Origin of the sequence: Paenibacillus sp. YIM B09110 (assembly GCF_037167145.1) — a bacterium.
Taxonomy (GTDB): Bacteria; Bacillota; Bacilli; order Paenibacillales; family Paenibacillaceae; genus Pristimantibacillus.
Map to the genome: position 1 here is coordinate 57672 of NZ_JBANSP010000006.1, position 57671 is coordinate 115342.

Below are 57671 nucleotides of genomic sequence, written 5' to 3' on the forward strand. Positions count from 1 at the left end.
GACTTGCCTCAGTAGGCAAGAACAGAGTCTTCCAGCGAGACTCTCGCGCTAATAGCCCGACTATACTTTTACTTGCGAGATTGCCTCTCTCATGCGCGATGTATTGCTTTTCAGCTCGATGGAATCGTCATATACCTTCTTAATCATTTCCAGCTGCAGCTCCGTCAGCTCTTGAATTTGCTTGGTCTGCTCCGATACGCCACCGGCCACGCCGGCCATAGTGCTTACGGTAGCCGCCACCTCTTCCGAGCCTGCGGACATCTGCTCTACCGTCGAAGATACTTCCATAATTTGATCGGTCACGAGATGGAACGCCGAGACGGCATGAATGAAGGCCTGCTCCGCCTCCTGCGACAAGCGCGCCCCCGCCCCAATCTCCGAGGCAGCTCTATCCATCTGTTCACTGATTCGGCCCGTCTCTTTGCTAATATTCCCGAGCAGCGCTGTCACTTGCCGTACCGTTACATCTGATGCCTCGGCAAGCTTCCTGACTTCCGCCGCAACAACGGTAAAACCGCGCCCATGCTCGCCTGCTCTCGCTGCCTCGATCGATGCGTTAAGCGCGAGCAGCTTCGTCTGATTGGCAAATTCGCTAATTGCGCCTAACGAGCCCTCGATCTCGCTCGTGTAATGCTGTAGAGATTTCGCAATACTCAACGTCTCTTGCGCCGTCTCGGATATGCTAAGCATTTGCCTGTTCATTTCATTAATGGTCGTCTGACCGGATTGCGCCGTATGCAGCGCCTGTACCGCGGCATCCGATACGGTTGCCGACGACTCCGATATTCGAATTATACCTTGTGTCATTTCCTCCATGGCAACGGCATTGTCCTGAGCGCTCTGCGTTTGGGCATAAGCGCCTTCATGAATATGACGAATGGATCCGCTCACACTCTCGCCCATCGTTAAGATTTGGTCCGCATGGCTGGAGAAGGTCTCGGAAGAATAGGCGACAACATCCGATGTGTGTGCGATTTTGGAGACGATGTCGCCGATCTTATCATTCAGATGACCCGACATGAGCAGCATCGCCTCGTACGCGCTGCCAATCTCATCGATTGACTTCACGGGATGCGCCAGCAGCATTCGATTCGCTTCCGCAAGATCGCCCGTCGCCATCTTGTTCGCGCTCGCCGTAATCGTCTGAAGCGGCCGAAGCGTTCTCGCGATGAACCACATAATAACGCCAAGCGCAGCTAGAGCAAGGAGCAGCATGGCCGCATATAACGGTATGCTATCCTTCGTTACTTCGTTCGTAAGCTGATGCAGAACGGAAGCATCGGTATCAATGCCAAGCGCTCCGATGAACGTACCGTCTGCAGCCATCATGGGTACGAATGCAGATATGTATGTCCCGTATTCCGGATTATCAATAAGATCAGAGCTGGCAGCTTGTCCATCCAGCACAAGCTTGATAGCCGATGCCGGCATATCGGTAACTTCATTAATTGGCGATGCAAGCGGATCGCCCTTCGGTCTTCCGTCTATAAGCAGCAGCGGATCCTTATCCGCCTCCACCTTCACGAAATAGACGTAACGCGCGCCAATGGACAGCCGGAATCGATCAAGCTCCTCGCGGAGCTTCCAATACCGTTCATTTTCCTGTGGATCCTGGATAAAATCGGCGTAGCTGTCGACATCAACCTGCGTCACGTAATTTTGTGCGATATTCATGTTGTAGGTACTAATCGCACCTTCTACCGCCGTGCCTGTGTTGTGCAGTTGAATGGCGCTATTGCCTGCAACGATGAGTACAATAACTGCCGCCATTACGACCAAAATCCGGCCAATCAGCTTTCTGCGAAACCAGTTAATCATGCTGTTTTCCCTCTCCTGCTCTGAAGTACGATAGTGGGTTTGCTTTCTCCAAATAGAAATTCATTCGATGAATTTCGACAAATGGCATAAAAACCCTCTTTTTAGCGAGCAGATTATTCCATAGCAACTGTAGCAGCCTTAGCCGGCTTTATCCGATTCGCAAGCGCCCAGCGGACTTTATGCTCATCAAGCAGCGGATAGTCGTACAAAAGACCTTCGTAAACAGCTTCCATTTCGATGTGCTGACGGAAATCATCAGGCGTCACTGTTCGGGATGGACGCTCCCATAGCTCTCGACCGCCTCCGTTCAGCGCCTCAGCCACGAATTGCGAGCAGAAATACGCATACCGGGGATTATAATCAACCTTTAGCAAAATACTAATAACACCGAGCAGATTATAACGGTAATCGTCCTTATTCTGAGCTAGGTTAGACACAAATTGCTTTATCTGTGAATACTGCTTATCAGTCACGCTCAAGCGGAGCAGCGTGCAGCTAGTCCCTGGATGACTGCGATATACGCCATCGTACACGTTCTCTCTGACGAAACCCGCCAGCAGCGGACTGTTCGGATTCTTGCGTCCGAAGCTGTATACTTCGTTAAGCTCCGCGTCAAACGCTAGCGATGCATGATTATAGGGAGCGCCGGTAAACGCCTTAATGAGTCTCGTGAACAGCGTACCCGTATTCGTCAACAGCACATAAATATTTTTATTTGGACCCTGGCATTGTTCCACCGCGCTCGCCTCTTCTCATTCATAGGATGAAGTGCGCCGGTTCTTGCCTCCTGCGCTCTATTTGCTATGAATATACCAGTGCCCTCCCCGCGCGAATAGTACCAACTATGTGTAGTACCTGATGCTAAAAATTAAAAAGAACAGGACTGCCGCAGCTCTCATGATCTGCCTCGTCCTGTTCTCTTATGCCGCTTTGTTGTTTATAGTCTAAGCTGTCTCGCCAGCTTGCTTCAGTTCCAGCCTGTAGCTGATCGCCGTTAAGGCAAGTCCGCCTATCGTCACAATCGCCGCGATCCACGGCACATGATGTAGGCCAATTCCGTTCACGGCAAGACCGCCTATAATGGCTCCTCCCGCATTGCCAAGGTTGAAGGCCGATTGATTAGCCGTAGAAGCCATCGTCGGTGCGTCCTTCGCCATATCCATTATGCGCATTTGCAAGCCGGGCACGATCAGAAACGAAGCTATGCCCCATATAAATATCGTAATGACCGACATCACTTTGTTGTCCACCGCGAAGAAGAAGATGAACAGCATGACGGCTAGAAACCCGAGACAGGCTATCAAAGCCGGCATTAACCGCCAATCGGCCAGCTTGCCGCCAACCAAATTACCGACCGTCATCCCGATCCCGAATAAAATAAGGATCCCCGTGACATATTGTTCGCTAAAGCCGGTAATTTCCTGCAGCAGCGGATCGATATAAGTGAATGCCGTGAATACGCCGCCGAACCCGAATACCGTTACGAAGAAAGCAAGCAGCACCTGCTTATTGCCGAATATCCTCAATTCCTTGCCAATGCTTACTTTGCGGTTATGCGGCACTTTCGGCACGAACAACAGAATTCCCGCCACAACTAGAAATCCAAGAACGGAGACGATGCCGAAGGTCGAATGCCAGCCGTATTGCTGACCGATATAAGTGCCAAGCGGAACGCCAATAATATTGGCAACCGTAAGCCCCATGTACATCAATGCGATAGCGCTAGCCCGTTTCTCCGGGCTTACGAGTCCAGCTGCGATTACCGAGCTGACGCCGAAGAACGTGCCGTGCGCAAGCGACGTAAGCACTCTCGCCACCATAAGCACCGAGTAGCTAGGCGCGAGAGCCGCAAGCGCGTTGCCTGCTATGAAAATGACGAGCAAGGCGCAGAGCAGCTGCTTGCGCGGCATGCGAAGTGTAAACACGGTCATAATCGGACCGCCGATTGCTACGCCCAGCGCATAACCGGTAATCAGCTGACCGGCGCTGGCGATCGAAATATTCAAGTCCTGCGCAACATTGGTCAACAAGCCCATAATGACAAATTCGGTCATTCCGAACGCGAAGGTGCCGAGGGTTAGCGATAACACTGCGGCCATGATTGATCCCGCAGGTTTTGTCCCCTGCTGGACAGTATGATTCATCTGCATATCCATATCCGTTTGCTTCTCTCTCTCTTTTCTATTTTCTAATATAAGTAGTCGTTATTGCACCTCTGTCTTTTTAAGCACAACTTAAGTATGATAGCTTACAACTTGCTACTTTGGCAACTGAACATAGGACTGTAATAATATAAAAAAAGATAGCCCGGTATCCCGGACTATCCCCCAACTTATCCTTATTGCTTGCGATTTCTTCTCACCCACATAATCATTACCGCGGCAATGAGCAGCACCGAAGCAGCTATTAACGCATAGTTGATTGAACCTGTACGAACAGAAGCTGTTTCGTCATCTGCCGCCGTATCTGGCGGTGCTGCGCCATCTGCGCTTAACGGCAACTCGGTTTGCTCGTTCTTTTCCTTCTTAACGATCAGCGCAATCGGCTTCGGCTGTTTTCCTTCTCCAAGCGCCTTCAGCTCCTCGCCTGCCGCGGATATCGGTTTCGTCATATTGCATAGGGTCGTATGAAGCGCACCCTTGTTGTCATACGCCGATACGATGTATTCAGTACCTTCTACGAAATTCTCAATGCCGCAGCTTGCCGAGCTAAGCGCCGTATACACTGCCGTACGCTCCTGCACGTCGCCTTTCCACACCTCGGATACCTCGAACTGCACCTCAACCGGATCGGCGGACGACATGATTTCCTTCTCTGGAGGCGGCTTCACCGTAAGCACTTTACCCGCGAAGATCGCGGTGCTCCGCTCCATTTCTTCCTTCACTTGCGACTCTCCGGATTGCGCCATAGCGCACGAGCATGCGAATACTTTGGCTGGCTTCACGACCCCTATGCAAAATAATACGGCTACAGCAACAATAACCGCCGCTAGCTTCTTGTTCAATCCAATCACCTCAAACTATCAGACGGCGCTTTTCCGTTATATGTTTCACGCTAATCTCTGCGATACCCTGATGATTATGTTAAAATAATAAAACATGAAAAGTGACTGACCTTTATAGCCGAGAGGAGATCAACGATGAAATACAACATAACGATTCGCCTGCATCAAGACTGGCTGGACACGGTAAGGGAAATCTTCCGCGGATCGGGACATCCGCTGCCTGAGGAACTCAGCGACCATGAAGTCACGGTTGCTTACTATAGCCAAACTGCTTCATCCGATGAAGAAGCGGAGCAGCAAAGCATCGCCAACACGGAACGGCTGAAGGAAATCGAACAAACGATTGTCGCTAACTTCGAGAGCATCATCCTTCCGGATATTAGAAGCCGTACTGGCTATGCAGGCGACGAATTCACCTTCCGCTGGATCTACCAACAGGGCGAGCATATCATCGAGGAGTATTCTGAATATCGGATTCCTCTATAACCGATTGCCGAGTTGTTCTAAAATAGAGGAAATTCCTCCTGCTAATTACGCCGGATATCACCTGTTCCAGGGATAAGCAGCGATAATAACGGGAGAATATCCGTCTATATCTTGAATACTACCGAGAAGAGCCATATTAACGGTATATATTCCTGTTATTTCGTTCAAGAGAATAAAACGCCGGCCTCTCCACGAATGGAGCAGGCCGGCGTTCTTCATAACGGCTTATTACTCGGCAACAAACGGCTTATCCTGCGACACTGCAACCTGGTACAAATAAAGATCCGTTCCGTCGCCGATCGCATAGTTGAGTACGCGTTTGTTGACAGGCACGAGCACCGAGCGGTACAGCGTCGGGAATACCGGAATTTCTTCTACCATTAATTGCTGCCATTCTTTATAAATGTCTTGGCGCACTTTGACGTCGAACGCTTCCTTCGACAAGCCCTTCTTAAGCAGTTCGTCCTGCTTGTCGCTCGCGTAACGCGGGAAGTTGTAGATCGCTTCGCGTCCGTACAAGCCTGATGGATCGACGTCGATGCCAACCGCCCATGCGCCTTGGTACACGTCTACCTTCGGATCGTCCTCGCCGTTAGCGCCGACACGGTCATAGAACGTATTGAACTCGACCATCTCCAGGTTCACATTAAGCCCGATTGCCTTCCACGATTGCACATAATATTGCGCAAGCGGCTCAGCAATGTCGCCCCCAGTCATGGAGATGAAGTTAATGACCAGCTCGCTTCCATCCGGATTCGTGCGGAAATCGCCGTTTTTCTTATAACCGGCATCGTCCAATATTTTGTTAGCCAAATCCACATCGTACGCTAAGCCCGCATTCGACGAATCGTGATATTCCGGATGGGACGGCGGAATAAGCGTTGTTGCGTTCCAGCGCAAGCCGTGGTAGAACTGCTTGCCGACCTGATCGTTGTCGACCGCATGCCACATCGCCTTGCGGAGATTAATATCGGCCATCTTCGCTTTTGGGTTAGGCACAACCTTGCCGCCCTCCGCGTCCCATGTGCCAAGCTTAAAGCCGATGTACGTATAGGCGCGGTCAACATTGCCGAGGAACTCGACGTTCGACATGCCCGCATTGTCCGGGTATTGATCAACAGGGAACGAGTCGACGAGATCTACGCCGCCGCTCTCGAGCTGCTGTACGATTGTCGTTGGATTAATGACTTTCAGCGTAACCTTCTCGAGTCCAGGCTCGCCGCGCCAGTAGTCCGCGTTTTTCGTATACACGACCGATTCGCCTGGAACGATGCTCTCCACCTTGTACGGACCGAAGCCGATCGGCTTCTCGCGCACCTCAGGCGATGCGGACATCTTATCGACAGGAATGCTTTGGAAAATATGCTTAGGCAGCGGAGACGTCCATATCCCGCCCGTCAGCAAGGACGGTGTTGATTCGATATACGTAATCTTGAGCTGCTTGTCGTTAATGACTTCGATGCCGGAAATCTTATCAGCCTTGCCTTCGTGATACTCGTTCATGCCGACAATATTCGTAAACGTGGAATCGTAGCGGGGTCCGTCGTACTTCGGATCGCCGATGACGAGATGCGCGAACTCCCAATCCGCGGCCGTTACCGGCTTGCCGTCATGCCAATTCACGTTGTCGCGGATCGTGAACGTGAATGTGCGGCCATCCTCCGACACCTCGTACGTGGCTGCGCCGTTATTCGTGAAGACGTAGCTTTCGTCCCAAGTCAGCATCGACTCATCGAACCAAGCAAGCACTTGCGAATCGGGATCGCCCGAGTAAAAGACCGGATTAAGAGTGCCTTCGAACGGCGTATCGGATACAAGGCCGAACGTCAGCGAGCCGTTCTCGATCGCCGTGCCTTCGTTTTTCTTCACGTTGCTGAAATCCTCTATGGAGTATAGTCCGTCATCGGGCTCCGGCGTTGCTTCCTTCACTTCCTCCGTAGGGGACGGCTTGTTGCTGCTATCCGCCGGGGTCGGCTCGTTCTTCTCGTTCCCGTTGCCGGATGAACAGGCTGCAACAAATACCAACAGCGCGAGCAGCATCGGAAGCAATGCCAACCTTGTAGATCGTAACCTCTTCTTCATAACAACTTCTCCTCCTCGTCATCCTTTTCTTTGTCTTGCGTCCGTCGCCCGCTTAAGCGCTTGACCGACGTTATTTATACACAACATCAGAACCAATATAAGGAACGATGCGGGTAACCATATCCACCATCTCGACTCCAGCGTCTGCGGATCTCGCGCATAGCTGACGAGCGTTCCGAGACTCGGCGTACTCTCGGGAAATCCGAAACCGAGGAAAGACAAGCCGGATTCGAGTCCGATATTGGCCGCCAAGTTAAGAGTCATCGTCACGATGATGATCGAGCTTAAGTTGGGCAGCACTTGCGTCATCATAATTTTCATAGGAGAGGAGCCAAGCGTCTTGGACGCCTGCACGTAATCCAGCTCTCTCTCCTGCAGCGCCTTGGAGCGTATGAGCCTTGCAATGCCCATCCATAGAAAAGCCGTCATAATAAGCGAGAAGGAAATAATGCTGTACTTGGGCACTGCCGTTACGAAAGCAATAACGATCATAAGCGTAGGCAGGATCATGAAAAAATCGACGAAACGCATGAAAATGTTATCGACAGTGCCGCCGAAGTAACCGGATACGAGACCGATCAGTACCCCGATTAACCCCGTGAGCAACGTGACAATAATGCCGATCGACAAGGAATTGCGAGTGCCGATAATGAGCTGGCCGAATACATCGCGTCCGCCGTAATCGGTACCTAGCCAATGCTCGGCCGAGGGCGGCTTCTTAAGCGCGAATAGATCGATCGATACGATCTGCTCTTGATCCAGCACGAAAGAGACCCCATAGACAAGCGCGATCACCAGCACCAGGAAGAGCAGCGATACGAACGCCATTCGGTCCCGAATGAGCTCGCGCCACACAATATTCCAGCTCGAGGGGCTTCTGTTCTCCAAGCTTGCATGCGATATATTGGCGTATGTCTTCCTCAATAGGCCCACCCCTATGCACGTTGGCTGTTATTTGATCCGAATGCGCGGATCAACGACACTTAATGTGATGTCAGACAGTAATGCACCGATGATCGACGCAGCCCCGTACAGCAGCACAAGCGCGGTAACGACGCTGAAGTCGCGCAGCGAGATCGAGCTGAGGAACAACTCCCCCATGCCCGGATAGCTGTAGATGCTCTCTATGAATACGGTGCCGCCGATCAGGCCCGTAATCTCGTATCCGAAGAATGCGGCGATAGGCAATAATGAATTTCGCAAAATATGCCGGTTATACACGCGCGACTCCGACGCGCCCTTCGCTCTTGCCGTTACGATGAAGTCCTTCTGCTTCGTGTCGATAATCTCGCTCCGCAGCAGCTGTACCGTCGTGACCGTCGTAATAAGCGCCATAGACAAGGCCGGCAGCAGCAAATGATAGAACTTGCTCAGCACGTATTCCAGCGTCCCCGGCTTCATGCCTGGCTCGACGCTCCCGCCGGTCGGGAACCATCCGAAATGAAAACCGAATACCCATAGCATTAACAAGGCGAATATGAATAGCGGCGCTGCGAAACCCAAGTACGTATAACCCGTTATGAAGCGATCCGCCCATGTATCGTTGTAGCGGCCGCTCGTAATGCCAAGCGGAATGGCGATCAAATAAGTCAGAATCAGCGTAACAATCGACAGCCAAATCGTATTCATCATCCGCTGCCCAATTAGATCGGAGACCGGCATCTTGAAGCGGAACGATTGGCCAAAGTCGCCTTGGAACGCTTTCGTAATCCAATCCCAGTATTGAACCTGCCACGGATTATTAAGCCCGAGCCTCTCTCTCTGCGCCTCCATCGCCGCCGGATCAATGCTCGGGTCGATCAAACCCGTCAAAGCGTCTCCCGGCATCGCCTTGGCCATTAGAAATACGAGAATGCTCAGCAAGATGATTTGGGGAACCATAATAATCATTCTTCGCGCAACTGTCCTCCACATCGCTCTCAACCTCTCTCAGGCAACGCCGCTAGATGTGTTTGCGTAATCGGCTGCAAGGGCAAGGCAAGTCCCTCATGGTCAAAATAGGTGTCGTACGCTTTCTCGTATTCCTCCCTAACCGCCTCGCGATAAATATGCTGCTTGTCTCGCTGCGTAGGATCGATGTTCGGAATAGCCGTAATAAGACGTTTCGTATAAATATGCTGCGGGTTGTCGAAAATATCGGCCGTTGTTCCCTGCTCGACGTAACGGCCCTTGTACATAATGCCGATATGATTGCACATATGACGAATAATGCCGAGATCATGGCTGATGAGCAAATAGGTAAGCTTCATCTCCTGCTGAATATCCTTCATGAAGTTCAGCACTTGAGCTTGCACCGATACATCCAGCGCCGACACCGGCTCGTCGGCAATAACAAGCTTTGGTTTCAGAGCAACCGCTCTCGCAATCCCGATCCGCTGCCGCTGTCCGCCCGAGAACTCATGCGGATATTTGTAGATCATTTCCGGACTCATGCCGACCTGCTCCAGCAATTGCTGGACGCGAAGCTTCTCTTCCTTCGGCGACAGCCTCTCGAAGTTTCGCAATGGCTCCGCAACAATATCAAGCACGCGTTTCTTCGGATTCAACGACGAGTACGGATCTTGGAAAATCATTTGAATATCTCGGCGAACGTCGATATGGCTTCTCCGGCCGCCTTTCGCCAGATCATAACCCTCGAATAACACGTTGCCCGACGTGATCGGATTAAGCCCGATAATTGCCCTGCCGGTCGTCGTCTTACCGGAGCCGGATTCACCGACGAGTCCGTAGGTTTGACCTTGCTCGATCGTTAGACTTATCCCATCGACGGCCCGCACTAGCGGAATCCGCTTGTTAAGAATGCCGCCGCGGCTCGGAAAATGTACTTTAAGATCTTTTACTTCAAGAAAGGACATGTGTATCGTTCGCCTCCTTCTGATTAGGGAAGTGAAACGACTTATAGCAGGTGCATCTGACGTAATGCCCGGGAGCAATTTCGTGCATGGTTGGATCGTCTTCATGCGCGGATGCATCGATCCACGGAATGCGTGAGCGGAAGCGGCAGCCTTGCCGCGGAAGATTTTGCAGGGAAGGCACGATCCCTTGAATGACATGCAGTCTGGATTGCGCTTCTTTGGAAGTAGGAATCGATTGGAGTAAAGACCTGGTGTAGGGGTGCTTGGCCCCGGATAGGAGCGTGTAGATATCTGCGATTTCGACGATTTGGCCTGCATACATAACGGCCACGCGATCGGCCATCTCAGCGACGACGCCAAGATCATGCGTAATTAATAAAATGCCGGCTTCGCTTTCATTCTTCAGCTTCTTGATTAACTCGAGGATTTGCAATTGAATCGTAACGTCAAGCGCAGTCGTGGGCTCGTCGGCGATGAGCAACTGGGGTTCATTGGCGACCGCTATGGCAATAACCACCCTCTGCCTCATCCCGCCCGACAGCTCATGAGGAAACTGTCCGTAGGTATGCTCGGGGCTAGGTATCCCGACTCTCCTTAACAGCTCCATTACCTTTATTCGCCGTTCGTTCCGGGAGAGCTTCGGTTGATGGAGCAACAGCGCTTCTTCGATCTGAGCGCCTATGATCATAAGCGGATTGAGCGCGGACAGCGGATCCTGGAAGATCATCCCGAACGCCTTGCCGCGAAGCCGATTCAGCTTGGCCGGAGGCAATTGGGCGATATCTTGTCCCTTATACTTAATGCTGCCGTCAATCCTCGCTCTCGTATGAAGTCCCATAATAGAGAAAGCAAGAGCGCTCTTGCCTGAGCCGGATTCACCAACAATAGCAACGATCTCGTTCTTGCCGATCGTAAGCGATACGTCGTCAACGGCTGCATAATAATCGTCGGCGATGCGGAATGAGGTAGTGAGATTTTCAATGGCTAGCAGCGTATCACTCAACAGAATCCCCCTATCGACGAGTTTCTTTGTTCTAAATATTCTGATTATTCAGATAATAATTAATAACATTAAATATCGTTATTCCGTCAGCATGATGTCCCTCTTATTTGCACCATATGTTAATACTTGGTTAATAAGTTGTCAAGACTTTATTAAGCCAGTTAATGATAGTAGATTATACCGCTTAGCCCTATGATTATTTATTAAACCTTAATTAATATAAACCCAATTAATGATTACTCTATCATTCCGCTGCCGATTATGGCAGATGGCTTTTTACCTAAATGAGCAATAGGGATGCAGACCCTTGATCAAGGTTCCATCCCTATCCTTGCGCTTGCTATTCGCCGCGCTTCGAAGGCGCGTATGCCAATACTTCCATCTCTATTAAATAGGGTCCAAGACCGCTGAATACCGTAATTCGGGCGGGATGCGGCGCCGCTATCATATCCTCGTATACAGCATTATAAGCATCTTGGTCTTCGGTGCTTGCCAAATGCGTCGTCACCTTGACGATATGATCCAGCGTTAACCCCGCCTCCTGCAATATCGCTTCAATGTTCCGTATGCATTGCGCTGTCTGCTCCCGTATGTCACCGAGCGGCTCTAGCGTCTGCGGATTAACACCGACTTGTCCAGCCACGTAGACAAGGTCGCCTGCGCGCACCGCATGCGAGAATGGCAGCGGGAATTTTGGCGCCTTGTCCGATGTAATGATCGTCGTCATATTTTATTTCCTCCTTGTTATGAACCCCGTCTACAGTCCTATCGGGGCGCTCTGAAGATGCCATGAAGTTGCTTGTTGGTATTGATGCCCGATCGCAAGCAGCGTCTCTTCACCCATTAGCGGCCCGGCCAGCTGCATGCCGATTGGCAGCTGCCTAGAAGAGTCGATGCCGATCGGCACCGTCATCGCAGGCAGCCCCGAATTCGTGAACGGTCCGTTGAACATCGGACTGCCCGTCTTATAGCCTGGCAGCGCCAGCGTTGGCGTCGATGGCGTAAGCAAAGCGTCGATCTCGCCGAAGAGACTCATCATTTCATTGCGGAACACGCTTCGGACACGCTGAGCATGCAAGTAATCGACTGCGCTTAGCTCGAAACCAAGCTCCAACTGCTCTCGCATCGACGGCCCGTAATAATCGGCTCTAGTTTTGTACGTTTCCATATGGTACGCCGCCCCTTCGGCGCGCATCGTCATTCGGTGCGCGGCGACAGCCTCCTTCATGCATGCCGGCAGCTTAACCTGCTTGAACCGGATGCCCATCCCCTTCAGTACCTCGACAGCTTGTGCGACCGCTTCGCCGATAACCGGCTCCTCTGCCTCGAAGAACGTATCCGGCAAGCCTACCACCAGCCCTCTTACATCTCGCCCAATCGCTCTAGTGAAGCGCGGCGGCTCTCCCTGCAACGTGGAAGAATCGCGTCCATCGCCACCCGCCAGCGCTTCAAGCGTAATTGCCGTATCCTCGACCGTTCTTGTAAAGGCCCCGAGATGATCGAGGCTCCAGCTTGCCGTGAACACGCCGTACCTGCTGATGCGGCCGAAAGTCGGCTTCATGCACGTTAGTCCGTTGTACGCAGCAGGCCGGATTAATGATCCGAACGTCTGAGTGCCGAGCGTGAAGGCGGCCATGCCGGCCGAAACGGCAGCCGCCGATCCCGAGCTGGAGCCTCCAGGCGTATGCTTCAAGTTCCACGGGTTCCGCGTAGGCGGCTCCCCTCCTTGATATGCATATTCGGTTGTCGTCGTCTTACCGAGCAGGATGGCGCCTGCGTTGCCGAGCCGATCGATAACGGCTGCATTCGTACCCGGCACGTAATCGCCGTCCACCTGCGAGCCGCCGGACGTTCTTATGTGCGCCGTGCGAATAATATCCTTCGCGCCGTAAGGAACGCCATGCAGCGGACCTAGATAGCGACCCGACATGAGCTGGCGCTCAGCCTCCTTCGCCGCTTGCATCGCATGGTCGGCCGCTACCGTAACCCAAGCTTGCACCTTCCCGTCTACCGCTTCAATGCGGGACAAATACGCTTCGGTTAACTCAACGGGCGACACCTTCTTAGCTCTAATGGAGGCTGCGGCTTCCGATATTGTAAGTTCATGCAGTTGTGTCGATATCATCGGCCCGCGCCTCCCCTATAGGTCGTATAAGGCGCAACCTGGTCGTCCATCCGGAAGGAGCGGAGAAGCTTAAGCTCTTCTAGAAAGCTTTCCTTCTCCTCGCCCGTTACGAGACCGCTTCTGTACCTGCTCCTTTCCGACTCTAGAAAGGCTTTATATTCCGCTTCCTGCTGTACACCCATGACGATCAGGGCTCCTTTCTATGCTTATGCGGTTATGGCATAAAGCTCGTATCCACCATGTCGCCGTAGGCGATATCGACCTTCAGATTGCCGATAAACTTCTGCATATCAACAGCGTTCTGGAACGCCGCTTCCGTAAGCAATCCATCCTGCGGATATACCTTGCTTTCGATCATGCGTTGTACAGCCTGCTCCACGACTGCGCCGTCCAGGTTCGGAAATTCCTTCTTGGCGATTTCCTTCGTTCCCGTTGCATCTGCATGAATGAAATCCAATGCCGTTTCAATCGATTTGACCATCCGTTTAACCAAATCCGGATTTTCCTCAATGACCTTCTTGGACGTATTAATCGTAGCGAACGCAAAGTCCGGATAATCCTTCGTAAAGTCGTAGACGATCTCCAATCCTTGGGTAAGCCCTTGATCAAGCTGCGGTTCGTAGACGACCGCTATATCCGCTTTGCCCGCAAGCAGCGTGCCAAGCTCAGAGCCGTTCTGCACCTCCGTAATCGTGACATCGCTCTTCAAGTCGATCCCATTGTCGGCGAACAGCTTGCGCAGCAGACTGTTCGAGCTCGTCGGCGCAATGCCCGTGACGATCGTTTTGCCAATAAAGTCCTTCGGCTCCTTAATGCTTGAACCCGTCTTGGCAACCGCCCATACTGGAGCGCTTCCTGACACAATGCTTAGCGACTGGGCATCTCCGCCCTTCGCTCTTGCGAAGGCAACATGCTCCGGGCCGTGGAACGAGAATGCGGATTCTCCGGACAGCACCGAAGCCAATGCAGCGGGACCGCTTCCTGCTGCCGTAATGGAGGACAGCTCGATGCCGTTGTCAGCTAAGAAACCTTTTTCCTTCGCTACGTAGAGCGGCAGGTACAGCAAGTTATGATACACCTCGGACACCATAATCACGTCTTTGGCCGTTTCGGTCGGCGGTGTCGTCGACTCGTTGCCAGCGTTAACGTTATCTGCTTTTCCGCCTCCGCAAGCTGACAGGAATAATGCGCTTATTAATGTAATGCCCATAAGTTTGAGTGCCGTTTTTTTCATCGTTGATCGTCTCCTTTTGTGATTAGGCTAATGTGAGCATAGAAGGGATGATGGATTCAGCAGTTAGACCGATGCTGATTTCCGAGTCTGCTGCTTATTATCGTTCCAAGGCAACAGCCGCTTCTCGAGAATGCTTACGCAGGTGTAGAGGAATGTCGCGACAAGCATCAGCGTGAACACGCCAACCCATACGGCCGGCAGATTGAACAGGTTGCCCTCGACGAAGATCATATGGCCAAGCCCTTTGTCCGAGGATATGAACTCGCCGCCAACGACGGATACGAGAGCCAGTCCGATATTGATGCGAAATGCCGATATGATCCAAGGCAGCGAGGAAGGCATAATAATTTTGCGGAATATTTGCAGCTTGCTCGCTCCGAACGACTTCATCAGATTAACTTGCGAGTCATCGATCTGATGTGTAGCTTGATAAGCCGACAACAGCGCTACGATGAAGGTCGCTACCGAAGCAAGCACGATTTTCGAAAATATACCCGAACCGAACCAAATAATAATCATCGGCGCCAACGCAATCTTCGGAACGCCGTTCAAGGCAACGACGAATGGATCGATGACCCGCGATACCGTCTGAGAGAACCATAGCAGCAAGCCCGCGAGAGAGCCGGCGATGCTCCCGATGACGAAGCCAAGTACCGTCGCCTTCACCGTAGCGTAGGCATCTGTCAGCAACTGACCGGACTGCAGCATCGCGCCTGCCGATTTGGCGATTGCGCTTGGCGAGCCCAGCAGAAACGCGTTAACCGCCTCGAGCCTTACGAGTGTCTCCCATCCTGCCAATATGGCGCCTATAATGGCGAAGCGCCACAGCATCGTCGTGATCCACTGCTTCAAGGAAGCGACCTTATGGGGCTTTAATCGGCGGCGCTTGACCGCTGGCAGAGCCCCCGCCGCATTCAGATTTACTCTCTGGGATGCATTAGACATTAGCTTATCCTCCCCATCTGTATATCAAGCTCTGACCATATTTCCTCAAAGTATTGCTTGAAAGCCGCGTCCGTCCGCGCTTTCATGGCCGATCCATGGCTTGCCGCGAGCCCGACCTCGTACGTTTTCTTCACATAAGTCGGCCGCTTGCTCATAACGAAGACCCGGTCTGATACCGATATCGCTTCTTCAATGTCATGCGTGATGAGTACGCCCGTCTTGCCTTCATTCTTCAATATCGATAGAATCTCGTCTTCGAGCACAAGCCGAGTCTGATAGTCAAGCGCTGAGAACGGCTCGTCGAGCAAAATAATGTCAGGCTGCGTAACAAGCGTACGAATCAGCGCCACCCGCTGCCTCATACCGCCGGACAAGGTTGACGGATAAGCTTTGGCAAACGATTCAAGACCATAACGTTCAAGATACGCCATTGCCATGTCGTAACGTTCCTTCTTCGATAACCCTTTAACTTCCAATCCAAGCGTCACGTTGTCCAGTATCGTCCGCCAAGGAAGAAGCAGGTCGCGCTGCATCATATAGCCGACATGACCCGTCGAGCGCCCGATCTCCTCGCCGCCGACTACGATCTTGCCTGAGGTAGGCTCGATCAAACCCGCGATAATATTGAATATCGTGCTTTTCCCGCAACCGCTCGGTCCTACTATACTGACGAATTCTTGTTTTCTTATATCCATCGTAATGCCGCTAAGCACAGGAATTGCTTCTCCCTCCGCGTTCATGAACGACTTGGTTACCTGCTGCACGCTAATTGCCGACTGCCCCGCATCGCCCCTGCCATATGCCCTTAACGCTTCACTTCGATCAATCGTTTCCGTTACTCCCATCATCTCAGCCCCTCTCCAATGCTGCATTCGCGTTTATATCATGTTAGGTTATCTGACATATTGAATATAAACCTATCTTATCGATTCGACTCTCGAATGTCATTAGTTATAACAAACAGAAATCAAATATGAATTTAGTTGTTTTAACTAGATTTTTCGTTCTTTAATAACGGCTCGATCGCAAAAGCAACCTGAAACCGGAAGCTCACCTGCCAATCCTTAAGCGATCGGCCGATCAATCTTTCCGCCTTCTCAATCCGATAGATGACCGTGTTGCGATGAACGAACAAAGCCTTAGCCGTATCGTTGATTTGGCACTGATTCTCGTAAAATATTTTCAGCGTGCGCAGCATTTCGTTCTTCTCTTTGTCATCCTTGCGGATCAGGTCCTTAAACGCCTCCTCGTAAAACCGCTCCAGCTCGTCGTACGGCAGCAGCCGCAGCAGCCGCCCGATATCCATTGCATGATACGACTGCGCGAATCTTTTCCGGTTCATTTGCCTGCCTGAGCTAAGAGCTTTAATTGCCTCCTTGTAGGACAAGCCCAAATCGAGTACGTTCGTGAACGGATTGCCAATTCCAAACGAGAAGCTAAGCTGATCCGCATCCCATATACGCTCCGCGGCCGCCTCCAGCCCTCTGGCAAACGCCGTCTCGTTCCAGTCAGGCACGGAATGCTGGACAACGATACCGAACAGGTCGTTTTTCGTGAACATAACGAATGGCATGCCAAGCTTGGCCAACTCCCGCTTGATAGCCTCATACTGGGCATCGCGTTCCACGCTGAGTCTCTCCTCCGAGGACCTGCTTGCGCTTGTTATCGACCACTCGGGCTGCTCGTCCAGCTTAGCTACAATCAGAAATGCCTTGCCGTCGGCCGTCAACCCGTATTTGCCGCCGCGATGCAGCACCTCTTGCTCCGTGCCAAGATGGCCTTCGATCAAATCCGAGAAAAATTCATTTTTGTAGCGGCGAGAGCGCTCCTTAACCGCGTGCTTCTTCGTCAGCTCCAGCCCGATGACATGAGCCGCTTGCTCGAACGCAAGCGCGGAAAGGCCGGATATCGTATGGTCGTTATGGAAGGAGAGCAGATAGCCCTCATGCCGGTAGGTGTGAATGGGGAATAGCTCGGCGTGCCGGAAGCCGTCAGCCCGAATATGCGGAAAGCATACGGACACCGCCGACTGCGGAGCCGGAAAGCTGGAAATCGCCGCTGCTGCAAGCTCAGGAAGCTCCTGAAGCGCCGGTTCATAAAGCCCGGACGATCTCGCGAGCGGCTGAAGCTTGACGTTCAGCAGCAGCACCGGTGAGGCCAATATACCGGCGAGCGCATCGACAATGCGCCCCAGTCCATCGCCCTGCATGATCATGTCAGCGAACTGCTTATGGATGGTCAGAGCATAATGCAGCTCCTCGTTTTTGTTTTCAAGAATGATGCTGATGGATTGCTGAAATATTTCGCCGAGCGTCGATTCGATCAACGAAAGCTCAATAATCGGAAAGTGAAGCCGATTCGCCTCGTCCAGCACCTCCTGCGGAATGCTCATGGAGAACCGTTTCGTCTTGATCGCAAGACCGGCGCAGCCCTTGCGGTGCATGCTTGTAATGAAATCGATGAGAGCGTCGGGTCTGTCCTTGAGCAGGTAACCGTTCGTTAAGAGCAAATCGCCTTTTTTCAAAAAGGTGACAATGTCCGGCGCGTCCATAATATTAATGGACTGCACGTCGTGAATCGTAAGCCCTTCATGCCCGGCAATGACCTCCGCGGCAATTAAAACGGGCGTTTTGAGCAGATCGGATAGCAACATCAGGATCAACACCTTTCACGTTATGTTATAAAAACTAACATAAATATCCCAGTGTTGTAAAGCGTCGTTTGTGTGAATGAACTAAAAAGCCCCAGCTCTTTTGATTAAAATAACCAAAAGAACAGGGGCAGCTGGCAGTATGCTGCAACGGCACGAACAGCACCTACAAGGTAGTCGTCGGCCGCTCGACGAACGTGCTTGGACCTTATTACGATAAGAACGGCGTCGATATGAAAAACGGCGGAGCAAGCGTCATCGACATCGACAGCGGCAACAGCGCTTGGGTCGGACCAGGCGGCCAAGACGTCCACGGCTCGAACAACATCGCCCGTGTACAGCGTAGCGGAGAATGGCGCTCCTAAGCTGCTCATCAGCGCAGCGATCTGTACTGGGATTCCAGCGGCTGGCCTTATTACTAGCACAGTGCAGCATTGGTACACTTATCGCTAGCGGACTCAGATGACCTTAATTGGATACAAGTTGCCTGTATACGTGTTTAACGGACAGCAGTGACGCTTATGTCACCAATGACGGCCGTTAGAGCTCCTCATGCTAGAGATAAGACCTTCTCAGTCCGTAAGTGTTTGGATTCTCTTATATTCGGCTTATAAAGGTTCCCCATGTCCGTTACAAAGAACAACTAAACATATGGCAAGACTTCAAAGCCGTAGAAAACAAACAAAGACTTTTCCGAAGCCTTCAGCCTCGAAAAAGTCTTTGTTATATCGTTCCGCGCGACCGCCCCGCACAGCCTCCGCCCGACAGCAGATGCTTGACTTGAATATCAAGCTGGCTGCTTAAAGAGATTGGGTCGCCTGCCCCGAACCGTCTAATGTCCACCTCGTATACGTTGCCTTGCCTAACAGCCGGGAGCTCCGACCATATGCGGCTCTGCTTCATCTCCACAGCTCTCCGGCCGCCGTCGCCCGCTTCGTACACGGTCAGGAAGATATGATCGCCTGCATATAACGGCAGCTCTTCAAGCGAAATGAAACGGTACGAATCGCGATCGATCAGATGAAGCAGCCGCAATTACGCTCGTCATAAGCACGATAGCGCAAAGGACTAACCCTTTTCTCCACTTCATTTTAAATGCCTCCTACAACTTCTAATGATAATGATTATCACAATCATTAGCCATTATACAAGCAGGTTCACCAAGGAACAATGGAGATTCGGGAAACAACACATGGACAATTGGGCAGTAAAGCTTAACTTAATCGCCTAAGCTTAATAGGGTAAGCTATTTCCTTCAAGATGCGCCTTGAGATTCATAAGCGACATCGTGTAGCCCTCCTGGGTCGGCATCGCCTGCTCCTCTGTCTCGTAGCCCGTCTCTGTTATCGTAACCGTTGTTCCGCCGTTCTCCTCTTCAAGCAGGAAGGAAGTAATCATCGCGGGTCCTTCCGATTCGAACTCCCACCGGAGAGCGAACCTCTTCAGCGGCTCCGCGGCCATGATAATAGCCTTAAGCGTGACAACATCGGCTCCCGCATGATATTCATTCGGTGAATGGTGGAAGTAAACCGCTGCACCTTCCCGCAGCTCCGGCACATCCCAAGGCGAGCCGGGAGAATACCATTTCGTCAACTGCACCCCTTCCGTCACGGCTCCCCACGAACGCTCCTTAGAAGCATCAACCCATATGCTGCACTCTACGATAACCTCACTAATCTCGCTCGGATTATTTAACTCACTCATCATTCATCCTCCATATTTCGGTTATATTTATACTCGCTCATTCTAGCTTTGCGGTTAAGCAAGCGCTAGCCGCTTGCCCGTATGCAAGCCGCTCGCGGCGGCCTGCGATAATGAATGCGTGATGCCCGAGCAATCGCCAATCACATACAGATTGGCGATGCGGGATTCAAAGTCCTCCGTCGTATCCAGCATAGGTGCGTAGAACTTGGCATCGACGCCATACACAACCGTATCCTCATCGACTGGGATTCCGAGCAGCCGCTCCATTGCATCAATGAAAGAAAGCGATATCCGTATGTAGCTATCCGGCAGCTCTTGAATGAGATTGCCCCAATCCGCCTTCAACGTCGGCTTGATGCGGTTGCTTGCACCGCTGGATTCCGACGTTCCCCGGCTTTGCTGCAAATCGCCCAACCGCTGAGCGACGATGCGGTCTCCCCCGCGATTGATCCCGCCAATAATCTGACGCGCGAGGCTATCGGCTTCTTCAAGCGTAGAGAAGTAACTCGGGACGAACAAAGTAAAGTTCAAATTCGCCGTCCCTTCGGCTTGCTCCCGATAATTTTGGCCGTCTGCCATAACGAGACCGTCTTGAAATTTCCGTATGACTCTGCCGCTCGGATTCATGCAGTAGGTCGTAGCGGATAGCCCTTCCCATTCAAATCGCAGCTTCGTTTCGAACTGATCTTGAAGAATGGCGTCCAACTGCCCGCCGGACATTTCGAATCGAAGGCCGATATCAAGCCTTGCAAGCTGCTGCGAGATGCCTAATGCTTTGCATTGACCGGACCACCACTCCGTTCCGCTTCTTCCTGTCGAAATAATGAGTTTCTTCGTGAATATTGGATCTCGGCCGGCAATCGTTAGCTCGAAGCCTTCAGCGTGCTGGCGAATCAGACTGACCTCCGTTTCAAAAAGGAAGGAGATGCAACGCTCCAAATCCTCGAACATCGCCTGCAGCACCTCATTGGAAAGTGCTGACCCAAGATGTCTTGTCCTCGTTGCAAGCACATCGAAACCCGCTTCGCTTGCTCTCCTTGCGAGCGAAGGATTTACGGTGCTATACATGGCCGCTTGTCCTGCTCCATAACTGCATAATATATCGTCAACCTCGTCCATAAGCTGCAAGGCATGGTTATACCCTACCTTCGTCTCAAGGTCTCCTCCGAAGTCGTTCGTGTAGTTGTACTTCCCTTCCGACTTGCCTAACCCGCCGAAGCCGACGTACTTCGCGCAGGCGGTGCAGTCGCAAGCTTCCCCCTTATCGAGCGGGCAATTCCGTTCGTTAAGCGGTTTTCCTTTATCGATCATTAATACACTCTTGTTTGCTGCAGCGAGCGCATGGGCGGCGAATATTCCGCTAACCCCTGCGCCTATAATGATAACGTCGAACAACGATGTTCCTCCCCCGGTGCATGCCGTCCGCGCTGTATTTTGGACGATTCCTTTGTTATATTTGGATTATACCGATATAATGCAAGTGGGGCTAGTCTATGGCTGACCTTATACTATAGATCGCGCAGGTGACCATAATGATTGAAGTAAAGACATCACAACTCAGTAACGGAGAATTAAATAGAGGCGTATTCGCAACCGTCGATATACCCCAGGGAGTCGTTTTTCATCAAGCACCCGCACTTCCTTATCCGAACGAGGAACATGTACACCTGGAGAAAACGATTTTCGCCGATTATGCATTCGAGTTCGGCGAGCACCACTCCGCCTTGCTGCTAGGTTATGGAATGTTATTCAATCACTCCTATACGCCTAACACGCACTACGACCTTAATTTCGATAATCTAACCGTAGATTTCTACGCCTTTACCGACGTTAAAGCCGGAGATGAACTACTGATCAACTACAATGGCGAAGTTGACAACGAAGATCCGCTTTGGTTCTATGAAGAGCAGGCGGCTAAAGAAGCAAAATCCGAATAAGGAGCAATAAAAGGCCGATCCGCTTATGTTGCGGATCGGCCTTCCTTTATAACCAATTAGTTGAACCGATAGGTCCAGAAACGCTCCGTGCCGAACCGTTCCTCCAACTCCTGATAGCTTAGCTTCTTGTCTCCAGTCCCTTCCGGCGGCGGAAACTGCGAGCGATGCGCGGAAATCGAGGCCAGCTTGGCTTTCAAGAAAGGTTTAACGTCCTCAAAGACATCGGGATTTCCAATCGCTTCTTGATGGTTCTTGGAAAAAGCGATGCCGTACACGACCGGCCGCTTCTCCTTGGGCATTGCCCCTATGATACGAACGACGGCTTCGCCGCATGCATCATGATCAGGATGAACGCTATAGCCAGGGTAGAACGTAATCACGAGCGATGGGCGCAGCTCCTCGATAATGGCGGCAATCGGCGCATCCAGCTTTGCATGCGGCTCGAACTCGACCATCTTGTCGTGAAACCCTAGTAAGCGCACATCTTGAATGCCGATGGCTCTGCACGATTCTTCAAGCTCCAGCTTGCGGACGGCCGGAAGCGTCACCCGATTGGCGAAGGGAGGTACGCCCATATTCCTTCCCATCTCGCCGAGCGTCAAGCACGCATACGTAACTTGCGCGCCTTCGTGAATATACTTAGCCAGCGTGCCAGACGTCGAGTAAGCCTCGTCGTCCGGATGCGGGAATACAATAAGAATACGATCATGCTTCATTGTTCACTTCACCTCTCCCTTTAGAACGGCGTACGGCTGAGCTGTAACGCCACAACCAGCTTGCCTTGGCCGTCATGCCCTGCCATAATAAGCCGCTCCGTATCGCTTTCTTCATAATGAGTAAGCCCTTCGGAATAGATCCAACCGCCTTCTGTCTTCAGGCCTACGCGATAAGGCCCGCTACCGGCGATCGATCCGTGTGAATATCGGATAACGGCATTGCTGATGAAGTTGGCCGCCGGATGCCTAGAGCTATCGAAGTGACTCGCATAAGCGCCGGACGTCATCTCCAAATGAAGATACAAATCTTGATCCTTAAGTTTATCGATTGCGCTTTGAACCGTCCCTGGATGGATTGGATTCATCGTCGCACCTCCATATCTCATACTTGAATGAGGCTTGCTATACAAATTATAGTTTAACACATTTTAAGGTATTTCTTCTCCCCTCCTCTCAACAATAAAGCCGCTTCGCCTCATGCAGAGGGAAACGGCTTCTCTTTCTTACACGCTGCCGAGCCAAATACAGCAGACCCTGCTATTCATCCGAAACGCCCAAAGCTTTGTTCTTCTCTTTAAACCTCTCATTATGCGAAGATACATACGCCATCCTCGGCGCTTCGGGATCCATATACCGCTTGGCGCTGTTAAGCGCTAACGCCGCATCGGTGAACGCCCCTGCAATCAGATTGAGCTTGCTTTCGTAATTGGCGAAGTCGCCCGCTCCGAAGATGCCCGGCAGGTTCGTCTCAAGCCTCGGACTGACGAATACGTTCCAATCGTCCATATGAAGGCCCCAATCCTTAATGCCGCTAAAATCAGACTTCAGCCCGTGATTGACAATAACCTCGTCAACCTCCACCTGACGCGACTCCCCTGATTCGATATGACTGATCGTCACACGTTCAATCGTCTTTCCGTTACCGCTGTATAACTGGGTTACTTCATAGGGGGTGAGCACATCGACAGACGCCCCCTTCATCCGAACGATGTTTTTCTCATGTCCGCCGAAGTGATCGCGCCTATGCACGACCGTCACCTGAGCAGCGATCGGCTCCAGTTCATTCGCCCAATCGACCGCGGAGTTTCCACCGCCTGAAATAAGCACGCGTTTCCCTCTGAAAGGCTCCAGCTCCTGCACCGTATAGTGCAGATTGGACACCTCATAGCGTTCAGCCCCTTCCAGCTCCAGCTTCGCCATCCGCAGAATGCCGCGACCGATAGCCAGAATGACCGTACGCGTCCAGTGCCTCTCACCCGTTGCTGCTTCCAAAATATACGTAGCATCGTCTTGCTTCTCTAATCCGATAATATGCTGTCCGAATACGAGCGTAGGGTCAAATGTCTTCGCCTGCTGCGCCAATTGAGCGATTAGCTTCTCGCATAGAATCGGAGTCACGCCGCCGACATCCCAAATCATTTTCTCGGGATAGATGAGCATGCGCCCCCCGAGCTCTTCCTTTGCCTCGATCAGCTTCGTTTTCAAGTCTCTCATGCCGCTATAAAAAGCAGTATACATCCCCGCAGGGCCACCGCCGATAATCGTCACATCGTACAATTCAAGCTGCTCAGTCAATTTGCGTCCTCCTCCAGCCGGCTCCTGAAACGTCCATGTTGTGATAATCATTATCAACAACATTGTAGCTTTGGCTGCGCGACAAAAACAATGGATAAAATCGACGGTTGCTTTGTACAAAATGAAGGAAGCGGAGCTTTCAGCCGCAAGCGAAAGAGAAATTACGCTAATGCTCGCAGAATATCATCGATTTTTTTGCCGTTGGAAATAATGCCGTTGTTCATCCAGGTCAGAAAATCAACCTCGTAAACGCGGTTGTTGCGTACGGCAGGCAGCTCGCGCCACTCGGGTTGCTCCAGCAGTTCTCTCTCCGCTCCTTCCGCCTGGCTGTGCCACTTATCGAAAGTAATAAATAAATGGTCGGCAGTTAACGCGCCTAGGTCCGCCCTCGAGAGATTGAACATGCCCGGCGCATTCGCTTTAGAAGCTACGCCTACAGCGGAATAGGAACGCAAGCCAACATCCCCATAGAGAACAGTCGAAACAAAGCCGCGTCCTTCTTCCGTGTATTGAATAATGTGATCCGCAGAGATACGCAAGAAAGCGACCGTTTCTCCTTTCATGGCCTGACTAAGCGTATGGCTCGCGCTCCGGGCTTTGGAATCATACTTCGCGATTGCATCGTCAGCGAGGTCCGTCCGTCCGAAATAGTCGGCAACGGTTCGCAGCACCGTTCGCCAGTTATTGCTTTGCTCGCGCAGGATGCAAGTGGTGGAAATCCGGCGGCACTCCGAATATTGCTGTTGTTCATAACGATCCATGAGCAGAATCAAGTCTGGCTTGTAGCCGGAAAGGGCGTTAAAATCGCCGCTATGCTCATCGAACGTCGGAATGTGGCTTAAGCCCAAGTAGTCCTGTTTCCCCCACTTCTCATGCCAATACTGGACGATAGGCTGCATATCCAGCGCCACTATGAAGTCCTCCAAATAAGGCGCGACTACTCTAAGCTGTCCCTTGCGGCTGCGGCGGTATTGTCCGGGCGATATGCCAACTGTCTGCTTGAAGCGGCGATTGAAATAATATTCATTGTTGAATCCCGCATTAAGCGCTATATCAAGCAGTTTGTCGTCGGCGCTTGCCAGCCACTTCTTGGCTTGATTGATCCGTACTTCATTTAAGTATTGGAGCGGCACCTGACCGGTTGCCTCTTTGAACAGACGGGTATACTTCCAGCGATCAACACCGGCCAGAGCAGCGAGCTCCTCCACGGTCAGAAGCTCACGGTAATACTGATGAATATGCCGCAAGCTCAGCTCTACCCCATGCCGCTCGCCGTCCGTTCCCTTATCCTCATGAGCAGCAGGTCGATTTTGGCGGAATAGAAACAGCAGCAATTCTTGAAATTTCACAAACCGTTGGAACCGTTCGAGCTCATCGGTTGCCCTGCGGAGCCCATATAGCTCGCCCAGCAGTTCCAGCGTCTTCGCGAACGGCGTGCATGCTAGCTCTTGCTTCTCCGGCAACAGGCTGAACGCACCATCATAGCCGCTCGTTACGAAGCACACTCGATAATAACTGAAGCTCGAAGCCTCTTGATCAATAGATAGGGATTTCCCAGGCTTCCGCAAATAGCATTTGCCTTGTCCCGTCCCGTTCATTATAAATATCAGTTCAAAGCATTCCTCATCGTCTCTATCGCGGTTTTCTAATTCTCCTCGATCCGCTTGCTCACCCGCAGGGATTAAGCGGATCGATTGCAGCGCATATTGGACTGAGGGAGGTGCTTCAGCTTGTTTGCTCTGTTGAATATCCATCGTCAATATCAACCCCTTTTTAATTGATATTCATTCTCAATGAATATAGTGTAAAACAAAACGAGCCGCCCATCAACCTTCGTTGAAAAGCGGCTCTCGCCGGGACCTTTAATTGCAGCTAGGATGCCAGCAATTTAATTAAATCATCCATCTTCATGCCGTTGGCCGTAATGGCTCCCGTCTGCCAATACGATCTCTCTACGGGATATACGTGGTCGTTCTTAAAAGCAGGAACGGTCTGCCATAACGGATCTGCCTTCATTTCCTCAAGCGCCTTCGCGTTGCTCTCTTCCTCCCATGTGCCGTTGGACGGAAGCAAAATAATATGGTCCGCGTCAAGCTCCGGAATGACCTCTTTCGATAAGACGATATTGCTCTCCGTCATCGCCTCGGCGAACCCCGGCGCCTTTAGGCCAAGATCCTCATACAAGATTTGTCCTACAAACGTGTTGTGAATGCCGAAAATATTAATCGATTTGTCTACGATGTTCATCCGCAGCACGACAATCTTCTCATCGCCGATCGCGGCGTTCAGCTTCGCCTTCACATCGACAATACGTGCCTCATAGTCAGCGAGAACTTGCTCCGCCTTGTCGCTGAGACCAAGCAGATCGGCGATTAAAGTCAACGTTTTGCGCGAATCCGCAAGTACGTCGTCCGGCAAGCGGAACGTCGGCGCAACTTTCGAGTAAAGCTCGTATTGGGCCGCATCGACCTCGCCGGCGCCGATAATCAAATCCGGCTCAGCCACGAGCAAAGCCTCAATGCTGCCGGTCACATCGAATAAAGGGACTTCCAGCTTCAAATAATCCTGCTTGCCCCACATAGGGTTATAGTATTGCACAATAGGCGTTACCCCGAGCGCAACCAAATAATCTTCGCGATAAAGAGCACTGACCCGCTTCGGATCTGTCGGTATCTCCACCTCTCCGAATCCGTCGGTTACGACGCGCGTTTCTTTCTCGGCTGGTACTTCACTTGGCGTTGCCGTTGCCTGTACTGGCTGCTCGGTAGTCGCATTGCCCGCCGCTTGCTCGCCTGCCGCGCCGCATCCTGTCACCGTAATCATTGCCGCCGCAATGAGCGATATCCATCCTGTCTTCATAAACCCCCGTCTTGCCATGACTAAATCCACTCCCATAAGCTTTATGTTTTGAAGCAAAACAATTCATTCATTTATAATGATAATCATTATCATTTTGCTTGAATAGATTGTACCTCATTTCGGATTGCATGCTCAATACACATTCTCTACGGCCGGCTTTATACAAACTCGTCACTTTCTTTTCGACAAAGCAATCAAAAAAAGGAACCCCTTATAAGAGGCTCCTCTCTCCCAGCACCGTTATGAAGTGTGTTGAATCAGCTCGGGAAGCATTCTGAGCAGACGTTCGATCGTATATGCATCCCCGGAGTTCCATTCGTTCTCGTCCACCAGGTAAACGTGCCCGTTCCGCACTGCGGGAAGGCTTTGCCACAGCGGGCTTGCTATCGTCTGCTCCATCGCCTTTCTCGAGACGGGGCTGTCCGGAAGTAGCATGAATATACGGTCGCCCGCGTATTCGTGAAGACAATCCTCCGTAATTTCTTTGTACGCCCTGTCCGCTTGAAGCACGTCCTGCACCTTCTGTACGGGGGAAAAACCGTCCGGATGATACAGCACCGACGTTAATCCGATATTGCCCATTACGAATAGCCGTCTGCCCCGGTGATGCACAAATACGGTTGCCGTCTCTCCCGGACGAATATAAGGCTCCAGTTGCTGCCACATCCGCTGCGCATTACCCGCATGATGGCTGAGCCACTGCTGCGCCTCCCGCTCCTTGCCGAACCACTCTCCCAGCGTCAACAGCCTCTCCTCGAGCGGACCATAGGAGTTATAGGTAAGCGTTGGCGCTATCCGAGAGATTTGCTCATATTCCCTCTCGTCTTCCTTATCGAATATAATAAGATCCGGTTTCAGCGACGATACCTTCTCCGCATTGAAAGGACGCCCCTGCCTCCATAGGTCGCCTCCGATCGGCTGAATGCCAAGCGACAACAAATCTCCGATCGTCTCTCCGTAAAAAATAATACGCCTCGGCTGATCTGGAATCGTCACCTCATGGCCGGCCCAATCTCTTACCCGAACTCTTCGCCTCATCGCTAGAGCATACTGTCTGGGCGACATGCCCGCCGTCTGACGGAAGCGGCGATTGAAATAATATTCGTCGGCGAATCCGACTCTCTCCGCAATATCGCGAAGCGATTCGTCGGATTGGAGGAGCCATTCCTTGGCCCGCTTAATCCTCAGCTCCGTCAAGTAGTCCAGCGGCTTCTTACCCGTTAATTCCTTGAAGACAGCCGAATACTGGCCGCTCGGAAGCGAAGCTTTCTCCGAAAGCCATTTCACCGTTATTTTGTCCGTATAGTGGTCCTGCATATATTGAATCGTTCTTTCTACGGCTTGCGTGGTGCTGGTCTTGCTGTCCGTCATGAGATTATGCTCCAATAAGAAACCTATCAACTTCAGAAACCGCATATTATTTTCGAAGCTTGGCATTCCATCCTGATCGCTTCTGCCGCTGTATAGCTGCTCCGCCATTTCCATTAACTGAGACGAAGGGTAGACGCGCAGCTCGCTCCTGCCTGGAAACAAAGCTTCTTTATATGCTGCTGGGGCCGCCCATGAATCGATGAATGTAACCGCGAATTGTATGCGATAATACTCGAGTGCCGAGTCGTCTTTTCTTTCCAGCTGGAAAGAGGCTCCGGGAATGAAGAGAAACGCGCTTTGGCCGGCAAACAACGACCTCTTGCTGTCGCTGTACAATTGCCCTTTGCCGCTCTTGTTAATAAGAAGGGTGTAAGTTTCCGTCGTTTCCTCAGGCAATACCGTACCCGGACGACAACTTAGCAGCTTGGCATCAAGCAGATGAAAGGACAGTGACCGCAGAGGCACTGCAGGTGTTGCTGGCATGTCGGAACCCCCTTTTATGAACTGAGAATTATTATCATTTACATGATTATAGCCCATAAAAAGGAGCTTTTCAACCGAATCCGGTCAAAAAGCTCCTCTGTATGCGATATGTTCAGGTCGTTGCTTATTTGCTTGCCATAACCTTAGGCAGTTCTTGAATGAGGTATTCTCTAGATAAAGCATCGCTGCCTGCTTTGAGAATATCGAAGTTGTAGACGTAACCGTTCTTCACGCCCGGAAGCTTCTTCCAAAGCTCGCTGTTCATCAGATCGTTCGTATCCTTCTGCGCCTCAGGATCGACCGCGTTCAAGATGAATATCCGATCTCCCGCATATTCGGACATGACTTCTGCGGAAATTTCCAAGAAGCCCGTCTGCTGATCGATCAACTCTTGCACCTTGTCGAGCGGCTTGAATCCACCTTCTCCATATAGGAATTGCGGGAGTCCTGCGCCTGCCATGATGAACAAGCGATTGCCCGGATACATCGTGAATACCGATGCCGTTTCGTTCTCCTTAAGCCCGCTCTCTGCGCGCAGCTTCGCCCACATATCAGCTGAGTCCGCTTTGTTCTTGGCAAGCCATGCTTCTGCTTCTGCCTTCTTACCAAGCAGATCACCAAGGATCGGCATTCTCACCTCAATCGGATCAAAAGAGTTGAACGTGACCGTTGGCGCAACCTTCGAAATTTCCTCATACTGCTTCGCGTCGTCGTTCGAGAAAATAATCAGGTCCGGTTGAAGCGCCAGCCCCTTCTCCAAGTTAAACGGTAAGCCTACATCTTCTACGGATGCGATTTTATCGTCAAACGATGTCCCTTCATTCTTGAGGACGCCGACCGGTGTTACGCCAAGCGCCAGTACGTCGCCCGTTACTTCCCCGTGATAAATAACGCGCTGCGGATTAACCGGAATTTCTACCTCGTGGCCCGACCAGTCAGTGAATACGCGAGTCGTCGCTTCCGTCTGCTCCGGCGCCGCCGTTGCAGGTGTCTCGGATGCTTGGCCGCCGTTTGCCGGCGCTTTATTATCCGAATTGTTAGCGTTGTTGCCGCATGCCAACAATAGTGCCCCCATCAAAACAATTACCGCTAATAGCAGACTTGCTTTTTTTGCCTGTACCATTTTTGATACTCCTCCTTGTTCTTTCCCCTTTACTTTGATAATGCTTATCATTATCATTAAAAATAGTAACTAATTATGTTCCTATACTCAATGGACAAAACAAATGTGCCGCTCCATTTTTGTACAAAAATCATTCAACGAACTTCAATCCGAATTTGAGAAATGAGCGTGATCTCTATGACCGCTGCTGCCAATAAAGGGAGAACTACAGCCTCCCATACTTTCTATATGCCTGTCAATCTATTCGAAATAGACGATTTGGGAGATGCTTACGTGTCGTCGAACGCTATCATCCTCATCGTATGGGGCGGCGAGGGCACCCTTCTCGTCGATGGGCATGAGCAGGATCTTTCCCGCGGCACCACATTTCTATCGAATGCTCTAACACAGATGGAGCTGCGGATAGAGTCTCGCTCCCCACTCCGAGGTATCGGAATCGAGTACCGTTGCCTGACTCCGGACGGTTCCAGCCCCGAAGGCTTGCATTATCCGATTCCTTTGCAGCGTGTTCCTGCCGGGCTATTAAGGCTCGCCGTGGAGTTTAAGCATATTTGGATGGAACCGCAGCTTAGCTCCCCGTTCCAAGCGCAGCAGCTGTTTGCGCAATTGCTGCAAGGGCTAAGCGAGGAGCTAGCCGCAAGACAGCAGCCCTCCCATTCTTGGGTCGATCAATCTCTTCACTATATGGACGCCCATTATAATGAAGAGCTTACACGGGAGCAGATGGCTGAGCAGGCTGGCGTCAGTCCCGAGCACTTCTCGCGCACGTTCCGGAAGCACACAGGTCGAACCTTCAATGCCCATCTTACTTTGCTGCGAATTCGCAGCGCTCAACAGCTACTCTTGATCGGCACGCCGAATTTGAATACGCTGGCTCAACAGGTCGGCTATAAGGAAGGGTTGTATTTGAGTCGCAAATTCAAGGAGTCGGTCGGATTGTCCCCATCGGCCTATCGACACTCGCGCAAAACTATCGTCACACTGGATTCGAACCATACGGCCAGTCTGATCGCTTTGGACATTACCCCTGAGCTTGGCGTCTATACGTCCTGGCTGGAGCAATTCCATAGCAAGAAAAAATTGAAAAGCCGACAAAAATTCAACCCGTACATCCATACCCCCGCCACCTATTATGAGGCGCTGGCCTCCGTACGCCCCGATCTGATTATCAGTTATAGCCATGCGGAGGTAAATAAATCATTGCTTCCGCTCGCACCGGTCATGGAGCTTCCTCTCATGACGATGAGTTGGCGAGATCAGTTCATTCTCATTGCCGATATCGTGAATAAACGGCTCAAAGCCGAGGAATGGCTGGCTAAACATGATCAAATGATGGACGCGGTCAATCATCGGTTGGACCGCGATTTGGGAGCCAGAGGCACCGCCATCGTATGGGAGATCGGCTCGCATGCAGCTTACTGCTTCAGCAGCAGCTTCGGCAGAGGCTGCCAGATCTTATACGATGATCTCGGCTTTCAGCCTCCTGGCAAGCTATTGGAGCAAGGAATTGTTGCCAAAGGCTACATAGAGGCTGATATCGAAGCTATAGCTTCCTACCCTGCCGATTATATCATCTTTACCTCAATGCCTTCTTGTCCGGATAGCCGGCTTCGTTTTGACCGACTGCTCCGTTCTCCCAAATGGCGAAGCTTAGATGCGGTTAAGCATAACAGAGTCTACTATCTGAATGAGCCTGAACTCTTTTATGGATACGACCCTCTCTCCACGCAAGCACAGCTTCGGGAGCTCTTGAATGCCTTAACGCCACATGAGATAAACCTCTATCGAGGTCTTTCGAAGATGAGCGACCGCGTTTAAAGGTTGGTTTATTCGCCAATAGGAAAGTCCGACTCGCTTTAAAGCTTTAGCGATCTTAAACTTTCCTATGTGGTCACAAATATGCATGAATGGACATCATTTGAAGCCATAGTCATAGGATCGGTTACGCTGTAAAGTGTAACTGATAATGATTATCGTTATACACAAGGAGGATAACACATTGTTTTCTACTCACAACTCGCTCTACGGCAAGCGCAACACGCTCTTTACTTTTTCCCTGCTGCTCATATTGATGCTTGTCGTCTCCGCTTGCGGGGCAAGCAACAACAATAAGGCTAACGATGCTGCGACTACCGCTCCGGCTGCCCAAACAGATGCGCCAAAAGATGTTGCACCCGAAGAACCATCTGTCAAAACCGTCAAAACGGTAGATGGCGATATCGAAATACCGACTCACCCCAAACGGATTGTGGCCGAGGAATATTTGGGCAGCTTGATTGCCTTGGAAGTCATTCCAGTGGGCGCTCCGGGACTTACATTGGAAAACTACTATTTTAAAGACTCGCTGACTGGCGTTACCGATACGGGAGCATACGGCCAACAAAACGCGGAAAAGATTATTACTCTCGATCCCGATCTCATTATTACCGGCAATCCCGATAGCTACGCGGCACTAAGCAAAATCGCACCAACAGTCGTTATTCCTTACGGCGATCTCAAAAACGTGCATGAAGAGCTGACCTATTTCGGTGAATTGCTAGGTGTGGAAGATAAAGCCAAAGCTTGGCTCGAGAAGTATGACGGGCGGATAGCCGCAGCCAAAGCCAAAGTCGATGCCGCTATTCCAGCTGAAGCTTCGTTCGCCATCATGGAGGACGGCGGCAAGTCGACGTGGGTATACGGAGACAACTTCGGTCGCGGCGGACAGCCGGTCTATCAGGCTTTGGGACGCAAGCCCCCTGCCGCTGTTGCGGATGAGATCATGGAAAAGCAGTGGGCGGAAATATCGACCGAGCTGCTCGACCAGTACGCTGGGGACTATGTCATTATGACCTCCAATACGCGTACGCTCGAGGACTTCCAAGCTGACCCGATCTGGAGCAAGCTTCCTGCCATTAAGAACGGACATTTCTACGTTTGGCCTGAAGCGCGTTCCTGGTATTATGACCCGCTTGCCGTCGTTGCCCAAACGGAAGAGCTTGCGCAATGGCTGGTTAGTCAAGGGAAATAAACAATAAGAGAAATAAAGAAGGAAGGCCCGCTTGGGTCTTCCTTCTTTCGTTATCTCTTTCGTGCTGCGACTGTTGCATCATACTTGGATCATTACGGACTCCAGTGACCTTAACCCCCTGCTTCATTCGCTTTAGAAACCATTGCGGACTCAGTTGCTCCTATCAAACTGAACTTTGCCACTTAAGCGATCTACATAGCCATTGAGCGTCATCTGTGTCCCTAAGAATCAGATTTTGACTAGAAAGTCACAATTAGAGCCTTCTGTGTCCGTTAGTCGACTCGACATATCGCGATTCCCCCGACAAACCAAATGAAGCCGGCACTCCCCGCTCGGGAATGCCGGCCTCTGCCGTTCTGCCGTCTTACTTATTGTTCTTCGGATCGAGCGCGTCACGGAGGGCGTCGCCGATGAAGTTGATCGACAGCACGCTGAGAATAATCATGACGCCTGCCGGCACCCACTGCCAAGGCTGCGAAGTCAACACCGTCAGCGACTGGGCGCTCGACAGCATATTGCCCCAGCTCGAGGTTGGCGGCTGTACGCCAAGACCAAGGAAGCTAAGCGCCGCTTCATCCAAAATAGCGCCCGCCACGCCGGACGTTGCATAGATCAAGATCGGCGCTACCGTATTCGGAAGAATATGACGGAAGAGGATTCTCGGCGTTCGGAAGCCAAGCGCCACGGCAGCTTTCACATAGTCGGACTGCTTGATCGCGAGCACATTGCCTCGCACGAGCCTCGCCACGCTCGGCCAGCCTAGAAAGCCAAGTATAAGGATGATATTCGTTAATCCCGGCCCTATAATGCTGGCAACAACAAGTATGAGCATGATATAAGGAAACGCCATGAAAATATCAGTAAGCCGCATAATCACATTATCGATCCAACCGCCGAAATAACCCGAGATTAGCCCTAGGACCGTGCCAATCACCGCGGAGATCAGAATAGCCCCTACCCCGACGGATAGCGATACCCTTGCCGCATAGATGAGTCGGCTTAGCTCGTCGCGGCCCACGGGGTCGGTGCCAAGCGGATGCTTGAGCGACGGCGCTTCACCGAATGCATCGGTCACCGTTGTTGGATCGTAAGCGGTAATGAGCGGAGCTAAAATCGCGCAGAGCGTCATAATCGAAACGATGATGACGCCGGCCACACCGAGCTTATGCTTCTTGAAGCGGCGGATGAACATTCCCTTTGAACTGCCGCCTCCGCCCTCTCCGTCCGTCCATACCGAGCTCGGATCGACTGCGGGCTCGATCCGCCTGCCAAAACCAAAATATCGTTTGAATAGATTCATGAGCCCGACTCTCCCTGATAGCTGTATTTGATTCGGGGATCGACGAGGGCATAGACCACATCCGTTAACAGGTTTGCCATTATAACGACGACCGCCGCCACCAGATTAAGCCCCATTATCGTAGAATAGTCCCGGCTCATAATGGAAGATAACGTTAGCTGCCCGATACCCGGCCACGAGAAAATTTGCTCAATAACGACTGCGCCCCCGAACAGGATTGGAATTTCCATCCCTAGTACGGTCACGATCGGAATAAGGGCATTGCGCATGGCATGGCGATTAACGACAAGAAATTCCTTCAAGCCCTTCGCTCTGGCCGTCCGCAAATAGTCTTGACCAAGAATCTCCAGCATACTGGAGCGGACGTACCTTATATTGCGCCCTGCGACGTTCGCCGTTAGCACGATAACCGGTAGAATGAGATGCAGCAGCACGTCCAAAGTTCCGCCATTCCCGCCGATCGTCGTCATGCCGCCCGAAGGCAGCAGCTTGAGCTGAATCGAGAATAGATAAATAAGTCCGAGTCCAAGAAAAAAGTTAGGAATCGAGATGCCTAGAAAGGAAGCGGTAGAGGCCAAATAATCCAGCTTCGTGTACTGTCGCGATGCGCTTATCACGCCTAGCGGAATCGCAATCGCGACACCGAGAATAAGCGCCGTACCCATTAGAAGGACAGTTGGCCCCATATAGCTCCATATCATTTTGCCGACAGCCTCGTACGTAATCATGGAATAACCGAGATCGCCGTGCAGAATAAGGTTTTTGAGCCAATGCCAATATTGGACATAGGCCGGCGCATCCAATCCGAGCTCTATCCGCTTCGCCTCTAAGGCTGCGGCAGGAAGCTTCGGACTTACGAGCATATCGACGGGATTGCCCGGCGCCATCTTCATAATGATGAAGTTAATGACCGTCACTCCGAACAGCACGGGCAAGGCTGTCAGCAGGCGGCGCATCACGTAGTTAAACAATCCAAGCACCTCGAATCTTAAGCGTTAAGCAAACCTGTTTTTGAAAAAAGTCCATCCCTGCTTCAACCTTGCTCCCAAGTAGCTCGGCATGCACCATGCGAGTACTACACAAGCTTATCCGAGAAGAAGCATGCCGAAGCGTGACCATTCTCGCCCAGCAGCTCCGGCTGTTGCTGCCGGCATTCCGCTTGCGCGATCGGGCATCTCGTATGGAAGCGGCAGCCCTCGGGAGGGTTGACCGGACTTGGCACATCGCCGTGAAGCTCGACTCTAATTCGGTTCCTGAGCCGAGGATTGGTCACAGGATACGCATCTAGAAGCGCCCTCGTATAAGGATGCTTCGGATTGCGGAAGATCTCCTTCGTCGGACCAATCTCCACAATTTTCCCCAAGTACATGACCGCGATTCTGTCGCTAATGTAACGAACCGCGCCAAGGCCATGGGCGATGAAAAGATAGGTTAGGTTAAATTCCTTCTGAAGCTCTTTCAGCAAATTCAGCACCTGTGCTTGAATCGACACATCCAGCGCCGATACCGGCTCGTCGCACACGATCAGCTTCGGCCTGAGCGACAGCGCCCTCGCAATACCGATGCGCTGTCTCTGGCCGCCCGAGAATTCATGCGGAAATTTATGTTTGCTGCTCGCAGGCAATCCAACGATTCCTAGCAGCCTGTCCACTTCCGCAGGAATGTCTTTGCTCGGCACAATACGATGCACGCGAAGAGGCTCGGCAAGCAGCTCGCCGACAGACTTACGCGGATTGAGCGATGAATACGGATCTTGGAACACAATCTGAAGCTGTGTCCGCAAGCTAATCATCTCATGTGCGGAGTACCCTGCAATGTCTCGCCCATCGAACAAAATGCGTCCCGCCGTCGGCTTCTCCAAACCAATAATCGATCTGCCGATAGTCGACTTGCCGCAGCCGGATTCGCCGACAAGCCCCAGTGTCTCACCTGGCTGGATGCTTAGACTTACGCCGTCCACCGCTTTCACGTTGTTCACGACGCGGCCCAGCAATCCCTTACGGATCGGATAATACGTCTTCAGGTTATCCAGCGTAAGCAACGGAGAGGAGCTTTCATGATTCATTTGCGGATTACTCATAAGCGTCCTCCCTCATGCGATTACCGGATGCGCCGGATTCCCAGCAACGCTTCAAATGTCCTTCTTCCGCCACTTCAAGCGGCGGAAGATTCGTGGCGCAATGATCCGTCGCCAAATAACAGCGATTGTAGAATCGACAGCCCGGCATCGTTTGGTAACGAGCCGGTACTGCGCCTGGAATTGCCGTTAATTGCTCGCCGTCGTCCGCATCCAGACGAGCAACCGAACCGAGCAGCCCTTGCGTATACGGATGGATCGGCTTCTCGAACAACGAGTATACGTCCGTCTCTTCAACGACTTGGCCGGCATACATCACGAGCACCCGATCGGCCATCTCTGCCACGACGCCAAGATCATGAGTAATAAGAATAATAGCCGTACCCGATTCCTTGCATAGCTCCTTCATCAGCCGCATGATCTGCGCTTGAACAGTAACGTCCAGCGCCGTTGTCGGCTCGTCTGCAATGAGCACCTTCGGCTTGCACGCCAGCGCCATCGCAATCATGACTCGCTGACGCATGCCTCCAGACAAAGCGAACGGGTATTCATCCATGATTTGCTCCGGCCGAGGCAAGCCGACCTTTTTGAGCATCTCCACTGCGCTTGCGTATGCCTGCTTCTTGTCCAGCGACAAGTGAAGCTGTATCGATTCCATCAATTGGTATCCAATCGTGAAGACTGGGTTCAGCGAAGTCATCGGCTCTTGAAAAATCATCGATATCCGGTTGCCGCGAATGCCGCGCATCTCGCGCTCGTTAAGCTGCAGAATATCTTTCCCTTCAAGCAAAATCTCTCCATCCTCAATACGGCTGCTCTTGCCGAGCAGCCGCATAATGGAGAGTGCCGTGACGCTCTTGCCGCAGCCGGATTCCCCTACAATAGCTAGGGTTTCTCCGGCTCTCAGCTCGAAGCTTACGTCATCAACGCTTATTATTTTTCCTTGTTCCGTGTCGAAAGCCGTCTGAAGATGGCTGACGGCAAGCACTCTCTCCATCCCAAGTTCCACCTTGCCAGACATAATAAATTATTTAACATCCCATTCGTATACGTTAATGAACATACCGAAGTCCTTCGGTTCAGCGCCGACTACGCGCTTGTTCACGGCGCCAAGCGCCTTTGTCGCATAGATGGACGGCATTGGCACGTCTTGCGCCAGTATTTGCTGCAGCTGGCTGTAAGAAGCCTTAATCTTCGCTTCGTCAACTTCCGCGCCGATTGATGCAAGAATGCTTTCAACCTCTTCGTTCTTGTAGCCGTTCGGATTGCCTTCATTCAAGAAGTAAGCAACGTCCGGCAACGGGTTGATCGGCGTCAGCGACACCGTCAGAATGCCAAGATCGTATTCCATCTTCACAAGCTTATCGATGAGCGTAGCAAGATCCAACATCTGAATCTTCACATTAACGCCAACCGCCTTCAAGTTCTCTGCGATAATATTCGATGCTTGCTCCAGTGTAGCGTCGCCTGACAGAACGGACAATGTGAGCGTCTTGCCGGAATCCCAGCCGGATTCCTGGAGCAAGCTCTTCGCTTTGTCCGGATCGTAAGCGACAGGCTTCACGTTCTCGTCGCGGTACGGACTTAAGCTTGTAAAGTAGTTGTCGACAACTTCGCCTGCGCCCTTAAGCAGCTTCTCTACGATCTGCTCGCGGTTCATCGCATACGAGATCGCTTGTCTTTGCTTCGCGTCCGGTACCGATTTTTCGTTAATATACATAAACTGCGTAGCTAGCGGCAACCCTTCTACCGCCGTTACATTCGAAAGTCCCTTAACCTTCTCATAATCGCCAACCGGAATAACGCCGGCAGACGGGATGTTCATATCAATCTCGCCGCTTTGCAGTTGCGCGGATACCGCTGTGCCTTGCAATACTTTAAAGTTAAGCTGCTCCAGCTTCGGCGCCCCTTTGAAATAGTCCTTGTTCGCTTCCATCTGCACGAGGTGATCGCGATCGTAGGTTACGAGCTTGAACGGCCCGCTCGTTACAGTCGGCTTCTGCATGAAATCGCTTTTGTTGATTTCTTCGGGAGCAATATCTTTAAGCGCCGCTTGCGGCAGCGTCAGCAAATTCTTGCCAATCGTATCTTGGAAAATGTTAAGCGTCGTTGGCGCTTTCGTCGTAATCGTAAGCGTGTGCTCATCGACTTTTTTCACGCCCGAGATATCCGCCTGACCTTCCGGCAAATAACCGGCTTCGTCAAGACCTTCCACGATCGCGAACATATACGCATAATTGGAAGCTACTTTCACATTGCTCATCAGCTTCAGCGTGAAAATAACGTCGTCAGCTGTTACCGGCGTACCATCCGTCCATTTCGCGTTAGCGTTCAACTTAATCGTGAACGTCTTGTTGTCCGTTGTCTCAATGGAATCCGCAAGCATCGGCTTGTACTTCAAATCCGAGTCCAGATCCACAAGCGGCGGGAACAACAGGCTTGCCACATAAGTGGATACAAGTCCAACCGGTGCAAGCGGATTAATACCGCTTGGAGCGTAAGTCACACCGATATTAACCATTTTCTTGCCGCCCTCAGCCGGTTCACCGGTGTTAGCTCCATTGTTCTCGTTCGAGCTGCATGCGGACAATACCGTTAATGCTGCAATTAATAATATTGCGAATACTTTAGTTAATGAGCTCTTCCTCTTGCTGTTCATACTTACACCCCTTAGTTAATTCCCATTATTCTTATATGCTTTATTTAATATTAAATTATATAAGAGCTTTGTCAATATAATTATACATAATTCGACACGAGCAATAGTTGCCATTTCATTTAAATCTTTCACTTTTTACAAATAGCATGTGCTTATTTCCATTATTCTATTTCGGTTTCCATGCATGCAAATAAAAGAAGACCGAACTGGCACGTGCAGCCATCGGTCTACTTAGCTAGTGTCAGTTACACTTAAGAGCCATTATCTCGATGCATGACTTGCTGTTCGCCTGCTTTCACTTCGAAGGGCAAACGATTGTTAGCTGGAGGCATTGGACAATTAAAATAGTAGGAGAATGCGCAAGGAGGCAGGAAAGCCCGATTAAAATCCAGCTTCACCTTGCCTTCGGCATCGACAGATACGAGCAGCATGCGGCCCATGCCGTATGTCTCGTGACCGTTCGTCTTATCGCCGAACACGACGATGAGCGAATGGCCAGAGACGAATGGGCTTAGCACATAGCTCGATCCGTCTCGCTCGAAACGAATGTCTCCAGGCGATTGATGCTGTCTTGCGAAGCCCGCTTCATCCGCATTATGCGAAAAGCTTACCGTACGCCCTTCATCGCCTACGACCAGCTCCCCCTCGATTACCCATGTCGGATCATACGCGAAGCTCGATATGTGATCAAAGCTGCGAACGCCCTCTGATTCGGCATCGTAGATCGCCAGCAGATGGTTGGAGCCGGGTTGCTCGGTCGCCACGGCTGTCATTCTGCTAGAGAAGCAGACAACCGATTGATCCGCAATAAGCGAAACCGTGCCGTCAAGCAGCTTGCCGTCAACCATAACAGCTTCTTCAGCCGAAGCCGTAAGCGTCAGACCCGACTTGTCTGGCGAAGTAGGCTGCCATAAGCCAGGCAGCCCCTCCACGCGAGTCTCTGAAGTTATCGAATGCATCGCGATTAACGCCAGATCACCTTGGTAATCGGCAACCGAACGATTGCGCTCCGCTCTCCATTCTTCGAATTGCTTCATTATTTCACGCCCTCCGGGAAAAGAAACGTCGTTAGCCGTTCGATGAAAGCGCCATGTTCCTCAATGAACGGCATATGACCGCTCTTCTCGAATAACGCGAGCTCCGAGCCCGGGATTAAGCGATGCATTTCTTCTCCTTGCGAGACTGGCGTAATCCAGTCGTAACGTGCCGCTACTATTAATGTAGGTACTTGCAGAGACGGCAGCTTACCGCGCACATCGTATTGCGGGATGAAATGCTTGAACGTATAGTTCGCTACATCCAGCGAACCGATCGGACGGCTGCCCGTCTCCCTCATGACGTCCTCGTCCATGACGTGGAAGTAAAGCGGGTAGCATACGTCCCACCAACGAATGAGATGATCGTCGTTCTCGATGCGTCCCTCGAACAATTCCGGTATCGTGCGCAACTGCTCCGGCGTAGCTACGCGGCTTGCAAAGTCGAGCGCTGCAGGGTAGAACTCCTTGCTCGGCGCTGTGCAAATAAGCAGCAGCTTGTCCAGCGATTGCGGGTAGCGAGTTGCATAGACTTGCGCCACCATTCCGCCGAAGGAGTGCCCGAGCAGAGAAATACGTTCGAAGCCCAAGTATTCGCGCAGCGCTTCAATATCGTCCGCAAGCTGCTCCAGCGTACAAGTCGCCGGATCAACCCGCTCCGATTGCCCGTTGCAGCGTTGGTCCAAATAAACGATTTGCATATGATCAGCCAGCGGCGTCAGCCACGGCTTGAAATCGGAGTGATCGCTGCCTGGACCGCCATGCACGGCGAACAGAACCGGTCTTCTGACCATCGTCTCTCCGCGCGGTACATATCCAGAGCCTTCTATATCGAAATAGATGCGTGTTCCATTCAAATTCGCAAACATTTTACACATCACGTTCCATTCATTGTTGAGTAACTATATCCCATCATTATCTAACTCATTTAGAATGAAGTCAATAAATCGGTGTGGCAATCTATAGAACGAGAAATAAGAAAATCGTGCCGAAGCCGTTGCACTTGCCAAACAAAGAAAGCAGCAGAGAGAACCCCTCCCTGCTGCTCTTACTATTACTCTTCCTTCGTGCCGCTCAAGTTAAGCGTAGGCGTCTGATCGAAGAAATTCCAAGGTTTCGAAAGATCGAATTTCTGCGAAGCGCTTTGTTCCGTTTGCACAATGCTCGTCTCCGCCTGCATCGTGCTCTCGCGAGGTCCACCGACTATTTCATACCAGTTAATAATAAAAAGAATACATCGCTTGGAATCTTGCAACCTCATCCTGCAATCCCATATTCATCATTGCGTCCGTCAATGTTTCCATAAATTCATCGCCATAGTCGATTGGACTCAAGTTAACATCCCGGATCAAAGCTAGTTTTTGCGAATAAGTTGCGCGGTCTAGCAGACCTGTCAAATCACTCGCTTCCATCTCTTCATCGACCGTTAAAGGAGGATGAAGCTTTCCTGCATCGGAACGAACAACATTCGTCACACCAAGCTTGTCCAACGTCGGAACGACTATCGACTTCTCCCGTTCTAACGCGACGTTCTCGGAGTAGCGATAAACGTCGTCGATGATCGGCGGCTTTAGCGTTTGCTCTAGCTTTTGAACAACCGCCCGCTTCTCCAACCGATCCGCCTCCGTCTCCTCGATACCGTACTCACGCTCCAACTCCTCCCACATTTCACGTTCGCTTTGCAGATAAGCCTGTTCATCCTCATAGCCCATGAAGAGAAGGGAGGGGTCTTTCATCACAATACGCATAAACTCACGAATGTTATTGGCTACAACTACAGCAGGCTGATCGAAATTCATTGGCGACACCATCACAATCGGCGCCTCTTCCAAATTCACTGCCGACCCGAAGTCAGTCAAAAATCCGAAATGTTCACCGTCGCCCCCCGTCCAGCCGAACGTAACCACATCGACAGGCGAATTAAAATACCCGCTATGTCCAAGCGAAGGATAAAACCCTAACACATTCCAAAGCTCATAGCCTTCTTTGGCAAGCTCCGCTTCCACGTCTATCAATGCCTTCAGCGTCGGAGGAACCTCATACTTTCCGAAGTTTACCGCGATGCTTTCCTCCTCGGAGAGCTCGCGCTCCACGTCCTCCGGCACTTCCTCTCCTCCCTGCAATTCGCCCCATACGCCATTCTCCGGATTGCCAGATGTAATATGCAGTTGATTGGTGGCTGCATTCCATACAACAGCGGCATCGGTCATTCGAATAAAGAATCCTGATTCTAGAAAGGTTGATCCCTTGATTATGCGCAATTGGTCCTCATCGTCTATTAAATCTCCTAAAACTAACGCTATGCCGAAGGATGCTGCGTTTGACTGATACGAAAGGGAAATCGTCTTATCCTCCCACTCAACACCCCATCCCATCTGTTCAAAAACAGCTCGCAACGGAATAAACAGTCTTTCCCCTTCCACAAAAGCTTCTTTCTTCACCTGCAGCGGATTACCGTCGATAAATATCGCAATCGCCTTCGATGAGTTTCCCTGACCATACGCAGGTTGAAGTACTGTGAACGTAAGCAATAAAACAAATAACATTGTCAATTTCATTGATTTCATAAAATAGTTTGAATACAAATCTTCATCCTCCTAAGTCTCATTACTTAATAAACGTATTCTGCACACGCTCGGATTTAAGGAAGTAGGGAATCCAGATCGCGCATGTTATTGCTGAACGAATAATATCGGTAAACGAACTGCCCGTCTCCATTTCTCTAGCAAGCGGAATTTGATAAACAAGGATCGTATCTATAATACCGACCGCAAGGCTGGCACCATAGAAAATAATCATAAGCTTCGGCAATATGGATTTACGGGTATAGAACATCACCAATATAAAAATACAGAACAACAAAAACGCAATATTGTATGCGCCTTCGAACACGATAATCGGCCTCCAAAGAGCGTGATAGAGCTCAGAGTCCTTCGAGGTCAACACTCCCCAGGTATCTGGTTCAAACGCCGGCAAGTTGACGCGAAAAATTTGAACAAGCAGCGTGATCATCGTTAAATACAGTCCGATTTGCACCAAAACAAGCCACCCAGCCAAACCTTTAACGCCTAGCGGTAACGGCTTCAGTTCGCCAGATTGCCTTCCGACATCCCCATTTTCTAAATCATTCATCCCTCTTCATCCCCCAGTACATTCATTTATCCTGTTAACCATTATTCGCGCTAAATATGTAATTTCCTTTCATTTCCTTAACTAACAATTAAAAAAAGCCCAAGTTACGGACACGAAGGACGCTTAAACACAAAACATTCATCATTTCACGAAGCTGCGGACCGAGGGGACCTTAATGACTCCTTTTCCAGACAAACCAATACAGTATGCTGCCGATAGAGTCCGGTGTGTCCGTAAGAATGAAGATTGGCGGAATAATCTACTATTAAGGTCACTACTGTCCGCAAAAAAATAACCCGGCCGCCCTCCCTATTGGAAGACAACCAGGTTATCCATATCCTTGTTTTTCACTTACTTACCCCTTAACCGAACCGGCAGCCATACCTTCAACGATGCGGTCGCTAAGGAACAGGAATGCGATCAGAATCGGCAAAATACTAATCATCAGCGTAGCGCCAATCGCGCCCCAATCGGTTGTGTATTGGCCGATAAAGTTCTGTACGCCGACTGTAAGCGTCTTGTAGGAATCCGAGCTAATGAACGTATTAACGAAAATAAACTCGTTCCAGTTGTAAATCATATTAATAATTGACGTCGTTGCAATAACCGAGCCTGTCATCGGCAATACGATCTGGAAGAACATCCGGTTGACCGAACATCCGTCAATGACGGCCGCCTCTTCAACCTCGCGCGGCAGTGCATAGTAGAACCCGAGCAAGATCATGATCGTAATCGGCATATTGAATGCGACATACGTCAGAATGAGCGATAGCGGATGATCGATCAGGCCCGCCTTATTGAACATGCTGAACAGCGGGATAAGCGTCGAATGAACAGGGATCATCATCGCAACCATGAATAGGCCGAGGACAAGCGAGCTGCCCTTCCATTTCATTCTTGTAATGGCATAGGTCACGAGACTGCCGAGCACGACAGTAAGCGCAGTAGCTACAACCGTAATCCAAACGCTGTTCAAGAAATAAGTATCGATATTGCCCGCGCTCCACACCTTGCTGTAATTTTCCCAGCGAGGGTTCGTCGGCAGCGACAGCGGAGGAAGATTGAACACTTCCTGATTGCTCTTTAGTGAGAAAAACAGCAGCCATACTAGCGGAAACAGCTGCAATGCGGCAACGACAATCAACACCATATATAACAGCGCGTATCCGAGCTTAAGCGCGAAGCTTGAACCCTTTTCCTTCGATACGCCGCCAAGTTGTCCAGCGGTTGTGCTCGTCATGAGGCTTCCTCCTTACTTATGAATATTGAATCGTATCTTTCGTAACGGTCAGCTTGCGGATGATCCATGTAGCAATTAAGCAAATAACGAGCAAGAAGAATCCTACTGCGCTGCCGTAGCCAAAGTCATAGGCACGGAATGCTTCGTGATACATGTAGGATGCCATAACTTCGCTTGAACCGTTCGGTCCGCCGTCCGTCATGACGTAGATCAGATCGAAATACTTCAGCGAGCCGACTACGGATAGCACGATCGTCACTTTAATGACTTCCATGGCGAGCGGAAGCTTGATTTTGTAAGCAATTTGGAACGCATTCGCGCCATCGATCTTCGCCGCTTCTTCCAGCGATGTCGGGATGTTCTTAAGCGCTGCATAATAAATCAGAATATAGAAGCCCGCATATTGCCATAGAATCGGGATGAACAGAGCGAACAATACAAGCGACGGCTCTGCCAGCCATGCGGGAGGATTAGCGACCCCAATAGATTCTAGAAAGCTGTTCATAATACCGTTCGTAGGATGATAAATTTTGAGCCACAGCTGCGCGATCGCAACCGAAGACAAAAGCATCGGAATCAAATAGATTTTACGGAACAGGTTCGCCCCTTTGAGGCGTGCGGATAATACCATAGCAACAACTAAGTACAGAATAAGGCTGAGACCAGAAAACACGGCTAACAGCAGGGAATGCCCTGCACTGCTCCAAAACTTGTTATCTTGAATGAGGGCGCTGTAATTGTCCAGCCCAATAAACTTCATAGCTCCGATCCCGTTCCACTCGTTAAGGCCGTAATAACCTGTCAGTACGATTGGGATGTATACAATTGCCAAAATTAGTATTAGGGAAGGCAGAACGTACAGTGCGATCATCTTTTTATTCGACATTACCTTATCCAAATCGGCCGACTCCTCTCTCTTGGGTCATAACGCAAGAGGCCGCTTATCCGGCTGCAGCAGCCGGATAAGCTAAGCTCCTCAAGTTTCCTTGCTGTCTGCGCGACCGCTTATTTCTTTACGGCAGCGTCATGCTCTTGCGCGAATTTCTCAGGCGTTACAGCTTTGCCGAACAATGACTGAATCATGTTCAGATGAGTTTCAGCTGCGTTAGCCGGCATTTGAACGTCTGCGAACAAAGTAATGCTGCTTGCTTGATTCATTTCGTTGAACAAGTCAATGTAGAGCTGCGGAAGCTCAAGCGCCGATGTGTCTACTTTCGTAGCCGGAATAACGCCTGCACCGGTTACGGATTGCTCGCCCCACTTCGTTACGAAGTATTCAACGAAAGCTTTGGACTCTTCTTTCACTTTGGAGTTTTCTGCAACGAACAAACCTACGCCCGGTCCGCCTACCCAGCTATTGATGTCGCCTTTGCCGCCTTCTACAGTAGGGAACTTGAAGAATCCAACCTTGTCGCGGAATTCTTGCGGAATGTCAGCGTTTGTCGTCCAGTTCGGAAGCTCCCATGTCCCCATTAGATACATAGCCGCTTTCTCGTTCGTGAACTCGGATTTCGCCTCTTCGTTCGATAGTCCATTGAAGCCTTTCACGAAAGCATTGCCGTCAACGAGCGATTGAACCTCGGTAGCCGCTTTCATAAGATTTTCGTCTGCGAACGATGTCTCGCCTTTGATTGCCTTGGACAATGTTTCTTGACCTGCGAAGCGGTCAGCCATGTACATGTACCACAGCGATCCCGTCCAACGATCTTTGTTGCCTAGAGCGATCGGCGCCACGCCGTTGTCACTAAGCATCTTCACCACTTGCTTGAATTGATCATACGTTTGCGGAACTTCAAGCTTGTATTTCTCGAAGATTGCTTTGTTGTAGTAGATTGGAGCAATATTGAACTCTAGTGGAAGCGCATACGTTTTGCCGTCAATAGCATAAGCTTCTGTCGTACCTGCTACGAATTTACCGTTCAGCTCGCCGCCCAGCACATCGTCAACCGGTGTGAACAGGTTGCCTTCAACATAAGGCTGAAGGAAGCCGGCTGCCCATGTTACGCCTACGTCAGGAAGCTGGTTGGAAGCTGAAAGCACTTTCAATTTGTTTTTATATTGTTCGTTATCCAGCACTTCTTGCTTGATGGTTACGTTCTTATGCTCAGCTTGATAGTCGTTGATAATTTGGTTAACGATTTTATTTTGACCGGCAGATACACCCTCTGGCCATAGATGCATGAAGTTGATTGTCACTTTCTTGGAATCGCTTTCAGTAGAGCCCCCATTAGTCGAACCTTCGTTGTTAGCACCGTTATTACCATTGTTGCCGCAGCCTGCAGCTACCATTGCCAGGCAAAGCGTCGTCATGAGCGTGATAGACCATTTCTTTTTGAACACGTTTACAACCCCTTTTCTATTGATGTTTGGTTGGTTCGTATTGCTTCAAAATAATTGTAGCAACGCGGCTGCAACGTGGTAAGGCTATGTGAATTGGGAAAAGTTCTACTTTTATTGGATTGTCTCTTCCGTATATGCAACACTCTTACGATATTGTCCCGGACTCATCCCTTCGATAGAGCGGAACACCTTCACAAAATATTTAGCCGTCTGGTAGCCGACCTGATCGGAAATTTCGGCAATCGTCTGCCTCGTTCCAGACAGCAGCTCCTTCGCCCGCTGCACCCTTTTGCGCGTCAAATATTCGCTGAACGTAAGTCCCGTCTGCTCCTTGAACAGCACACTGAAGTAGCTGGCGTTCATATGGAGATGGTCCGCAATATCGCGCATGGAGATCGGCTCATGAAGATGATTGTCAAGGAACTGTATAGCCTCTTGCACCTGCGAGCCGTATTGCTTGCCTTGACGGACCGTCTCCATTAGCTTCGGATCCACGAGCCGCTCCATTCGTTCGACCCGGTGTATGTCTTCTTCCCGCTTCAGCGCCAGCTCTACCGCTTGAACCAGCTTAGTTTTGTCCAGTGGTTTCAACAAATATTCCACTACACCAAATTGCAGCGCTTTCTGCGCATAATCGAACTCCGGATGACCGGATATAATAATAACGACAGGCGGGCGCTCCATCCCCTTCACTCTCTCCACGAGATCAAGACCGCCAATCTCGGGCATGCGAATATCCGTTATGAGCAGATTCGCTTCATTTTCCCCTAGCCACTCCAACGCCTCAACACCGCTTGCCGCCGTTACGATTTTGTATCGTCCTGCCGCCCACGCTTCCAGCGACTTGCGAATGCCTTCTCTTGTTCTTGGTTCGTCATCTACGACTAATATCGTTTTCATATTAGCTCTCACTCCCATATTCATTCGGTATATCAAAAGCAATCGTCGTCCCGCGGCCTTTCTCACTGCGAATGACGAGACCTTCCGTATCCGATTCATAATAAAGCCTTAATCTTCGATCCACGTTCGCAATTCCGACTCCGTTCCCCTTAGCGGAGCGGTTGATGCCGCTTTGCATGGACGCGTACAACTGCTGAACCTTGTCCGTATCCATACCCGGACCGTTATCGGTTACTTCGATTCGCGTGTAGCCCGTGCGAACGGACGGCATCACTTGAATCTCGACAGTTCCAGGTCCGATTCGCTGCTCTACTCCGTGCAGAATAGCATTCTCCACTAACGGTTGGACAAGAAGCTTCGGAATTGGCGTCCTGCGACAAGAATCGCTTGCAACGATCTGCCAAGACAATCGGTCGATAAGCCGCATATCCATTATTTTGAGATAACGTTCCGCATGATCCAGCTCATCGCTAATCGTCACCCATTCATCGTCGTCCGGACGGGCGATTACGTACCGGAAAAGTCCCGACATCGCCACGACAACCTGCGACAGCTCCTCTTCCCCTTTCTCATCAAGCGCCCAATAGAACGCTTCCAACGTGTTGAACAAAAAGTGGGGATTGATCTGCGCCTGCAGCGCCTTAAGCTCCGTTCGGCTTTGAATGATTTCTTTCTGATAGACGACTTCTATTAACTCATTCAGCGAAACAACCATCTGGTTGTACGTATTGTTAAGCTCGTTAATCTCCATAGAGGATGTCGATACGTCGATCGGCTTCAAAGTCCCAAGTTTCGCAATGCGCATCGCTTTGATGAGATTTAGAATAGGCCGGGTAATCATCGTCGATAAAATAAAGGTGAAAATAAGGAACAGCAGTCCGCCGACCATAACGGACACAATAATGGCAGTACGCAAGATCGATATGCCTTCCGTTGCATACCGTACGGGCGTTAAGATAATGATCCGCCAGTTCGTTTCCTCCGACTTCTTCTGCACCGCGATGTATTCCTCTTCATCGATTTGCACCGTTTCTTCACCTTGCTCGATCATCGAGCTGATATCGAGCTCCTTCGAGAAATCGGATGCGATGACTTGACCTGCAGCATCTACAAGTCCCATCGATTCGCGTGCATCGTTATCCCCTTCCTGCTCCGAATCCGTCAGCTCGAAGTAGCTTTTGTCCATATGGACCATCAAATACCCCGCATGGGAAAAGGACTTGTCAATCAGCCGGACATGCCGGATCCCAATAACGACATTCGGGTATCGCGGATCCAAACCGTACCATACAAGCCTCCCCTTGCCCTCGTCGGCAAGCCCAATCCACTCCTCCGACACTCGGCTGTCCAGGCTCATGTCCGTAAGCGGCAACAGCATCCGATAGTCTGTTGTGAACAGCTCTAACGATTGAATGCCAGTCGCATAAGGCGTATACTTGCGCACCTCCTGCTGCAGCAATTGTCGCTCCTCGAAGCTGATTTTCCGGCCTTCAACCTCTTGTGTCAGCAAGCGTTGAATCGTCGCGTTCGTCGCTACCTGCGCAGTCAACGTGTCAATCTGCATCAGCAGCGCATCCAGCTTGCCGGATGCTTGCACAGCCGTCTGCTGGATATGCTTCTCGGCATTGTTGCGGAGCAGGACCGACACCTGATCATACGTAAACAAGCCGACAGAAGCGAGAACGATAACCATAACGACCATGAATCCGAGAAAAATCTGATTGCGCAGCGTATTCATCGCGTTAAACTTATTCATAAAAACGAACCTATTCAATCGACACACTCCAATCTCCGTTCAATGCCAGCGTTAGAAATCCAGGTGATAGCTTTAGTCCCTCTTAATTGTTTTGAAACTTAATATACACAATTAAGAGCAGAAAATGAAACGCAATATTTCGGAGTCCCTGTTTGACAGAGGTGCTGTAAGTGCGTTTTCGCTCTCCGTTCCTCAAAATAAAAAGAAGCACAGGACGATAATCCGCGCTTCTTCATCAACACTTCTATTCATTAACACTTCTATTCATTAACAAATACAAACTTAAACAAGTAACTAAAGATAAGCGATGAAACAAAAACATAACTGACAAGATGTTTTCGCCATCCCTCCTCCACTCTCGATGCCGCCGCTAGATCCATGACTACAACTGCGAGTAATAACGGTATTTTGAACAGAATCCCCAAATACGGAAATGGCAGTCCAACAATAAAGGCCGCAACCGATAAAAATATAGATAATTTCACTCTAAACCCTCTTCTCTTATTTCGTTTGCGAGCCTCACGCTCACGCAACGCTTGTCGTCCCTCATCAATAACATTTTATATAAATTTTGGATGTTGTCCATGAAATTTTTTTGCGAGCTAACAACAAAAAAGACGCATCTCTGCGTCTTTCTCGCTCATGAAGTGATAGGTGTCTTAAGCACGCCTGACGATCGGTTCAGGTGAAATGACGAATTTGTTTAGTGCGGTTTCGGCGGTACGAAGCCCATTTTTCCAAACGATACGCTCAGGCGTCCGGTCGTAAATGAGATCGCAAATATCGCTTGCGCCTGTCAGAAGGAAGTCGGCGGCAGAGCCGCAAGCGAGCGCACCATATTCGAGGTTAAGCGCCCTCGCCGCCCGCGTCGTACACATCTCCAGCAGCAGAACCGCATCTGCTCGCGTCCCCATATAAGCCGTCTGTCCCAGCAGCAACGCAATGTCTAGCGGATCACCTTTGCCGAACGGCGTGAACGCATTGCGAATATTGTTCGATCCGAAGCACACGTTGACCCCTTCCTCCAGCAGCAATCTAACAGGAGTAAGACCTCTGCGCGGTTTATACGAATCGCCGCGGCCATTTAGGTAGAGATCCGTCGCAGGAAGCGTTATGACATGGATGCCCGCTGCCGCCATTTTAGAAGCAATTACCCTCGCATCGTCCGACTCCATCGAGCCAAGCGACGTCAGGTGCGCAACTGTCACCCTTCCCTGCAAGCCGTATGCTATCGTCAAGTCGGCAATATCGACGATTGTGCGATGGGAAGGATCATCTGAGAAATCAACATGAAGATCAACAGGTAGACCCGTCTCCTCAGCCAGCTTAAATATCCATTCTAGATGCTCGCGCGCATCCGTATCGTTATACGGAATGCCACCTATCGCATCAGCGCCCATAGCGACCGCTTGCCTCATCAGTTCCTCAGTCCCCTCCTGCTGGAAGATCCCCTCCTGCGGAAAGACAACAAGTTGAATCGTCATAAGAGAACGATAAAGCTCCTTCAACTGCAACGCAGCCTCCATACTCAGCAGACCGATGATCGGATCAACCTCAACCTGACAGCGCAGATGCGTAACACCAGCCTGCATGCTTCGCTCGATGACGGCAACCGACCGCCTCATAATGTCTTCAAACGTGTAATCTTTCTTAAGCGCCGCAGTCATGCCAATGGCATCGCTTAAGCTGTCCGCTTCGCGGCTCATTCGCTGCGTCAGAAAAGCCTTATCCAAATGGATATGCGATTCCACTAATCCCGGCAGCACTAGCCTGCCCGCCGCAGTTACCGTTTCCTTCGCACGAACCGTATGCTTCACGCCATCATAGAAACGGCCATTATATGTTATGATTCCGTCCTTCACGCCAAGATCACGCAGCTCTCCAGTGAATGGATCGGTGTATCCGCTAACCCAAATGTCGTAGTCCATAGTTGTTTCCCCCGGCACGCTTGTTTTTAATTGTTAGCTGCAAAGAAACAGCTTGCCCCATTTCGCCGCAAGCGGCACTCCTTGAGCGCCAATGTCTAGCTTGCGAAAGCTATGCCATACGGTAGCCGAGACGGAATCGATGACGGCCACGCCGAACTGTTCCTCAAGCCGGGCAGCCATAGAAGCCGCATGAAAATTCGTGCAGACGACCGCAAGCGCCTCAACGCCCTCCACAGCCGCAGCAGCTTCCATCATTAAGCGAATATCGGTTTCCGGCACGTAAGCAAAGTCCTTATTTACGGATATGCCGCTCATACGCTCAACTAGACATTCGTATCCAAGCTCACCGTATTGCTTGCGAATCATGCCGCTAACGTCCGCCGTATAAGGCGTTACGAGTCCTAGCTTCTTAACGCCCAGTACTTCGAACGCTTCTATAATCGCAAGCGCCGAAGTCGTAGCCGGAATGCCCGTCTCTGCTTCAATCATGGCGCATAGCTTGCGATCCTTCTCCAAGCCAAGCCAGCTTGCAGAAGTGCCGTTCCAGACGATGAGGTCGACATCGGCATCGGCAAGCAACGCAGCGGCAGCCAGCATCGGCTCATCGCGGAATTGGTCGTTCGCCTTGTCAGAGAGCGCAATCTCTCTGACGACGAACCGCGAGAAATGAACGGAAACGTCCGGAGTATCAGCAATGATCCGATAGGTTATCGGTTCTAGTATCGTATTGGAAGACGGTGTAAGCATCCCTATCTTAATCATATCTGTAACCTCCCTAGCGGGGATCAAATCTATTATCAAGCAACTTTTCTATTGCGGATCATACAAAACGAAATCTACCATCATGCCGCAGCCTTGCACCCATAGTTCACGGTTAACCTCTACGACAGTAACAGCCGGCTTATGCGCTCCGGCGAACAGCTCGGACCAAGCCTCCATCGCGCCGGCATACATACCCAAATCGGCGAAGTACAGATTCGCCTTAACCGCCTTTTCTAGCGGTACGCCTGCTGCGTCACAGATGCTGCGCGCCTTGGCTATAATGAATGCCATCTGTTTCTTGCCTGCGAGCCCGAAGTATGGAAGACCGGGTGTTAGCGACGCTTCCGCCGCTAGGCCGTTCGGCGCCGTTGCCATTAAGCCGCTAATGTAAATGAGGTCGTCAGCCCGCATCGCCGCGGACTCATGACTCTTCGGCGTCCATCCGCCGCGAATTGGCTGGCGCAGATGCTTTGCTTCCGGCAGCAGCAGATCAAGTGAAACTTCCACCCGGCAGCCCTTCGCCCCTAGCTCAACACGGGGCACAATCGTACGCGACGGCGCTTCGAACTTGTCCGGAAAATACTTGCTCCATACGTCTTCAAAGCCAACGAAGTCATTCGGATCAGCCAGAAACACATGCGCCTTAACCGCCATATCCAGGCTCGTTCCTGCCGCCTTGGCTACTTTGCTTAGCTTATCCATCAAATATTCGGCTTGCTTCCGTATCGGCAGATCTCCCCAGAACAGCCCATTCGTCCTTGCCTCTGGCGCAAGCGAAGTAACCTCGCCTTCCTGCCCAGGCGCTCCCCAATTCCCTTGCCAATCGGTTGGAATATCCCCCGATAGGAACACCCAATCGCCAAGCTTAACGCCTTCGGCAAATCCGGGTCCAGGCTTCGCGACATCCGGCGCAGATACCTTCTCCAGCACTTGCCCCTCTTCGGGCAGCAGAGCTGTAAAGTCGACCTCCAACAGCGCCCCTTCAACAAGCAGCTGACGCACGCCAATCCCCGTACTTGGCGGACTAAGCATCGTGAAATAGCGGTTCTTGCTCTCGACATACCGTTTATTGTTGACGGTCAGATCGCCAATTCGGTAACCCTCACGCTTCATATCCGTTACATACCATTGATTCGCGCGAACGATATGCTCCGGCAAATATCCAGCCGCCGCAACGATATCCTTCACTCGCTTATACACATAATCCGCTTGCTTGGCGACAGGATCGGAGTAATACGGGAAGGATGGATGCACCTGCGCCTCCTCCGCAATTCCGCTCGTCAAGTCCGAAGCGGACTGCCCGGATATGAACAGCCAGTTGCCGGCTTTCACAGCTGGGCTATACGGAATAACCGGCCTTGGCATGCCTTCCGGCCAAATCTCTTTAATCGACATTTATTATCGCCTCTCATTCTCTATACATTTACACATCTAGAAAGTAGAGAACCTCGCTCACGAACAGCTTCGGATCTTCCTTGTAAATTTCATGACCGATACCGGGCAATCGTTTCACTTTCACGTAAGCATTCATCTGCCGCAGCTCATACAGCTCCTCATTCGTAATGAGCGGCGACAGCTCCGCGGCAAGAAGCAGCGCCCTTGTCGTTATGCGTCTATAATGCGAATGAAACGGCTCGACATTCATCGATCGGTACGACTGCACGATCGCCGGCAGCGCACATGCGCGCAGCTCTTCCGCTTTTAGCGACACATTCATCTTCGTATCCGCATAGAAGGCTGCGAAAGCCTCCATATCACCGGCCTCAATCGCTTCCTTCGGCCCAGTGAACCGAGACAGCGGCGGCGGGAAAGACCGCCTGCCCGGACCGCTGATCGGCGGATCGATCAGCACCATCGCGCTAATCAGCTGCGGATGCTCCGCCGCGAACGCCGCAGCTATCCGGCCGCTAAGCGAGTGACCGACTAGAATGGGCCGCTGCGCATGGCCGGACAAGCTGTTCATAACGGCAAGCAGATCATTCGTGTAATCGCGAAGCGTGTAACCCTCTTCCGGCTTGAACGATTCGCCTCTGCCCCGCAAGTCGACCGCTACGCAATAAAACGATTTCGGCATCAGCTTCATGACGGGAAGGAACGACTTCGCGTACTCGGTGATGCCATGCAGGAACACAATCGGTTGCGCCCGTTTGTCTCCCGATACGATATAACGAAGCTCACCTTCCAACGTCTGAATCTTCACCGACTCATAGGCGAATCCATCCTCATCCATGAAGCGATTACCTCCAGATTCAACATCAGGCTCATGCATGCTCAAGCCCTTTGACCGTAATTTTATGTTCCTTCAAATAGGAGTTGTATCGCTTGGCCAGCCAGCGGTTAAGCTGAGGCAACGTACGTTCCAGCGCCGCATAACGGCCGCGGCTCGAAAGTCTCGCGTACATCCCCTTCTGAATCGCCGCGTTCGCGGCAAGATCCTGCTCATTGATCTCCATCACGCTGTCATTAGCCAGCTTGTAGCGCTCTTCGAAGTCAGGCAGCTGCGTCGTTTCCTTCGGATAACAGAGTCCTGCGCGGAACAGAATCTGACCCGGTCCTTGCGGCAATATAATGTTCCAGAAGATTTGATCTGGCAGCAAACCAAGCGTCAGCATAGGCGGCACGGCAGCAATCGTCATCTTGCTGCGCTGCTCCTCCGACAAGGTCGGAATGATCGGGAAGATCGCCTTCTGATCGGGCGAGAAGCCCGCGCCCTCATGCGTGAAGCCCGTTGGGTGCATCACTTGTCCGTCCCCGTCCTCAAAGTCGATGAATCCGGCAAGCTTGCCCGGCGCGAAGTCATGCGGACCGCTGTGCAAATATGTCGTATGGTACGGCTCTAGCGAGCTTTCGATCATGATTTTCCAATTCCACTTGCAATCCTCTACATCTACGAACGGCATCGCAATCATGTCGTTTACGTTATAGTTCTTCATCTCGTCGTCCAGCTTCTTAAGCGTAGGCGCAAGCGGCGCAGCATCCTTATCAAAGTTGCAGAAAATAAATCCGTTCCATATTTCCGTCTTCAACTGCGGAAGGCTATGATCATGGCGCAAAATATCGAAAGGCTCGATGCGGATCATCTCCGGAGCCGACACCAGCTCTCCCGTCTGATCGTAGGTCCACCAGTGCAGCGGACAACGGAAGTTTTTGCAATTGCCGCTGCCCTCGGCGACAAGATGACCCCGATGCTGGCACACCGCGGAGATGACATAGATGCCGCCGTCCTTGCCGCGCGAGACGATAAGCGGATCGTCCTGAATCGTAATGGTAAAGTAGTCGCCCACGTTCGGAATTTGGTCTACGCGCCCTACGCATAACCATTCGCGGTAGTAGATTGCCTCTTTTTCGAATTGATAGAATTCCTCGGAGGTATAGATCTCTGCCGGCATGGAACGGGCTTCCTTCGTCTCTAGCAAGGATGGTGCGATGTCTTCCAAGATAGATAGAACGGTTTCTGATGGTTTATATTTATTCATAGTAGTCCCTCCAAGGCTCATTTTTTTCTACGGACGCTTAAACGCCGTGGAACTTGTACTGCTCGGGAATGAACGCTTCCCGCCGCTCCAGCAATTGCTCGGCTGCATACTGCCCGGCCTGCCTCACCTGTTCCTCATCCACCGTTGTCAAGACGCGGTCTTTCATCAGCAGCTTGCCGTCTACCATCACATTTTGCACGTCGCTGCCCTGTGCAGAGTAAACAAGATTGCTGACAATATTGTTGTATGCCTGCGTCAGTACTGGAGTCAGATGCAGCTTGCGGAAGTCGACCGTAATAATGTCCGCCTTCTTGCCAAGCTCGATCGAGCCGATCTCACTATCCTGTCCGAGCGCCTTCGCGCCGTCTATCGTCGCCATTCGCAGCACTTTATCCGCCTTCATCACTTTCGCGTCGTAATGCCTTACTTTCTGCAGCAGAGGAACGTACTTCATTTCCTCCATCATGTCGAGATTGTTATTCTCCTTAACCCCATCCGTACCAATGCCGATTGTAATGCCTCGCTCCGCCATCTCGTGGATCGGCGCAATTCCTGATGCAAGCTTCAGGTTGCTGACAGGACAATGCGCTACAGCCGCACCAGTCTTCGCCATTAGCTCCATTTCGCTTTCCTGCATCCATACACAGTGGGCAAGAACGGTGCGCGGACCTAGAATACCCCGGTCGTAAAAGAGCTCCACCGGCCATCTGCCGTAGTTTTTGTACACTTCCTTCGCCATCTCGATCGATTCTTCGCCATGCGTATGAATGCCTGTGCCCATTTTCTCCGCAATTCTCGCCGCTTCGCGATACGCCTCCTCGGTACAATACGATAGATGCTCCAAGCCAACCCATACATGAATCCGCCCCTGCGCACTCCCGTTCCGATCTTCGATCAGCCGAATATTGCTCTCCAGCGTTTCAAAATAATCGTAGCCCGGACGATCCGCCACATACGGCGCGAACACCGCACGCACGCCTATTTCGTCTGCCGCATCGGCGCACCGATGAACGTGACGATACATATCAAGCACGCTCGTCGTTCCAGACTTAATCCCTTCCGCATAGCTGAGTCTTGCAGCCGCATACGCCTCTTCCTGCTGCAAGGCGCGATGCTTCGGATCGACATACCGGTGCAGCCACTCGAACACCGGCAGGTCCTCGGCCGTCCCTCTAATCAAGCCGGAGTGAAGATGAAGATTAACGAGACCCGGCATAATGACTTGGCCTGCAGCATCCAATACCTCTACGCCTGCATACTTGCTTAGCAGTTCCGCAGACGGTCCGATATCGGCAATTCTCCCGTTCTCCACAAGAACCGCGCCGTCTGTCAGCATGTCATCGTTGTTATTCATCGTCAGCACAATTCCGCCTGCAATTAACCGCGTCTTGCTCTCCATTCTCATCGCCTCCGCATTCTAGATCCTGCACTTATGAAATAAACTCGGTCGTGAACGCCTTGCTTGCATCAAGCTCCTTCTCGATCACTTTCCCATCCAACATTTGCTTCGCAAGCGTCTCCCATCTTTCAAGCGACATATAACCTACGCCATGCTCCGCTGCATCGCCTGTCCAGATTAAGTCTATCGCCGCTTCCGCGCCGTACTTCAACCATTCCAGCGTTGCATCCGGATTATAAGTTTGAATGAACGGATTCACTTCCTCGTAATTGTCCTTGTAGAAGTTCCAGCCTTTGAGCGATGCATCGACATACGCTTTAACGATCTCAGGGTTTTCTTGCATATATTTCTCCGTCGTAATAAGCATACAAGCATAAGGATTATAGCCCGTTGCATCGGCAATCAACATGCTGCCGAAGTCAACGCCTTCTTGCTGCAGCGTATACGATTCATTCGTTACATACCCTTGCGTGTAAGAGGACTTGTCATTGATGAAGTTCGCCATAGAGCCCGTATACGCAACTTCCTTCACGCCCTTCACATCACGCGTATTCAATATATAGTTCCAGAACGGCTGCCCTGGCAAAATGTAAGTCGTCTTACCGGACAGATCCTCGATTTGAGCAAGCTTATTCTCATTGTGGTACATGAAGGCGATCGGATTCGTCTGCAGCACCGATGCAATCGC

At 51.1% G+C, this 57671-nt stretch carries 53 protein-coding genes (1 of these 53 only partly in view); 5 read left to right on the forward strand and 48 right to left on the reverse strand.

Going from position 1 to position 57671, the window contains the following annotated elements; all coding sequences use genetic code 11:
* Positions 1 to 60: 60 nt before the first annotated feature.
* From V8F51_RS11140 to V8F51_RS11155, 4 genes are all read right to left on the reverse strand, one after another.
* Positions 61 to 1818, reverse strand: a complete 1758-nt coding sequence (locus V8F51_RS11140; RefSeq protein WP_337100291.1) for a methyl-accepting chemotaxis protein — start codon at positions 1816 to 1818, stop codon at positions 61 to 63.
* A 113-nt stretch (positions 1819 to 1931) separates the two neighbouring features.
* Positions 1932 to 2555: a hypothetical protein gene (locus V8F51_RS11145; protein WP_337100292.1), complete on the reverse strand. Its 624-nt coding sequence runs from the start codon at positions 2553 to 2555 to the stop codon at positions 1932 to 1934.
* Between the two features lie 207 nt (positions 2556 to 2762).
* Positions 2763 to 3962 (reverse strand): MFS transporter, encoded by a 1200-nt coding sequence (locus V8F51_RS11150; RefSeq protein WP_337100293.1) that lies wholly within the window; start codon positions 3960 to 3962, stop codon positions 2763 to 2765.
* Between the two features lie 194 nt (positions 3963 to 4156).
* The gene (locus tag V8F51_RS11155) at positions 4157 to 4822 is read right to left on the reverse strand and encodes a hypothetical protein (protein ID WP_337100294.1); all 666 of its coding nucleotides are present in this window, start codon (positions 4820 to 4822) and stop codon (positions 4157 to 4159) included.
* A gap of 135 nt (positions 4823 to 4957) precedes the next feature.
* Between V8F51_RS11155 and V8F51_RS11160 the strand changes: the two genes are divergently transcribed.
* A complete protein-coding gene (locus tag V8F51_RS11160; protein ID WP_337100296.1) occupies positions 4958 to 5308 on the forward strand; it encodes a hypothetical protein in 351 nt (116 codons plus the stop codon).
* Between the two features lie 228 nt (positions 5309 to 5536).
* On the opposite strand, the gene V8F51_RS11165 is transcribed toward V8F51_RS11160, so the two are convergent.
* From V8F51_RS11165 to V8F51_RS11220, 12 genes are all read right to left on the reverse strand, one after another.
* Positions 5537 to 7390 carry an oligopeptide ABC transporter substrate-binding protein gene (locus tag V8F51_RS11165; protein ID WP_337100298.1) on the reverse strand — a complete coding sequence of 618 codons (1854 nt, stop codon included), beginning with the start codon at positions 7388 to 7390 and terminating at the stop codon, positions 5537 to 5539.
* An 18-nt stretch (positions 7391 to 7408) separates the two neighbouring features.
* Positions 7409 to 8293 carry an ABC transporter permease gene (locus V8F51_RS11170; protein ID WP_442956423.1) on the reverse strand — a complete coding sequence of 295 codons (885 nt, stop codon included), beginning with the start codon at positions 8291 to 8293 and terminating at the stop codon, positions 7409 to 7411.
* Between the two features lie 48 nt (positions 8294 to 8341).
* A complete protein-coding gene (opp4B, locus tag V8F51_RS11175) occupies positions 8342 to 9304 on the reverse strand; it encodes an oligopeptide ABC transporter permease (protein ID WP_337100300.1) in 963 nt (320 codons plus the stop codon).
* Between the two features lie 5 nt (positions 9305 to 9309).
* On the reverse strand, positions 9310 to 10245 hold the full coding sequence (locus tag V8F51_RS11180) for an ABC transporter ATP-binding protein (protein ID WP_337100302.1): 936 nt from the start codon (positions 10243 to 10245) through the stop codon (positions 9310 to 9312).
* Positions 10232 to 11248: an ABC transporter ATP-binding protein gene (locus V8F51_RS11185; protein ID WP_337100303.1), complete on the reverse strand. Its 1017-nt coding sequence runs from the start codon at positions 11246 to 11248 to the stop codon at positions 10232 to 10234. The genes V8F51_RS11180 and V8F51_RS11185 overlap by 14 nt, the downstream gene beginning before the upstream one ends.
* A gap of 340 nt (positions 11249 to 11588) precedes the next feature.
* Entirely contained in the window at positions 11589 to 11975 is a 387-nt protein-coding gene (locus V8F51_RS11190) for a RidA family protein (RefSeq protein ID WP_337100304.1), read from the reverse strand.
* Between the two features lie 30 nt (positions 11976 to 12005).
* A complete protein-coding gene (locus V8F51_RS11195) occupies positions 12006 to 13373 on the reverse strand; it encodes an amidase (protein WP_337100305.1) in 1368 nt (455 codons plus the stop codon).
* Complete coding sequence (locus V8F51_RS11200; protein WP_337100306.1) at positions 13370 to 13555, reverse strand: hypothetical protein; 186 nt, start codon at positions 13553 to 13555, stop codon at positions 13370 to 13372. Before V8F51_RS11200 ends, V8F51_RS11195 begins: the two co-directional genes overlap by 4 nt.
* Before the next feature lie 32 nt (positions 13556 to 13587).
* Positions 13588 to 14607 (reverse strand): ABC transporter substrate-binding protein, encoded by a 1020-nt coding sequence (locus tag V8F51_RS11205; protein WP_337100307.1) that lies wholly within the window; start codon positions 14605 to 14607, stop codon positions 13588 to 13590.
* A gap of 63 nt (positions 14608 to 14670) precedes the next feature.
* Positions 14671 to 15552 (reverse strand): ABC transporter permease, encoded by an 882-nt coding sequence (locus tag V8F51_RS11210; RefSeq protein ID WP_337100308.1) that lies wholly within the window; start codon positions 15550 to 15552, stop codon positions 14671 to 14673.
* Entirely contained in the window at positions 15552 to 16397 is an 846-nt protein-coding gene (locus tag V8F51_RS11215) for an ABC transporter ATP-binding protein (RefSeq protein WP_337100309.1), read from the reverse strand. The genes V8F51_RS11210 and V8F51_RS11215 overlap by 1 nt, the downstream gene beginning before the upstream one ends.
* Before the next feature lie 143 nt (positions 16398 to 16540).
* A complete protein-coding gene (locus tag V8F51_RS11220) occupies positions 16541 to 18205 on the reverse strand; it encodes a PucR family transcriptional regulator (RefSeq protein WP_337100310.1) in 1665 nt (554 codons plus the stop codon).
* A 194-nt stretch (positions 18206 to 18399) separates the two neighbouring features.
* Between V8F51_RS11220 and V8F51_RS11225 the strand changes: the two genes are divergently transcribed.
* On the forward strand, positions 18400 to 18567 hold the full coding sequence (locus tag V8F51_RS11225) for a hypothetical protein (RefSeq protein ID WP_337100311.1): 168 nt from the start codon (positions 18400 to 18402) through the stop codon (positions 18565 to 18567).
* A 358-nt stretch (positions 18568 to 18925) separates the two neighbouring features.
* Here V8F51_RS11225 and V8F51_RS11230 read toward each other — a convergent pair whose 3' ends face one another.
* The 3 genes from V8F51_RS11230 to V8F51_RS11240 all read right to left on the reverse strand — a co-directional run bounded on the left by V8F51_RS11230 (position 18926) and on the right by V8F51_RS11240 (position 21301).
* Positions 18926 to 19237 carry a hypothetical protein gene (locus V8F51_RS11230; protein ID WP_337100312.1) on the reverse strand — a complete coding sequence of 104 codons (312 nt, stop codon included), beginning with the start codon at positions 19235 to 19237 and terminating at the stop codon, positions 18926 to 18928.
* A gap of 198 nt (positions 19238 to 19435) precedes the next feature.
* Positions 19436 to 19906, reverse strand: coding sequence for an SRPBCC family protein (locus V8F51_RS11235; protein ID WP_337100313.1), 471 nt, complete (start codon positions 19904 to 19906; stop codon positions 19436 to 19438).
* A 54-nt stretch (positions 19907 to 19960) separates the two neighbouring features.
* Positions 19961 to 21301: an NAD(P)/FAD-dependent oxidoreductase gene (locus V8F51_RS11240; protein ID WP_337100314.1), complete on the reverse strand. Its 1341-nt coding sequence runs from the start codon at positions 21299 to 21301 to the stop codon at positions 19961 to 19963.
* A 137-nt stretch (positions 21302 to 21438) separates the two neighbouring features.
* Here V8F51_RS11240 and V8F51_RS11245 point away from each other — a divergent pair, with 137 nt between their 5' ends.
* Positions 21439 to 21843, forward strand: a complete 405-nt coding sequence (locus V8F51_RS11245) for an SET domain-containing protein (protein ID WP_337100316.1) — start codon at positions 21439 to 21441, stop codon at positions 21841 to 21843.
* A 56-nt stretch (positions 21844 to 21899) separates the two neighbouring features.
* Here the strand turns inward: V8F51_RS11245 and bshB2 are convergent, their stop codons facing one another.
* From bshB2 to V8F51_RS11280, 7 genes are all read right to left on the reverse strand, one after another.
* Positions 21900 to 22559, reverse strand: a complete 660-nt coding sequence (bshB2, locus tag V8F51_RS11250) for a bacillithiol biosynthesis deacetylase BshB2 (RefSeq protein ID WP_337100317.1) — start codon at positions 22557 to 22559, stop codon at positions 21900 to 21902.
* A gap of 20 nt (positions 22560 to 22579) precedes the next feature.
* Positions 22580 to 22924 carry a YojF family protein gene (locus V8F51_RS11255; RefSeq protein WP_337100318.1) on the reverse strand — a complete coding sequence of 115 codons (345 nt, stop codon included), beginning with the start codon at positions 22922 to 22924 and terminating at the stop codon, positions 22580 to 22582.
* A 172-nt stretch (positions 22925 to 23096) separates the two neighbouring features.
* Positions 23097 to 24134, reverse strand: coding sequence for an NAD(P)/FAD-dependent oxidoreductase (locus V8F51_RS11260; RefSeq protein ID WP_337100319.1), 1038 nt, complete (start codon positions 24132 to 24134; stop codon positions 23097 to 23099).
* A gap of 161 nt (positions 24135 to 24295) precedes the next feature.
* The gene (locus tag V8F51_RS11265; RefSeq protein ID WP_337100321.1) at positions 24296 to 25888 is read right to left on the reverse strand and encodes a helix-turn-helix domain-containing protein; all 1593 of its coding nucleotides are present in this window, start codon (positions 25886 to 25888) and stop codon (positions 24296 to 24298) included.
* A gap of 118 nt (positions 25889 to 26006) precedes the next feature.
* The gene (locus tag V8F51_RS11270) at positions 26007 to 27011 is read right to left on the reverse strand and encodes an ABC transporter substrate-binding protein (protein ID WP_442956424.1); all 1005 of its coding nucleotides are present in this window, start codon (positions 27009 to 27011) and stop codon (positions 26007 to 26009) included.
* Between the two features lie 222 nt (positions 27012 to 27233).
* On the reverse strand, positions 27234 to 28847 hold the full coding sequence (locus V8F51_RS11275) for an AraC family transcriptional regulator (RefSeq protein ID WP_337100323.1): 1614 nt from the start codon (positions 28845 to 28847) through the stop codon (positions 27234 to 27236).
* Between the two features lie 124 nt (positions 28848 to 28971).
* Entirely contained in the window at positions 28972 to 29970 is a 999-nt protein-coding gene (locus V8F51_RS11280; RefSeq protein WP_337100324.1) for an ABC transporter substrate-binding protein, read from the reverse strand.
* A gap of 228 nt (positions 29971 to 30198) precedes the next feature.
* Between V8F51_RS11280 and V8F51_RS11285 the strand changes: the two genes are divergently transcribed.
* Together V8F51_RS11285 and V8F51_RS11290 are read left to right on the forward strand one after the other, a co-directional pair.
* Entirely contained in the window at positions 30199 to 31788 is a 1590-nt protein-coding gene (locus V8F51_RS11285) for an ABC transporter substrate-binding protein (RefSeq protein WP_337100325.1), read from the forward strand.
* 181 nt (positions 31789 to 31969) lie between these two features.
* Positions 31970 to 32980 carry an ABC transporter substrate-binding protein gene (locus V8F51_RS11290; RefSeq protein WP_337100326.1) on the forward strand — a complete coding sequence of 337 codons (1011 nt, stop codon included), beginning with the start codon at positions 31970 to 31972 and terminating at the stop codon, positions 32978 to 32980.
* Positions 32981 to 33344: 364 nt separating this feature from the next.
* On the opposite strand, the gene opp4C is transcribed toward V8F51_RS11290, so the two are convergent.
* From opp4C to V8F51_RS11400, 22 genes are all read right to left on the reverse strand, one after another.
* A complete protein-coding gene (gene opp4C / locus V8F51_RS11295) occupies positions 33345 to 34280 on the reverse strand; it encodes an oligopeptide ABC transporter permease (protein WP_337100327.1) in 936 nt (311 codons plus the stop codon).
* A complete protein-coding gene (locus V8F51_RS11300) occupies positions 34277 to 35251 on the reverse strand; it encodes an ABC transporter permease (protein ID WP_337100534.1) in 975 nt (324 codons plus the stop codon). The genes opp4C and V8F51_RS11300 overlap by 4 nt, the downstream gene beginning before the upstream one ends.
* Positions 35252 to 35355: 104 nt before the next feature.
* Positions 35356 to 36360 carry an ABC transporter ATP-binding protein gene (locus V8F51_RS11305; protein WP_337100328.1) on the reverse strand — a complete coding sequence of 335 codons (1005 nt, stop codon included), beginning with the start codon at positions 36358 to 36360 and terminating at the stop codon, positions 35356 to 35358.
* Positions 36353 to 37354 carry an ABC transporter ATP-binding protein gene (locus V8F51_RS11310; RefSeq protein ID WP_337100329.1) on the reverse strand — a complete coding sequence of 334 codons (1002 nt, stop codon included), beginning with the start codon at positions 37352 to 37354 and terminating at the stop codon, positions 36353 to 36355. The genes V8F51_RS11305 and V8F51_RS11310 overlap by 8 nt, the downstream gene beginning before the upstream one ends.
* Before the next feature lie 30 nt (positions 37355 to 37384).
* Positions 37385 to 39016, reverse strand: a complete 1632-nt coding sequence (locus V8F51_RS11315; protein WP_337100330.1) for an ABC transporter substrate-binding protein — start codon at positions 39014 to 39016, stop codon at positions 37385 to 37387.
* A gap of 251 nt (positions 39017 to 39267) precedes the next feature.
* Positions 39268 to 40053 (reverse strand): DUF1684 domain-containing protein, encoded by a 786-nt coding sequence (locus V8F51_RS11320; protein ID WP_337100331.1) that lies wholly within the window; start codon positions 40051 to 40053, stop codon positions 39268 to 39270.
* Positions 40053 to 40919, reverse strand: a complete 867-nt coding sequence (locus V8F51_RS11325) for an alpha/beta fold hydrolase (RefSeq protein WP_337100332.1) — start codon at positions 40917 to 40919, stop codon at positions 40053 to 40055. The genes V8F51_RS11320 and V8F51_RS11325 overlap by 1 nt, the downstream gene beginning before the upstream one ends.
* Positions 40920 to 41104: 185 nt before the next feature.
* On the reverse strand, positions 41105 to 41311 hold the full coding sequence (locus V8F51_RS11330) for a hypothetical protein (protein WP_337100333.1): 207 nt from the start codon (positions 41309 to 41311) through the stop codon (positions 41105 to 41107).
* Positions 41268 to 42608 (reverse strand): stalk domain-containing protein, encoded by a 1341-nt coding sequence (locus tag V8F51_RS11335; RefSeq protein WP_337100334.1) that lies wholly within the window; start codon positions 42606 to 42608, stop codon positions 41268 to 41270. The genes V8F51_RS11330 and V8F51_RS11335 overlap by 44 nt, the downstream gene beginning before the upstream one ends.
* Positions 42609 to 42657: 49 nt before the next feature.
* Positions 42658 to 43182 (reverse strand): DUF2569 domain-containing protein, encoded by a 525-nt coding sequence (locus tag V8F51_RS11340; protein WP_337100336.1) that lies wholly within the window; start codon positions 43180 to 43182, stop codon positions 42658 to 42660.
* A 355-nt stretch (positions 43183 to 43537) separates the two neighbouring features.
* Positions 43538 to 44422, reverse strand: a complete 885-nt coding sequence (locus tag V8F51_RS11345) for a carbohydrate ABC transporter permease (RefSeq protein WP_337100337.1) — start codon at positions 44420 to 44422, stop codon at positions 43538 to 43540.
* A 16-nt stretch (positions 44423 to 44438) separates the two neighbouring features.
* Positions 44439 to 45320, reverse strand: coding sequence for a carbohydrate ABC transporter permease (locus V8F51_RS11350; RefSeq protein ID WP_337100338.1), 882 nt, complete (start codon positions 45318 to 45320; stop codon positions 44439 to 44441).
* 107 nt (positions 45321 to 45427) lie between these two features.
* Positions 45428 to 46762 (reverse strand): extracellular solute-binding protein, encoded by a 1335-nt coding sequence (locus tag V8F51_RS11355; RefSeq protein ID WP_337100339.1) that lies wholly within the window; start codon positions 46760 to 46762, stop codon positions 45428 to 45430.
* A gap of 111 nt (positions 46763 to 46873) precedes the next feature.
* Positions 46874 to 47662 carry a response regulator transcription factor gene (locus V8F51_RS11360; RefSeq protein ID WP_337100340.1) on the reverse strand — a complete coding sequence of 263 codons (789 nt, stop codon included), beginning with the start codon at positions 47660 to 47662 and terminating at the stop codon, positions 46874 to 46876.
* A 1-nt stretch (position 47663) separates the two neighbouring features.
* On the reverse strand, positions 47664 to 49418 hold the full coding sequence (locus V8F51_RS11365) for a cache domain-containing sensor histidine kinase (RefSeq protein ID WP_337100341.1): 1755 nt from the start codon (positions 49416 to 49418) through the stop codon (positions 47664 to 47666).
* Positions 49419 to 50077: 659 nt separating this feature from the next.
* Positions 50078 to 51346, reverse strand: coding sequence for an amidohydrolase family protein (locus V8F51_RS11370; RefSeq protein WP_337100342.1), 1269 nt, complete (start codon positions 51344 to 51346; stop codon positions 50078 to 50080).
* Between the two features lie 33 nt (positions 51347 to 51379).
* On the reverse strand, positions 51380 to 52108 hold the full coding sequence (locus V8F51_RS11375; protein ID WP_337100343.1) for a maleate cis-trans isomerase family protein: 729 nt from the start codon (positions 52106 to 52108) through the stop codon (positions 51380 to 51382).
* A 48-nt stretch (positions 52109 to 52156) separates the two neighbouring features.
* Positions 52157 to 53503: a RidA family protein gene (locus tag V8F51_RS11380; RefSeq protein WP_337100344.1), complete on the reverse strand. Its 1347-nt coding sequence runs from the start codon at positions 53501 to 53503 to the stop codon at positions 52157 to 52159.
* 28 nt (positions 53504 to 53531) lie between these two features.
* Complete coding sequence (locus V8F51_RS11385; RefSeq protein ID WP_337100346.1) at positions 53532 to 54338, reverse strand: alpha/beta fold hydrolase; 807 nt, start codon at positions 54336 to 54338, stop codon at positions 53532 to 53534.
* A gap of 31 nt (positions 54339 to 54369) precedes the next feature.
* Positions 54370 to 55584, reverse strand: a complete 1215-nt coding sequence (locus tag V8F51_RS11390) for an aromatic ring-hydroxylating oxygenase subunit alpha (RefSeq protein WP_337100347.1) — start codon at positions 55582 to 55584, stop codon at positions 54370 to 54372.
* A gap of 37 nt (positions 55585 to 55621) precedes the next feature.
* Positions 55622 to 56983, reverse strand: a complete 1362-nt coding sequence (locus V8F51_RS11395; protein WP_337100348.1) for an amidohydrolase family protein — start codon at positions 56981 to 56983, stop codon at positions 55622 to 55624.
* A 31-nt stretch (positions 56984 to 57014) separates the two neighbouring features.
* Positions 57015 to 57671, reverse strand: the 3' portion of a protein-coding gene (locus tag V8F51_RS11400; RefSeq protein ID WP_337100349.1) for an ABC transporter substrate-binding protein. It continues 360 nt past the right edge of the window; 657 of the gene's 1017 nt are visible here — the last part of the coding sequence; its start codon lies off the right edge, out of view — the gene reads right to left on this strand; the stop codon is at positions 57015 to 57017.

Coding starts and splice junctions, on each gene's coding strand:
- V8F51_RS11140 (WP_337100291.1), bottom strand. CDS start 1,818: ATGATTAACTGGTTTCGCAGAAAGCTGATTGGCCGGATTTTGGTCGTA.
- V8F51_RS11150 (WP_337100293.1), bottom strand. CDS start 3,962: ATGAATCATACTGTCCAGCAGGGGACAAAACCTGCGGGATCAATCATG.
- V8F51_RS11160 (WP_337100296.1), top strand. CDS start 4,958: ATGAAATACAACATAACGATTCGCCTGCATCAAGACTGGCTGGACACG.
- V8F51_RS11165 (WP_337100298.1), bottom strand. CDS start 7,390: ATGAAGAAGAGGTTACGATCTACAAGGTTGGCATTGCTTCCGATGCTG.
- opp4B (WP_337100300.1), bottom strand. CDS start 9,304: ATGTGGAGGACAGTTGCGCGAAGAATGATTATTATGGTTCCCCAAATC.
- V8F51_RS11180 (WP_337100302.1), bottom strand. CDS start 10,245: ATGTCCTTTCTTGAAGTAAAAGATCTTAAAGTACATTTTCCGAGCCGC.
- V8F51_RS11190 (WP_337100304.1), bottom strand. CDS start 11,975: ATGACGACGATCATTACATCGGACAAGGCGCCAAAATTCCCGCTGCCA.
- V8F51_RS11195 (WP_337100305.1), bottom strand. CDS start 13,373: ATGATATCGACACAACTGCATGAACTTACAATATCGGAAGCCGCAGCC.
- V8F51_RS11200 (WP_337100306.1), bottom strand. CDS start 13,555: ATGGGTGTACAGCAGGAAGCGGAATATAAAGCCTTTCTAGAGTCGGAA.
- V8F51_RS11205 (WP_337100307.1), bottom strand. CDS start 14,607: ATGAAAAAAACGGCACTCAAACTTATGGGCATTACATTAATAAGCGCA.
- V8F51_RS11210 (WP_337100308.1), bottom strand. CDS start 15,552: ATGTCTAATGCATCCCAGAGAGTAAATCTGAATGCGGCGGGGGCTCTG.
- V8F51_RS11215 (WP_337100309.1), bottom strand. CDS start 16,397: ATGGGAGTAACGGAAACGATTGATCGAAGTGAAGCGTTAAGGGCATAT.
- V8F51_RS11220 (WP_337100310.1), bottom strand. CDS start 18,205: ATGTTGCTATCCGATCTGCTCAAAACGCCCGTTTTAATTGCCGCGGAG.
- V8F51_RS11235 (WP_337100313.1), bottom strand. CDS start 19,906: ATGAGTGAGTTAAATAATCCGAGCGAGATTAGTGAGGTTATCGTAGAG.
- V8F51_RS11245 (WP_337100316.1), top strand. CDS start 21,439: ATGATTGAAGTAAAGACATCACAACTCAGTAACGGAGAATTAAATAGA.
- bshB2 (WP_337100317.1), bottom strand. CDS start 22,559: ATGAAGCATGATCGTATTCTTATTGTATTCCCGCATCCGGACGACGAG.
- V8F51_RS11255 (WP_337100318.1), bottom strand. CDS start 22,924: ATGAATCCAATCCATCCAGGGACGGTTCAAAGCGCAATCGATAAACTT.
- V8F51_RS11265 (WP_337100321.1), bottom strand. CDS start 25,888: ATGGATATTCAACAGAGCAAACAAGCTGAAGCACCTCCCTCAGTCCAA.
- V8F51_RS11270 (WP_442956424.1), bottom strand. CDS start 27,011: ATGGCAAGACGGGGGTTTATGAAGACAGGATGGATATCGCTCATTGCG.
- V8F51_RS11275 (WP_337100323.1), bottom strand. CDS start 28,847: ATGCCAGCAACACCTGCAGTGCCTCTGCGGTCACTGTCCTTTCATCTG.
- V8F51_RS11280 (WP_337100324.1), bottom strand. CDS start 29,970: ATGGTACAGGCAAAAAAAGCAAGTCTGCTATTAGCGGTAATTGTTTTG.
- V8F51_RS11285 (WP_337100325.1), top strand. CDS start 30,199: ATGCCTGTCAATCTATTCGAAATAGACGATTTGGGAGATGCTTACGTG.
- opp4C (WP_337100327.1), bottom strand. CDS start 34,280: ATGAATCTATTCAAACGATATTTTGGTTTTGGCAGGCGGATCGAGCCC.
- V8F51_RS11305 (WP_337100328.1), bottom strand. CDS start 36,360: ATGAGTAATCCGCAAATGAATCATGAAAGCTCCTCTCCGTTGCTTACG.
- V8F51_RS11310 (WP_337100329.1), bottom strand. CDS start 37,354: ATGGAGAGAGTGCTTGCCGTCAGCCATCTTCAGACGGCTTTCGACACG.
- V8F51_RS11315 (WP_337100330.1), bottom strand. CDS start 39,016: ATGAACAGCAAGAGGAAGAGCTCATTAACTAAAGTATTCGCAATATTA.
- V8F51_RS11320 (WP_337100331.1), bottom strand. CDS start 40,053: ATGAAGCAATTCGAAGAATGGAGAGCGGAGCGCAATCGTTCGGTTGCC.
- V8F51_RS11325 (WP_337100332.1), bottom strand. CDS start 40,919: ATGTTTGCGAATTTGAATGGAACACGCATCTATTTCGATATAGAAGGC.
- V8F51_RS11330 (WP_337100333.1), bottom strand. CDS start 41,311: ATGAGGTTGCAAGATTCCAAGCGATGTATTCTTTTTATTATTAACTGG.
- V8F51_RS11335 (WP_337100334.1), bottom strand. CDS start 42,608: ATGAAATTGACAATGTTATTTGTTTTATTGCTTACGTTCACAGTACTT.
- V8F51_RS11340 (WP_337100336.1), bottom strand. CDS start 43,182: ATGAATGATTTAGAAAATGGGGATGTCGGAAGGCAATCTGGCGAACTG.
- V8F51_RS11345 (WP_337100337.1), bottom strand. CDS start 44,422: ATGACGAGCACAACCGCTGGACAACTTGGCGGCGTATCGAAGGAAAAG.
- V8F51_RS11360 (WP_337100340.1), bottom strand. CDS start 47,662: ATGAAAACGATATTAGTCGTAGATGACGAACCAAGAACAAGAGAAGGC.
- V8F51_RS11365 (WP_337100341.1), bottom strand. CDS start 49,418: ATGAATAAGTTTAACGCGATGAATACGCTGCGCAATCAGATTTTTCTC.
- V8F51_RS11370 (WP_337100342.1), bottom strand. CDS start 51,346: ATGGACTACGACATTTGGGTTAGCGGATACACCGATCCATTCACTGGA.
- V8F51_RS11375 (WP_337100343.1), bottom strand. CDS start 52,108: ATGATTAAGATAGGGATGCTTACACCGTCTTCCAATACGATACTAGAA.
- V8F51_RS11380 (WP_337100344.1), bottom strand. CDS start 53,503: ATGTCGATTAAAGAGATTTGGCCGGAAGGCATGCCAAGGCCGGTTATT.
- V8F51_RS11385 (WP_337100346.1), bottom strand. CDS start 54,338: ATGGATGAGGATGGATTCGCCTATGAGTCGGTGAAGATTCAGACGTTG.
- V8F51_RS11390 (WP_337100347.1), bottom strand. CDS start 55,584: ATGAATAAATATAAACCATCAGAAACCGTTCTATCTATCTTGGAAGAC.
- V8F51_RS11395 (WP_337100348.1), bottom strand. CDS start 56,983: ATGGAGAGCAAGACGCGGTTAATTGCAGGCGGAATTGTGCTGACGATG.